A 52,982-nucleotide genomic window follows, 5' to 3' on the forward strand; every position below is an offset into this window, starting at 1 on the left:
AGGCGGTCCAGCTGCTCGCCGAACCGGACCCGAGGGCCGCCGCCGAGATCCTGGGCAACGGCAGCCGGACGTCCGCCGTCGACACCGTCCCGTACGCCCTGTGGTGCGCCGCCCGGCACCTGAGCGACTATCCGGCCGCCGTCCGGGAGGCGGTCGCGGCCGGCGGCGACATGGACACGGTGGCCGCGATCACCGGGGGAGTGGTCGCCGCGCACACCGGGACCGAGGGCATTCCGGCCGCCTGGCTGGCCGCCCGCGAACCGCTGCCCGGCTGGGCGTTCCCCGAGCCGGGCGGCGTCCGGCCCGCCCCGGAGAGGGAGGGCCGCCTGAAGCCCATGCTGCTGCCCCGCGCCTGCCCGGTGCCGGACGTGGTCTGGACGGACGAGGAGTGGCAGCGGATCCGGGCCGGGCTGCGCCCCCGGGAGATGGAGGACAAGTGGGTGTCCCACACCGCCGAGGGCGTGCTGCGCCTGCACCGCAGCTGGACCGGCTTCGAGATCTGGAGCGTCCGGGTCACCCCGGTGCGCGGCGGCTGGCGGCCCGGGTCGGCGCTGGCCGAGGCGCACCCCGACCGCTTCCGGGGAGCTGCCGATCCGGAGCTCCTCGCACGGGTCCTCGGCCTGGCCGCCAGGGGCTACGGGTGGCGGCCGTAGCCCCCTTCGGACCGTTTCAGGCCGTGATCAGGTGCCCGGGACCGCCGCCGTGTCTAAGGCACTCCTGGTTGATCGCCGGATCCGGGGCGCTGGGCGAGGTGGCGGCGGCGATCCGCAGCTCGATGATGTCCCGCACCGCGGGCCACTCGTCGTCGAGGATCGAGTAGAACGCGGTCGAGCGCACCACCCCGTCGAGCCCGCGCGAGTGGGCCCGGCGGACGCCTTCGGAGGTGGCGCCGAGCCGCTCGATGGCGGTGCGCGAGCGCTGGTTGCGGGCGTCGGCGCGCAGCGAGATCCGCTGCACCCCCCAGGTCTCGAAGGCGTGGCGCAGCATCAGCAGCTTGGCCTCGGTGTTGATGCCGGTGCCCTGGGCACGCGGCGAGAGCCAGGTGTTGCCGATCTCGGCGGCGTCCGGGACGGCCGTGGCCGGGTCGCCGAACGGCACCCCGGGCACCGGTGGCCAGACCATCGGCCCCCGCCAGTAGTCGAGTTCCAGGAATCGGGTGGAGCCGACGACCCGGCCGTCCGCCACGTTCACCGTCGCGAACGGCAGCGACCGGCCCGCGGCCTGGTCGGCGAGGGCGCGCGCGATGTAGTCGCGGGCCGCTTCGAGGCCGTGCGGGACGGGCGTGAAGGCGTAGGTCGTACGGTCCTCGGCGCCGGCCTCGGCGATGGCCGAGGCATGGTGCGCGGCGAGGGGCTCCAGCCGCACGGTGCGGCCGGTGAGGATGACAGGTACGGGCACGGAACCTTCGGTCCTTCATCGGTCGGAGGGTGCCTACCGTGCCGGGGTACGGCTCGGGAGGCAGGGACAGTCGCCCCGGCCCCGGAGCACGCCCGCCGGTACCCGCGCACGCCGGAGAGCCGGTCGGGCGGGGCGGGGGCGGCGGCCCGGAGGCGGGCAGCGCGGTGCCGGAACGGACTCGGGTCCACGGACCGGTCCGGCGGGGATGAGCGAGGGGACAGCGTGCGTCCGCGAGATGGCCGATGAGGAAACGGGAGCGCGAAGGAAACAGGCGGCCAGATGAAGGCAAGATGCGTCGTGTGGGCTGGCCGAGCACCGGTCCGGGACGTGGCCGACGGCGTTACGGGACGACGTGACGACGACGCGACGATGCGAGGCAGCGAGAGGACGATACCCGTCAGAAGGCGGTGCGTCACTTCCCGGCACGCGAATGGCGGTGCGGGCCGCTGCGACCCGCCCCCGGACGGGCCGTTGAACACCCGTGACCAGGGGCTTTCCACCCGGGTGCGATCATGGTCCGGAGCGGTCCGGAGAGGCCGCCGGACCCGCCGCCGGGCGGGTCGGGAATTCCGGCGGCGCCCGGCACGCTGGAGAGGACGAGAAGCCGGTACGTCGTGACGAGTAGAGAACGGGGTTGGGTGCGCGGTGCGTGACTTCCAGGCGCTGTACGAGCTGGATCAGCAGGGCGTGGCCGCGGTGGCCGCGGCCACCGCGGAGCTGCGCGACACCGGTGCGGGCCTCGTGCTGCTCCAGCACTTCGAGGGCTTCATGGACGCCGGCGAGGCCGGCGGCCAGGTGGTGGCCCACCTGCTGGAGACGGGCTCGCCGCAGGTGGTGGCCCGTTTCGACCACGACCGCCTGGTCGACTACCGGGCGCGCCGCCCCGCGATGGTCTTCGACCGGGACCAGTGGGCGTCCTACGAGCCGCCGGAGATCCTGCTCCAGCTCGTCCGCGACGGCGCCGGCGCGCCGTTCCTGCTGCTCACCGGCCCCGAGCCGGACGTCGAGTGGGAGCGCTTCGCCGGCGCCGTCCGCGAGCTGGTGGAGCGCTTCGAGGTCCGGCTGGCGGTGGACTTCCACGGCATCCCGATGGGCGTGCCGCACACCCGCCCGGTCGGCCTGACCCCGCACGGCAACCGGCTCGACCTGGCGGCCGGCTACCCGCAGTGGTTCGAGCAGGCGCAGGTCCCGGGCAGCGCCCAGGCGCTGCTGGAGTACCGCCTGGCCGAGGCCGGGCACGACGTGCTGGGCTTCGCCGTGCACGTCCCGCACTACGTGGCACGCTCGGAGTACCCGGCGGCCGCCGTGCTGATCCTGGAGGCGGTGCAGTCCGCCACCGGCCTGGTGTTGCCGGGCACCCGGCTGCGCGAGCGGGTCGGCGAGGTGTACGCCGACATCGAGGAGCAGCTGGCGCACGGGGACGGCGAGTTGCGCTCGGCGATCCGCGGCATGGAGGGCCAGTACGACGCGGTGGCGGGGGCGGAGGGTCGGGAGAGCCTGCTGGCCGAGCCGGTGGACCTGCCGTCGGCGGACGAGCTGGGGCGGCGCTTCGAGCAGTTCCTGGCCGAGCACGAGCGCGGCGCGGAGTAGGCCCGGCGCGGAACAGGTCCGGGCGGGGAGCGGGTCCGGCGCGGAATCGGCCCCGTAGCGGCGAGAACCGGCCGGGTCGGCGGTGGCCGGGAGCCACGGGAGTCATTCGCGGGCCCCGTTCGTTGGTGGTGGCGGCGTCGGGGGACGCGCCGCCGTACGGAGCTGCCCGTGACGCCTATCCCCCGGGGGGATGCCATGCCCACGACCATGTCCAGGACCATCCGCCCGGCCGTCGCCCTGACGGCCGGGCTCGCCGCGCTGCTGCTCGCCGGGTGCACCGCCCCGGACGGCGGGACGGAGGGCTTCGCGGGCGCGCTGCCCGCCAAGAACGCCAAGTCCACGCCGCCGCCGAACGGCCCGTACGTGGCCCTCGGCGACTCGTACACCGCCGGCCTGAAGATCGCCCCGCAGGTGGGCGAGCCGAAGGGCTGCTCCCGCTCGGGGGTCAACTACCCGTCCCTGGTGGCGAAGGGGCTCGGGCTGCCGGCCGGCCAGTTCCAGGACGTCAGTTGCAGCGGCGCCCGCACCGGGGATCTGACCGGCGCCCAGGAGACCGACCACGGCACCAACCCGCCCCAGCTGGACGCGCTGACCTCGGCCACCCGCCTGGTGACGGTCGGCATCGGCGGCAACGACGCGGGCTTCATGGAGGTCGTCAAGGAGTGCGCCAAGGAGAACCTGGTGGACGCGGTGAAGGGCATCGTCGGCGCCACCCGCGCCTCCTCGCCCTGCCGCGAGCACTACGCCTCCGGCGGGACGGACGAGGTGCAGCGCAAGGTCGACGCGGCCGGTGAGCAACTCGGCAGGATCCTGCAGGACATCAAGCACCGCTCCCCGCAGGCCCGGGTCTACGTGATCGGGTACCCGACGCTGCTCCCGGCCGACCCGGCGAGCTGCCGGCCGGTGCTGGGCAAGGCGGTCGCGGCCGGGGACCTGGGCTTCCTCTCGGAGAAGGAGCAGCAGCTCAACAGCATGCTCAAGCGGCGGGCGGCGGGCGCGGGCGCGGTGTTCGTGGACGCGGCCGCCCCCTCGGCCGGGCACGACATGTGCGCGGGCGAGGCCACCCGCTGGGTCGAACCGCCCTTCCCGGCCCCGGGCCTGGCGGCGATCCACCCCAACGCCAAGGGGCAGGAGGCGGTGGCCGCCGTCGTCCTCAAGGCCGTCCGCGGCTGAGGCCGGAGGCCGGGGCCGGACCGCAGGCGGCGCCCGGCGGGCCGGGGCGGCCATCAGCGCGTCACCGGGGCCGGGGCGGACATCAGCGCGTACCGCAGGATTCACGCTCCGGCCCACGCCCCTTCGTGCGCGGCACACCCCGGCTGTCGGGGGCGCGGCGTACCGTGAGGGGCATATGGATGACACCGCGCACCGCCTCGCCGCCGCCCCGCTCCCGTACGACCACGCCGCCGAGGCCCGCTGGGTCCCCGAACCGGACAAGCGCCCCGGCCGCACGGCGTTCCAGCGCGACCGCGCCCGGGTGCTGCACTCGGCGGCGCTGCGGCGGCTGGCCGGCACCACCCAGGTGGTCGCCCCGATGCGCAGCGACTTCCCCCGCACCCGGCTCACCCACTCCCTCGAATGCGCCCAGGTGGGGCGGGAGTTGGGCGCCGCCCTGGGCTGCGACCCGGACCTCGTGGAGGCCGGCTGCCTGGCCCATGACATCGGCCACCCGCCGTTCGGCCACACCGGCGAGGAAGCGCTCGACCAGGCCGCCGAGGCCTGCGGCGGCTTCGAGGGCAACGCGCAGTCGCTGCGCATCCTCACCCGGCTCGAACCCAAGCGCTTCGCCCCGGAGGGTGAGCACCCCGCCGCTCGGCTCGCCCCCTGGCCCGGCCGCAGCGTCGGCCTCAACCTGACCCGCGCCGCCCTCGACGCCGCCACCAAGTACCCGTGGACGCGCGGCGCCCACCCCACCGACCCGGCCTCGCCCAAGTACGGCGTCTACGCCGACGACCTGCCGGTGTTCCGCTGGCTGCGGGTCGGCTCCCCGGCCGGGCGCAAGTGCTTCGAGGCCACCGTCATGGACTGGTCCGACGACGTCGCGTACTCGACCCACGACGTCGAGGACGGCCTCCAGGCCGGCCACATCGACCCGGCCGCGCTGCGGGCGCCGAGCGAGCGGGCCGAACTCTTCAAGGTCGCCGAGCGCTACGCCCCGGACGCCGAGCCGGAGGAGCTGGCCGCCGCCCTCGACCGGCTGCTCGCCCAGGACCGGTGGCCCCAGGACTACGACGGCACGGCCCGCGCCCGGGCCGGGCTGAAGGACCTCACCAGCCAGCTGATCGGCCGCTTCTGCCTGGCCGCCGAGCAGGCCACCCGGGCCCGCTACGGCCCCGGCCGGCTCACCCGGTACACGGCCGAGCTGGTGGTGCCGCGGGGCGTCCGGCTGGAGGTCGCGGTGCTCAAGGCGGTCGCCGTCCGCTTCGTGATGCAGCGCGACGAGCAGGCCCAGCTGCGGGCCCGCCAGCGGATCGTGATCGCCGAGCTGGCGTACGTGCTCACCCAGCGCGCCCCCGAGGGCCTGGACCCGGTGTTCGGCGCGCTCTACCGCGAGGCCGAGGACGACCGGGCCGCCCTGCGCGCGGTCATCGACCAGATCGCCACCCTCACCGACGCCTCCGCCCTCGCCCTGCACGCCAGGCTCGTCGGCGCCGCCTGGGCCTGACCGCCCGCGGCCCCGGCGCCCGGCGTCCGACCGCCCAGGCGCAACCGCCCGGCGTCCGACCGCGCGCGGCGGGCCGGTCCCGGCGCGACCGGCCCGCCGGGAAACCCCGGCCACCCCAGTAGACTTCCGGGGTGGCCGGGCGGATCAGGGACGAAGACGTACAAGCGGTGCGCAGCGCACTGCCGATCGACGCCGTGGTCGGCGACTACGTTCAGCTCACCAACGGTGGCGGCGGCGAGTACAAGGGCGTCTGCCCCTTCCACGACGAGAAGTCCGCCTCGTTCTACGTGAACCCGGCCAAGGGCGTCTTCCACTGCTTCGGCTGCCAGGAGAACGGCGACACCATCGCCTTCCTGATGAAGATCGAGCACTTCACCTTCGCCGAGGCCGTCGAGCGGATGGCCGCCCAGGCCGGCATCACCCTGCGCTACGAGGAGGGCGGCTACAGCCCCCGCCACCAGCAGGGCGAGCGGACCCGCCTGGTCGAGGCGCACAAGGTGGCCGCCGCCTACTACCGGGAGCAGCTGGCCTCGGCGGAGGCGGAGATCGGCCGCCGCTTCCTGGCCGAGCGCGGCTTCGACGAGGAGGCCGCGAAGACCTTCGGCGTCGGCTACGCCCCGGTGGGCTGGGAGCACCTGGTCCGCTACCTGCGCGGCAAGGGCTTCACCGACAAGGAGATCCTGCTCGGCGGCCTGGCCTCGCAGGGCCAGCGTGGCGGCCTGATCGACCGCTTCCGGGGCCGGCTGGTCTGGCCGATCCGGGACATCGCGGGCGAGGTGGTCGGCTTCGGCGCCCGCCGCCTGCGCGAGGACGACAACGGCCCGAAGTACCTGAACACCCCCGAGACGCCGATCTACAAGAAGTCGCACGTGCTGTACGGCATCGACCTGGCGAAGAAGGAGATCGCCAAGTCGGGCCGCGCGGTCGTGGTCGAGGGCTACACCGACGTGATGGCCTGCCACCTGGCGGGGGTCACCTCGGCGGTGGCCACCTGCGGTACGGCCTTCGCCGAGGACCACATCAAGATCATCCGTCGGCTGCTGATGGACACCTCGCAGTACCGCGGCGAGACGGTCTTCACCTTCGACGGCGACGCGGCCGGTCAGAAGGCCGCCCTGCGGGCCTTCGAGGACGACCAGAAGTTCGCCGCCAAGACCTCCATCGCGGTCAGCCCGGGCGGCATGGACCCGTGCGAGCTGCGTCTGGCCCAGGGCGACGAGGCGGTCAAGCAGCTGATCGACAACCCCGTCCCGCTGTTCGAGTTCGCGCTGGTCTCGGCGGTGTCCAAGCACCGGGTGGAGACGCCGGAGGGGCGGTCGGCGGCCCTGGAGGAGGCGGCCCCGATCGTCGCCAAGATCAAGGACCGCTCGATCCAGCACGAGTACGCCGTCCGCCTGGCCGGCATGCTCGGCATCCTGGACGAGCCCTTCGTCGTCCGCCGGGTCTCCCAGCTGGCCCGCTGGGACCGCGAGCGCCAGCAGAACCCCCGGGGCGCCGACCGCGGGCGCCGCGTCGAGCCCGTGCCGGTGCGCCCGGCGCAGCCCGCCTTCCGGCTCAACCCGCGCGACCCGGCCCAGTTCGTCGAGCGGGAGCTGCTCAAGCTGGCGCTCCAGCACCCGGACCTGGTCAGCCCGGCCTTCGACCACTACGGCGAGGACGAGTTCCCCACCCTGCCGTACACCGCCGTCCGGCAGGCCATCGCCAAGGCCGGCGGCGCCGCGTACGGGGCGACGCTGCCCGACTTCACCAGCGCGGTGCGCGAGGCGGCCCCGGACGACCAGGTGCGCTCGCTGGTCACCGAGCTGACCGTCGAGCCGGTGCGCTCCCGCCGGAAGGTGGACGCGGTCTACGCCGGGGAGTTCCTGGTCAAGCTGCGCCTGCTGGCGGTGGACCGGCGGATCGCCGAGGTCCGCGGCTACCTCCAGCGGCTCGGCCACCGGGCCGACGCCGAGCAGCAGCACGCGGTGCAGACCGAGCTGTGGCAGCTCCAGCAGTACGGTCAGCAGCTCCGCAGCCAGGGCGCGGCGGGGCTGTAGGAGTGCGGCGGGGCCGTGGGAGCGGCCCAGAAAGTCGGCGCACGAGTCTCGGCCACGGAGTGTGGCGTACCGCACACTGGAGGGCGTCCCACCTCCGTTCAGCGCGGGTCCGCCAGAGTCGCGCCCGCCCCGAGGGATGCCCGTGGACCGAGGCTTCGCCGCGACCTCCAGCCCGACCGCCGCACCGACCGCCAGTCCGACCGCCGCACCGCCCGGCGCGCTGAGTGCCGCACCGCCCGGGGAACGGGAGACGGACCACGGCCGGGCCGGGGCCGCGCCCCCGGACGGCGCCCGAGGCGTGCCGGAGGGCCACCCCGAGGCCCCGGAGACGGACCCCGGCGTAGAGGGTCCGGAGCCCGACGCAGAGGGTCCGGAGCCCGACGACGGGGACGAGGAGGAGCCCCGCCCGCCGGCCGAGGGCGACGCCGGCCCGGCGCCGGACCTGCTCCGCCAGTACCTGCGCGAGATCGGCCGGGTCCGCCTGCTCACCGCCGCCGAGGAGGTGGAGCTGGCCCGCCGGGTCGAGGTCGGCCTGTTCGCCGAGGAGCGGCTGAACGGTGACCCCCCGCCGCCCGACCCGCTGGCCCGCGAACTGGACACCCTGGTGGTGCGCGGCCGGATCGCCAAACGCCGGCTGATCGAGGCGAACCTGCGGCTGGTGGTGTCCGTCGCCAAACGCTACGTCGGCCGCGGACTGACCCTGCTGGACCTGATCCAGGAGGGCAACCTGGGCCTGATCCGGGCGGTGGAGAAGTTCGACTACGCCCGCGGCTACAAGTTCTCCACGTACGCGACCTGGTGGATCCGGCAGGCGATGAGCCGGGCGCTGGCCGATCAGGCCCGGACGATCCGGGTGCCGGTGCACGTGGTCGAGCTGATCAACCGGGTGATCCGGGTGCAGCGCGCCCTGCTGCAGGAGCGCGGGCTGGAACCGACTCCGGCCGGGATCGCCGCCGCCCTGGAGCTGACCGAGGAACGGGTGCGCGAACTGCTCCGGCTGGCCCAGGAGCCGATCTCGCTGCACACCCCGGTCGGCGAGGAGGACGACGTCGCGCTCGGCGACCTGATCGAGGACGCCGACGCCGCCTCACCCGCGGAGTCCGCCACCTTCCTGCTGCTGCGCCAGCACCTGGACGCGGTCCTGGCCACCCTGGGCGAGCGGGAGCGCCAGGTCGTCCAGCTCCGCTACGGGCTGGACGACGGCCGCCCGCGCACGCTGGAGGAGATCGGCGCGGTGTTCGGCGTGACCCGGGAGCGGATCCGCCAGATCGAGTCGAAGACGCTGATCAAGCTCCGCGACCACGCCTTCGCGGCGCAGCTGCGCGGGTATCTCGACTGAGCGGCCCACCGGGATCGGCTAGGACCGGCCCGGGGAGGGCTGTGCGCCGGCGGGCTGCGCGGCGGTCGGCTCTGCGGCGGTCGGCTGTGCCGGGGACGGCGGGTCGGTGGCCGCCGCGTCCGGGCCGGTGCCCGGGGGCGGCGAGGCGGGGCCGATCGGGATCGGGGTGGAGGCCACCACGGCGGCCAGGCCGGAGACGGGCGAGGTGCAGACGTGCCCGGCCGGCTGGTACCCGCAGACCTGGAAGGTGACGGCCGGGTCGGCCGCGTCCAGCATCGACGAGTAGTTGTCGTAGCCCCAGTGGATGAGTGCCGTCTCGCTCTGGCCGGAGCCGTCGGTGATGGTCGCGTAGTCGTTCGGCTCACCCTCGGTGATCGCCGCCCAGGCCGCCTGGCAGGTCTGGCTGTACCGGAGGTAGACGACGACCTTGCCGATGACGTCGGTCTGCAGGGTCCGGGCGTCCTTGCCGCAGCCGGTGGCCTTGGGGTCCTTGTGCGCGCAGCCGACGGCCTGGCAGACGGGAGCGCCCGGGACGGGCTTGGCCGCGGTGGCGGTCGGGACGGGTTCGGCGACGGTCTGCGGCTGCTCCTGGTGCCGGGTGGCCCGCAGGCCGACCAGCACCAGCAGGGCCACCAGCAGGGCGGCGCCGGTCAGCAGCGTCGCCGGGCGCCGCCACCACGCCACGGGTGCCGGCACGGTGCCGCCGGGTTCGCCGGGTGCGGCGGTCAGGTCGAGCACGTCGGTCACGTCGGTCACGTCGGAGGCGGCAGGTGCGTCGGAGGTGGCGGGCACGCCGGTCCGGTCCGTCGGGGGCTGTGCCGCCGGGGCCTGCTCGGGGGCCGCCTGCGCGGCGGGTTCCTCCGGGGCGGCGGGCTCGCCGTCCTCCTCGGGCCCCGCCACGGCCCGCTCCCACAGCGCCCGCAGGGCCGGCCCGTCGCAGTCCACCGCCCCGGTCAGCGCCTCCAGCGCCTGCCCGGTGATGACCCGCTTGCCGTTCAGCCAGCGCTCCCAGGAGGCCCGGCTGTAGTGCGTCCGGGCGGCCAGCTCGGACAGCGAGAGTCCGGCGGCGTCCTTGATGGCCCGGAGCTCCTCGGCCAGGAGCCGGGCGGGTCCGGACAGCTCTTCGGGCAGGTTCTTCCAGGCGGAACCCATGGGGCCTTCCAACGGTGCGAGACGGGAACGGGGGACGGGGAGAGCGGAACGGGCTCCGGCCGGGGCCGTCCGGGTGTCTCCGCTTCTCCAAACCCATCGGTCCGGCGTCCCAAACCCCAGGTCATGGCGCTGAGACGGACGGAAGTGTCTCACAACCCCCGGGAACGCTCGCATGTGCACGTGTCCGTCGTGCACAGTTCTCTGGTCGGCGCGGTTCGCCGCCCGACGGCGTCGTTCGGACGCGGACCGGTCACCGGTCCCCGCTCCGGCAGCACGTCCCGATTCCCCCACCGGCCGGGGCAGCCTCGCGGGGGGAGGCTGCCCCGGTTCGTCCGGGACGCACGGTGGGGAGGGCGCTTCGCCGCGCCCTCCCCACCGTGATCACGCCCCACCGTGATCACGCCCCACCGTGATCACGCCCACTGCGTTCACGTCCCACCGCGTTCACGCCCCGGTGGACCACACGCCTAGTGGTGGAAGCCCGACCGGGCCGGCACCCCGAGCTCCTTGAGCGGGCCGGGCTGGCGCCGCAGCTCCGGCAGCAGCCGGGAGAGGTCGGCCAGCAGCAGGTCGGCGAGGTCCAGCGAGAAGCCGTTGCGGCAGACCACCCGGAGCACCGACAGGTCCGTCCGGTTCGCGGGAAAGGTGTACGCGGGCACCTGCCAGCCGCGCTCGCGCAGCCGCCGCGAGACGTCGAACACGTCGAACGGCTCGTCGTCGGCGGTGGTGAGGGCGAAGACCGGCAACTGGTCGCCGCGGGTCAGCAGCCGGAAGCCGCCCAACTGCCCGATCGCTTCGGACAGGTGGATGGCGACCTCGCGGCAGGCGCCCTGGACGGCCCGGAAGCCGTCCCGGCCGAGCCGCAGGAAGACGTAGTACTGCGCGACGACCTCGGCGCCGGGGCGGGAGAAGTTGAGCGCGAAGGTCGGCATCTCGCCGCCGAGGTAGTTGACCCGGAAGACCAGTTCCTCCGGCAGCGCCTCCTGGTCGCGCCACAGGGCCCAGCCGACGCCGGGGTAGACCAGGCCGTACTTGTGCCCGGAGCTGTTGATCGAGGCGACCCGGGGGAGCCGGAAGTCCCAGACCACCTGGGGGTCGAGGAAGGGCGCCACCATGCCGCCGGAGGCGCCGTCCACGTGCACCGGGACGTCGAGGCCGGTGCGTTGCTGGAGGTCGTCCAGGGCCGCGCAGATCTCCGCGATCGGCTCGTAGGAGCCGTCGAAGGTGGAACCGAGGATGCCGACCACGCCGATGGTGTCCTCGTCGCACAGCGCGACCGCGTGCTCGGCGTCGAGGTGGAAGCGCTCGCCCTCCATGGGCGCGGTGCGGGCCTCGACCTCCCAGAAGGTGCAGAACTTCTCCCAGCACACCTGCACGTTGACGCCCATCACCAGGTTGGGCCGGGCCCCGGCCGCGTAGCGCTCGGCGTTGCGGCGCATCCAGCGGCGCTTGAGCGCCATGCCGGCCAGCATGCAGGCCTCGCTGGAACCGGTGGTGGAGCAGCCGACCGCGGCGTCCGGGTCGGGGGCGTGCCAGAGGTCGGCGAGGATCGCCACGCAGCGCCGCTCCAGTTCGGCGGTCTGCGGGTACTCGTCCTTGTCGATCATGTTCTTGTCCAGGCACTCGGTCATCAGCCGGGTGGCCTGCGTCTCCATCGAGGTGGTGACGAAGGTCGCCAGGTTGAGCCGGGCGTTGCCGTCCAGCATCAGCTCGTCGTGGATCAGCTGGTACGCGGTGTCGGCTGCGACGGGCCCCTCGCCGAGCCGGTGCAGCGGCGGTGCCAGCTTCATCGAGCCCAGCGGGTCGGCGGCGCCCACGAGCGGACCGATGCTCAGCCGGCGGTCGTTGCCGGCCCCCTTGTGCAGCGCCATGGAGTCCTGCCGCCCTTCGAGCCGGTGGCCGTGTCCCGTCCCACGCTGCCACCGGCCGCCGGGTGACGCATCTTCACCGGCCGGGGCCGGGGGGCGCCGCCGTCCCCGGCCGGCGAGGCCGCCGCAGCCGGGGTCAGGCCGCCGTCTCCGGGTGGATCTGTTCGCGGGCGGCGCGGTACTGCTGGCGCACCGCCGACCCGATCGCCAGGTCCTGTTCCCCGTCCGGCTCGACGGTCTCGGCGTCCGGCAGCTCCCACTCCGGCGGCTCCGGGGTGCCGGCCAGTGCCCAGGCGGCCTGCCGGGCGGCCCCGCGGGCGGCGTGGGCGCCCGGCGGCGGCACCACGACCGGGACGCCGAACAGCGGCGGGGCGATGTGCCGGACGGCGGGCAGCCGCCCGGCCGCGCCGAGCAGGAACACCCGCCGCACCGCGACACCCTGGGCGCGCAGCACGTCGAGGGCGTCCGCGATGTTGCACAGCATGCCCTCGACGGCGGCCCGGGCCAGGTGCTGCGGTGTCATCGACTCGGCCCGCAGGCCGGTCAGGGTGCCGGCCGCGTGCGGGAGGGCAGGCGTCCGCTCGCCGTCCAGGTAGGGGAGGAGCACCAGCCCGTACGCGCCGGGGGAGGAGTGCAGGGCGAGGTCGCTCAGGCCGTCCAGGTCCCGGCCGAGCATGGCGGCGGTGGCGCGGAGCACCTGGGCGGCGTTGAGGGTGGCGACCATCGGGAGGTGGCGGCCGGCGGCGTCGGCGAAGGAGGAGATCAGCCCGGTGGCGTCCACCACGGCCTGGTCGTGCACGGCGAAGATCGTTCCGGCGCTGCCGAGCGAGACCACCGCGTCGCCGGGGCGCAGCCCGAGGCCGAGCGCGGCGGCCATGTTGTCGCCGGTGCCGGCCGAGATCAGCAGGCCCTCGGGGGTGTGCCCGGCGGGTTCGGCGGGGTCGAGCACCTCGGGCAGCCGCAGCTCGTGGCCGAGCGCCAGCTCGACCAGGTCCTGCCGGTACTCGCCGGTGATCGGGGACCAGTAGCCGGTGCCGGAGGCGTCGCCCCGGTCGGTGGTGCGGCGCCTGGGGTGGCCGAGGAGCTGCCAGACCAGCCAGTCGTGCGGGAGCAGCACCTCGGCCACCCGGCGGGCGTTGGCCGGCTCGAACTCGGCCAGCCAGCGCAGCTTGGCGATGGTGTAGGTCGGGCTGGGGACGGCGCCGATCGCGGCGGTCCAGGCGGCCGGGCCGCCGAGCGCGTCCAGCAGCTTGGCGGCGGCGCCGCCGGAGCGCGGGTCGTTCCAGAGGATCGCCGGCCGGACCAGCACGCCGCCCGCGTCCAGGCCGATCATGCCGTGCTGCTGCGCGCTGACGCCGATGGCCCGGACGCCCTCCAGCAGGCCGCCGGCGGCGGCGTCGCCGAGCGAGTGCAGCCACAGCTGTGGGTCGGCCTCGCCGGGGCGGGTGTCCGGGTCCTCGGGGACGGGGTGCGGCGCCTTGCCGGAGCGCAGGACGGCGCCGGTGTCGGCGTCGCACGCGACGATCCGGGTGCGGTTGGTCGAGCTGTCTATCCCCGCGACGATGGCCATGCCGAGATCATGCCTCAGCCCGGCCCTGGACGCGTCCGGGCCGGGCGAGGTGTTGCCCGTTCGGGACTCGACGCAGGGCCCTGGTACACCCTGGCGTCACCGTCCCGTCACGGGCGGAAGGTACCCCAGCCGTCGTCCTCGGCCCGGGAGCGGTTGAAGTACGGCACCCGGTCGGTGACGGCGTTCGGCAGCCGGTCGCCGACCTTGTCCGCGACGGCGCCGGCGGCCTTCCCGGCGACCGCGCCGGCCTGCTGCCTGGCTCGGTCGGCGGCGCCCTGCACCGTGGGGTTCTGGGCGATCTGCCGGGTGACCTTCGTGATCTGGTCGTAGCGCCGGCGCCCGGCCCGGGAGCCCAGGACGTAGCCGGCCGCGAACCCCGCGGCCAACGACAGCTTCCACATGATCGGATCCACCCTCTCCTGGCGGCCTTCTGCCGCATTGCCCTACCCGTCCGTCGGGACGGCGAACCGTCCGTGCCCCCCAGCATCCCCGGGGGCCGTGCCGGGCGCGCGCCGGGCACGCCGGGTGGGAGGCCGCGCGGGAGCCCCGGGAGCGGTCCGGCGAAAGCGATTGGCGGACCACCCCCCCGAGTGCGCTAATGTATGTCCCGCAGCGAGCGCCGAGGAGCCCGGGGAACCGGGGGCCGAGGCGGAAGCCGATCCCCCATAGCTCAATTGGCAGAGCAGCCGACTGTTAATCGGCAGGTTATTGGTTCGAGTCCAATTGGGGGAGCTCGGGAGAGGTCTTGCAAGAGCCCTCCTCCCGTCCGTGGTACGGCAGTTCGGTACCGCGATCCCGCATAGCTCAATTGGCAGAGCAGCCGGCTGTTAACCGGCAGGTTTTTGGTTCGAGTCCAAATGCGGGAGCTTCATCGGGTCCGCCCGGTGACTGCTCAGAGCGAAGGCCCCTCGGATGACCGGGGGGCCTTCGTGTTGCCTTCGTCACCTCGCGACGGCCGGGCGGCTCGGGCGGCCGCCTCCGGAGCCCGGACGGCCGCCTCCCGGGTCCGGGTGGCCGCCGCCCGGGTTCAGGCGGTCGCCTCCCGGTAGAGCGCGGAGACCCGCCGGTCGAAGGTGACGCTGTAGGAGGTGCCGGCCGTCTCGCCGCCCTCCTGGTAGCCACCGATCACGCCCACGACCGCGCCGCTGTCCGTCACCCACGGGCTGCCGCTGGTGCCGTCGGTGTAGCCGTCGCAGTCGAAGCGCTCCTGGGTCGGGCTCTGCGAGCGGGTCCTGGCCGCGCAGGTGATCGGCTCGTCGCGCTCGTTCGGGTAGCCGGTCACCGAGACGGCGAGCCCGAAGCCCTGGCCGGTGGCGATCGGGTTGCCGCCGACGGCGTCCTCGACCTGCTTGCCGCCGACCGTGCCCACGGTGACGAAGGCCACGTCGTACTCGGGGTCGTCGTCGTCCGCCCAGCGCGGGTCGACGGTGATCGACTTCACCGGCCAACTGCCGTACGGGATGAAGCCGTTGCGGTAGCCGGGGGTGAACACCAGGCCGTCCAGCAGGCCGATCCGGCGGTTCTGCACGCAGTGCGCGGCGGTGACCAGCAGGTTGTGCCTGGGGCTGCGGACGACGCTCGCCGTGCAGGCCCGGGGGCCCTGCGCGGTGCGGACCGAGAGGGTGCCGATCCGGTCGCGGGTGCTGCTCTGCTGCGCGACCTCGGCGGCGGGCGCCTGGTCCTGCTCGCCCCCGTCGCACGCGGTTCCGGCGGCGAGCAGCAGGGCCGCCAGCGCGACCGTCCGTGCGGCGCGCGGGGGCCGTGCCGGGCGGGGGGCCATCGGGGCTCCGTCTCGTTCCTCGGGGCGGGCACCGGGTCCGTGCGTTCCGCCGTTCGAGAGGAAGATCTATCAGGCCGTGCCCGGCGGCGCCACCGCCGCCCCTCCGGTCAGCCGGTGGCCCGGTCGTAGAGCGCCTGGACGCGGTCGCCGAAGTAGCTGCTGTACGAGGTGTCCGGGCTGTCGCCGCCCTGCTGGTAGCCGCCGATCACGCCGACCACGGTGCCGGTCCTGGTGCTCGGGTCGAAGTCGGTCACCCAGGGGCTGCCGCTCGTGCCGCCGGTGTAGTCGGGGCAGTCGATCCGCAGCTGGGTGGAGCTCTGCTCGGTGGTGTTGTTGGCGCAGGTGATCGGGACGTCGCTGGTGCCGGGGTAGCCGGTGATCCGCACGGGCAGCTGGTAGCCGAGGCCGACGCCCAGCTTGTTGGCGCCGAGCACCTGCTGCACCTGCTGCCCGTTCTGGGCCTGGACGACGGCGAAGGCGACGTCCACGTCCGGGTCGGCGTGGTCCTTCCAGTCGTCGTCGACGGTGACGGCGATCAGCGGCCAGACGCCGCTGGGGGTGTCGCCGTTACGGTAGCCGGGGACGAAGACGAGGTCGCTGCGCTGGCCGAGTTGGGGGTCCCAGACGCAGTGCGCGGCGGTGACGATGAGGTTGAGCCCGGCGCTGTCGACGACGCTGGCGGTGCAGAAGTGGTCGCCGTCCGCGTTGCGGGTGAAGACGGCGCCGACCAGGCCGTTGAGCACGGTGGGCCTGGCGGTGCGGGTGACTCCGGTGTGCCTGGAGACGGCGCCCCTGAGCCGTTGTCGGCTCCAGCCGTGGCCGCCGCCGGAGGCCGAGGCGGATCCGGAGGGACGGGCGGAGCGGGTGGCCGGAGCCGAGCTGACCGTCGGCGCGCCCCCGCCGGGCCCGGCGGAGGTGGTGCAGCCCGCCGCGGCCAGCAGCACCGCGAGCGCCCCGGCCGCGGCTCCCGTCCCACGTGTCGTCATCCGTCCAGGCTGCCCGTGCGGCCGTCCGGGCGCCACCCGAACTGCGCAATCAGGACAGGCGCACGCCTGTGCGCACCCGTGCGCGCCCCCGGCGCGCACCACGGGTGATCGACCGGCTATGCTGCGCGGGACGTCCTTTCGGGGCCGTCTGCTGCTGCCGTGGTCGACGACCGGCGCACGCGGCGAACCGGGGCGGTAGCTCAGCCGGTTAGAGCAGGGGACTCATAATCCCTTGGTCGTGGGTTCGAGTCCCACCCGCCCCACCTCGAACAGCCGTCAGGGCATGAGTAAAAATGACGCCCTGACCTGGCGAAACGTGCAGGACTTCGATCGGAACTGTAGAGCATGAGGCGCCCCGCCGGTCTGGCGCCGCGCCGAGATTCACCCGCCAGTGGACATGACGAGGGGTTCGCCCCCGGGCTGTCGGCAGCGTCCCGGCCGAGTGGTGCAGTCCGTCCACCGAGCGCGGCCAGGCCGCGCCGTTGCCCGCCTGCGGAGGGGCCGTGATGGGTGGGCGCGATCAGGACCGTCTTGAGTTTCCGTCAGGGAAGTCGACTGGCTCCAGGCCCGGGTGTGGACTCTCAAGTGAACCTCGAATCCGTGGAATTCCTTTATCAATGAGCGCCATCCTGAAATCTGGCAGTATGTCTGGTTCTTCGATCCGAGAGAGCTTCCGACCAGCGGATCTCAGTCGGGCGAGGGTGGTTCGGCTATTGCCCGAAAGTCGCCCGTCGGTCATAGATTCAAGCGGAATCTTTACGTCCGAACCGGCAGTCCGGAGTTCCTCCCGCAGGGGCGGGGGTTGCCCATCCGGCGCGTGATAGGGTCCTGAATTCATGACCCGGCGCATACCAGGCCGGGTCGGCTTGGGGGGAATCCAGGTGGCCCGGTTTCGTCGGGTCGCCATCGGCAATTCGGGCGCGCCGGCGAGGGACGCATGCGTGAAGGTGTGCAGTCGCCAACCTGTGCCAGGGGCTGTCGGCGCGACTTCTGCTTTCTTCACACACCATGCCCGGACTCACCGGACCATCGGTTCTGAGGATTCCGGGTCTTCTGACCGGGGGGATGAGAAGAATCGTGTACTTTCGCGTTCTCGGAGCACTTGCAGTGGAGACGGACGGCGGGACGCCGCGCACTCCGCAGGCGTTGAAGCTCCGGGCCCTGCTGGCGCTGTTGTGCCTGAACGACGGCCGCCCACTGTCCGCGCCGCAGCTCATCGACGCCCTCTGGTCGGGGACGCCGCCGCGCACCGCGTCCACCGCCCTGCAGGTGTACGTCTCCCGGCTCCGCAAGCATCTGGCGGGTGCGGGCTTCGACGTGTCCGGGCTGCTGACCAGGCCGCCCGGCTACATGATGGAACTCGCCCCGCTCACCCTGGACCTGCACAGCTTCGAATCGCTGTGCCTGCGTGCCGGGGAGCTGCGGGCGGTGGGCCGGCTGGAGGAGGCCTCGCTGCTGCTCTCCCAGGCACTCGGGTTGTGGACCGGCCCGGCGCTGGCGGACCTGTCCACGGTTCCGGCATTGCAGAGCCTGGGCCACCAGCTGGACGAGAAGCGGTCGGCCGCGCTGGAGGAGCGGGCCGAGACGGAACTGCTCCTGGGACGGCACAAGCCGCTGGTCGGCGAGCTCTACGGGTTGATCGACGAACAGCCGATGCGGGAGACCTTCCACGGTCTTCTCATGCTCGCGCTGTACCGCAGCGGCCGACCGGCCGAAGCCCTCATGATCTACAACCGCATCCGGCGCGTCCTCATCGACGAGATCGGCATCGAACCGGGGCCCAGGCTGAGGCAGTTGCAGCAGTCGGTCCTGGCACGGGACGCCGGCCTCGAAGAGCACACACTCGCCCATCTCGCCTGCTGAACGGGCTGACCGCATCCCTACGGCTCGTCCGGCCCCGCGACGCGCTCCGCCCGCGGGGCCGGACGAGCCGTACCGGCTCCCGCCCCGGCGAGCCCCTGCCGCAGCGGCTTGCGGCCCCACTGGGGCCGGCCGAGGGTGATGAAGGCCTCCGCCCGCATTGCCGCGAGCCCGATCCGCGGCAGATCGCGGGTGTGCGGGAAGACCAGGAAGCGCGGCACCCACTCCGGCTGGAACTTCGCGTTGAACTTGTACAGCGACTCGATCTGGAACCAGCGCGAGAGCAGCACGAGCAGCCCTCGCCAGGCCCGCAACACCGGTCCCGCGCCGAGCCGTTCTCCCCGGGCCAGGGCTGAGCGGAACATCGCGAAGTTGAGCGAGACCCGGCGTATCCCGAGTGCGGGCGCCGCCTGGAGAACGGCGACGATCAGCAGCTCGTTGAGGCCGGGGTCGGCGGCGCGGTCCCGGCGCATCAGTTCCAGCGAGATTCCCTCGGGGCCCCAGGGTACGAAGTGCAGCACGGCGGCGAGGTCGTCGGCCTCCGGCTTCCCGCCCGCCTCGCCCGATCCGACGTCCGGGGAGTGGTGTGCGGTGACCACCACGCAGCCGGTGTCCTCCACGTCGCCGAAGCGGCCGAGGGCGGTGGAGAAACCTCGCTCGATGTCGGTGCCGCGCCAGCGGGCCGCTGCGGCCGCGATCCGCGCCCGCTCCGCGTCGTCGAGATCGCGGACCCGGCGGACCTTGCAGGAGTAGCCGTTGCGCTCGACGCGTTTGACCATCTGGCGCACATTGCGCATGACCCGCCCGCTCAGTGAGAAGTCGGCCGTGTGCACGACCGCTTCATCACCCAACTCCAGGGCGTCCAGTCCCGCTTCGCGCGTCCACACCTCGCCGCCGGTTTCGCCGCACCCGATCACGGCGGGCACCCAGGCGTGCCGCCTGGCCTCGTCCATGAACGCTTTGATCGCTCCGGGCCAGGCCTCGACGTCGCCGATGGGGTCGCCGGAGGCGAGCATCACACCGGACTCGACGCGGTAGGCGATGGCGGCCTTGCCGGTCGGCGAGAACAGCACGCTCTTGTCACGCCGCAGCGCGAAGTACCCCAGCGAGTCGCGCGCCCCGTGCCGTTCGAGCAGCTCACGTACCCGGGCCTCGTCGTCCGCGGAGAGCTCCGCCAGCGGTTTCTCGGGCCGCAGGAACAGGTAGGAGGTGGTCAGCAGGGTGACCAGACCGAGCGCGCCGAGTGAGTAGCCGACCAGGTCCGCGACCCGATCAGAGGTGTAGCGCACCGGCCCCTCGACTCCGACGAGTCCGTACGCGGTGTGCCGCAGCCGCTCCTCCAGTGAGGGCGAGCCGGCCTCGTAGTCCGGGTGCACATTGGTGATCAGCAGCCCCAGCACGAGGGAGACGCCGCCCACCGCGATGAAGCTCAGCAGCGTTCGCCAACGGGTACGCGGGTCGGACAGCGCGTAGAACTCCCGCCGGTACAGCAGCATCACCAGGAGCAGCGCGAACGACACCGCACCGGTGGCGGTGGTGTGCCACCGCAGGAGGTGCAGCAGCCCGCCCACCGGGAGCAGCACGACCACCGCCCGCCAGGCCCGCCGCTTGCGGCGGCGCAGCGCGTGCGCCAGCAGCACGAGCAGCACGCCGACCATCAGCGAGCCGACCGCGGTCACCGTGGTGGTGCCACCGGGCAGTTGACCGGCCAGCAGGCGCACCCGACTGTGGCGGAAGCCGGGGAAGACGGCGGCCGCGAGGTCGATCAGCCCGATCAGCAGGCAGGCGTACGCGGCGAGGGTGGGGACACGCGGCCGGGACGCCGGGGTGGCCAGGTCGCGAAGGGTGTGCGCTGCCGGGCGACGACTCGTAGCCGGACCCGGGCGGGGAGGCGCTGGATTGTTCATAGAGCGCGAATCTAAAGCCGGATCAGAGGATTTCAGTCATCCTGAAGAATGAGATCCGGCGGGATTAAGGGGCGCTTTAGCGGAGTGAAATGCAAGTGGTGTGCATGTGGAGGTTTAGCGCCCGCGTCTAGCATTCTTCTCGCAGTGGAGTCAGGCGGAGCCGGGTTGTCCGGTCGGGATCGCGACGATGCGCTTTTCTTCCCGTTGCTTCCCGAATTTTTCGCGCGTCCTCCACATTCCGTCCTTGTATTCGGCGGGAATTCGCCGGCCGGTGCGCACCATGAGGAGTGTGAGAGAAGTGTCAGGGTCAGGATCCGGCGACATGCGTCTTCCCGTGTCAACGGCCCAGCGTGAGATGTGGCTGGCCGAACAGGTCGATCCGACCGCTCCACAGCAGCGCATCGGTGAATACCTGGAACTCCAGGGGGCCATCGACCGGCGGGTCTTCGAAAAGGCGGTGCGGCAGGCCGTCGCGGAGGCCGTCCCGATGCACGCCCTGTTCGTCGAGGAGGACGGTGAGCCCCGGCAGTGCGTGACCCCCTTCTCCGACTGGGAGTTCCCGGTCCTCGACGTCTGTGGCGAACCGGACCCCGCGGCCGCCGCGCGGGCCTGGATGCGGGCCGACCTGTCCCGCCGGATGGACCTTTCCCGAGGGCCGCTCTTCTCCTACGCGCTGTTCAGCCTGGGGCCGGATCGCAGCTTCTGGTACCTCAGCGCCCACCACGCGGTCGCGGACGGGCACACGGGCGCGCTGATCGCCCAACGGGTGTCCGAGCTCTACGCCGCCATGACCGCGGGACTCCCCCTGCCGGCCAGCCGGTACGGGGCCATCCGGGAGATGCTGGCGGACGACGCGGACTACCAGGCCTCCGGCCGGGGTGCGGCGGACCGGGCGTACTGGACGGCCCGGTTCGCGGACGGACCGGAAGTCGCCACCCTCGCCTCCCAACCGCCGGGCGGGCCCGCCGCGCAGGGACAGACCAGTCACACCGGCAGCCTCTCCGTAGCCGAGACCGAGCAGCTCAAGGCCGCCGCCCGCTCGGCCCGCACCCACTGGTCCGTGCTGGTGATCGCGGCCGCGGCCGCCCAGGTCCACCGGCTCTCCGGCGCACAGGACGTCATCCTGAGTCTGCCGATGGCCGCCCGCACCGACGCCGCGGCGCGCACCACGCCGGGGATGTACTCCAACGTCCTGCCCCTGCGCGTCACGGTCCGCCCGGATCTCACGCTGCACGAGCTCGTCCGTGAAGTCGCCGGTGGATTCCGGGAGATGATCCGGCATCAGCGTCACCGGGGTGAGCGCCTGGGGCGCGACCTCGGCCTGCCGGACACGGGGCGCTACCGGACCGGTCCCATGGTCAACATCATGGCCTTCGACTACGACCTGCACTTCGCCGGTCGGCCCGCCACTGCCCACCACCTGACCCAGGGGATCGTCGAGGACCTGTCGTTCACGGCCTTCGACCGCGCGGACGGCCTGGGGCTGCGCATCGATCTGGTCGCCAACTCGGCCCGCTACGAAGCCGACGAGCTGGCCGCGCACCACGCGCGCTTCCTGCGCTTCCTGCGCGCCTTCAGCACGGACCGGGACATGCGGGTCGGCTCCGTCGATCTGCTCACCGAGGGCGAGCGGATCCGGTTGCTCACCGAGCTCGGCGGCCCCGAGCGCAAGTACCCGGAAGCCGGCCTCCCGGAGCTGTTCGCCCGGCAGGCCGAGGACACCCCGCACCTGCCGGCCGTGGTCTCGGCGGAGACCACGCTGACCTACCGGGAGCTGGATACCGCCTCGAACCGCCTCGCCCGGCTCCTCATCTCGCGGGGTGTCGGGCCCGAGCGGATCGTCGCCATCGCGTTGCCCCGCTCGGCCCTTCTCGCCGTTGCCGTCCTCGCCGTCCTCAAAGCGGGCGGCTGCTATCTCCCCGTTGATCCCGAATATCCCGCCGAGAGGCTGTCGTTCATGCTGAGCGACACCGTGCCCGCCGTCGTGCTGACGACTGTGGACACGGCCCGGCGGCTGCCGCACACGGACGCCCCCCGGTTGATCCTCGACGAGTCCGGCACCCTGGGCGAGCTGGATCAGTTGGTCGGCACGGAGATCGACGACGAGCAGCGGCTGGGCCGGCTCGACCCGGCACATCCCGTGTACGTCATCTACACCTCGGGCACCACCGGCCGGCCCAAGGGCGTGGTGATGTCCGGGCGGGCGATGGTCAACCTCCTGTCGTGGCACGACGAGGCCTTCCCCTCGGCCGCCGGGGCCAGGGTCGCCCAGTTCACCGCGCTCAGTTTCGACGTGTCCGTGCAGGAGATCCTGTCCGCGGTGCTGTTCGGCAAGACCCTGGTAGTGCCGACCGACGAGGTCCGGCGCGACCCCAAGCTGCTCGCCGCCTGGCTTGACGCGGAGTGCGTGAACGAGCTCTTCGCCCCCAACCTCGTCCTGGAGGCCCTGTGCGAGGCGGCCCTCGACCAGGGGTGGACCATCCCGTCGCTGCGGGTCCTGGCGCAGGGCGGTGAGGCGCTCACCCCGAGCCGCCAGGTACGCGAATTCGTGCGGGGCCGCGCCGGGCGTCGGCTGCACAATCACTACGGCCCGAGCGAGACCCACCTGGTGACGGCCCACACCCTGGCGGCGGACGTCGACGCGTGGCCGCCCGCCGCCCCGATCGGCCGGCCGATCCCCAACATCAGGGCGTACGTCCTGGACGCCGGCCTGCGCCTGGCCCCGGAGGGGGTGCGCGGAGAGCTGTACCTCGCCGGGGCCGGGGTGGCCCGGGGCTACCTGAACCGTCCCGGACTCACCGCCGTACGGTTCGTCGCCGACCCGTACGGGCCGCGGGGAAGCCGGATGTACCGGACCGGGGACGTGGTCCGCTGGCTGCCCGACGGGCAGCTGGAGTACCACGGCCGGTCCGACGACCAGATCAAGATCCGTGGATTCCGGATCGAGCCCGGCGAGATCAGGTCGGCCCTCGCCGCCTGCCCCGGTATCGTCCACGCCGAGGTGGTGGCCCGCGAGGTCAGGCCCGGGGACCGGCGGCTCGTCGGATACGTCGTACCGCAGACGCGGGGGTGCGACACGGCCGCGGTACGCGAGTTCGTCCGGGCGAGGTTGCCGGCCCACCTGGTGCCCTCGGCCGTCGTCGAGCTGGCGGAGCTTCCGCTCACGCCGAACGGAAAGCTGGACCGCCGGGCGCTGCCCGAGCCCCGGCTCACCGGCGGCGCCCCGGCCCGCGAACCGGCCACCGAGCAGGAGCGGGTCCTGTGTGGCCTCTTCGCCCAGGTACTGGAGTTGCCCGCGGTCGGTGTCGACGAGAACTTCTTCGACCTCGGCGGGCACTCCCTCCTTGCCGCCCGCCTCGTCGCGCGGATCAGGGCCGTGCTCGGCACGCCGCTGGAAGTGCACGCGCTGTTCGAGTCCCCGAGCCCGGCCGGGCTCGCCCGGCGGATCGCAGACCCTTCGTCCGGCGCTGCGCCGCAGTCCCTGTTGCCGTTGCGCGCGGAGGGCTCCCGGCCTCCGCTGTTCTGCGTCCACCCGGCTGCCGGAATGGGCTGGCCGTACGCGGGGCTCCTGCCGCACCTCGGCTCCGACCAGCCCGTGTACGCGCTCCAGGCGCGGCGCGGGCCCGGGGAAACGCCGGGCTTCCCGGCCACCGTCGAGGACATGGCCGCCGACTACGTGGCACAGATCCGTGCGGTGCGCCCCGAGGGCCCCTACCGGATACTCGGCTGGTCCTTCGGCGGTCTGGTGGCCCACGCCATGGCCACCCTCCTGGAGCGCGAGGGCAAGGTGGTCGACCTGCTCGTGATGGTGGACTCCTATCCCGTGGACGACCGGCTCCGGGCCGACATGCCCAGGTTCAGCGAGGACGAGTTCGGCCGCTCCCTGCTCCAGTCGGTCGGCGACGACGATTTCCTCCTCGGGGACGACCGGGCCCGGGCCGCGCTCCGCGACGTCTACCGCAACGACCTCGACCTGATGGCCGGGTTCAGGCCCGGCCGGTTCCACGGCGGATTGCTGTTCTTCCGGGCCGCGGAGTCCGACCCCGGCGACCCGTACGAACCGGGCCGCAGCACCGCGGCGGTCTGGGCGGGCCACATCGGCGGCGCGGTCGAATCCCACGACGTGCCGGCCACCCACCACCGCATGATGCGGCCGTCGGCCCTGGCGGAGATCGGGCCGGTCCTCGCCGCGCGGCTGCGGTCCGCGGACGCGTAACGGCCCCGCCCCGAGGCGACGGCCCCACCAACCCCGGCGCACCCGCGCCCCGAGGACCAGGAGGTCCACCGCATGACAACCACTCCGACCCACCCCGAGCACACGGGCGTCGACGCCGCGCTGGCGGAGGTACGGTCACTGGCCCGCCGTGGCATCGAGGGCCGGACGGACCATCACGGCCCCCGGCTCCTGCGCAGGCTGTTGGAGGGCCGGCAGGGCGGCCCGTACGAGCACTTCGAGGTACGTCCGTCGGGACCGCTGATCGGCGCCGAGATCCACGGCATCGACCTGCGCACCCCGCTGAGCGACGAGGCGTTCGGCGAGCTGGACCGGGCCCTGCTCGAATGGAAGGTGCTGTTCTTCCGCGATCAGGACCTCACCGCCGAGCAGCAGCGGGCCTTCGCGTGCCGATGGGGCGCGATCGAGGGGCACCCGTTCCTGCCGGCGGGTACCGGAGAGGACGTCGTGCGACTGGAGAAGGGCAAGCAGAACCCCGGCTTCGAGAACGTCTGGCACTACGACTTCCCGTGGATCGAGCGCCCCCCGCTCGGCGCCGTCCTGCGCATGGTGGAACTGCCCGAAGGGGGCGGCGGAGACACCCTGTTCACGGATGCGGCCGCCGCGTACGACAACCTCCCGGACGAGGTGAAGGCGCGCATCGACGGGCTGAAGACGGTCAACGACTTCACCCCGTCGGCCAACTACCGTGAGCTGATGACCGACGAGCAGCGGGCGCACTTCCAGGGGGTCTACCCGCCGGTGGAACACCCGCTGGTGCGCACCCACCCGAAGACCGGGCGCAAGACACTGTTCCTGACGTCGATCTTCACCACCCACATCGCGGGCCTGCCGGCGGACGAGAGCGAGGAGCTGCTGGCCCACCTCTTCCGCCAGCTGGAGTACCCCGAATACCAGGTGCGCTTCCGCTGGGAGGCGAAGTCCATCGCCTTCTGGGACAACCGGGCCGTGCAGCACTACGCCACCTCGGACTACCACCCGAACCGCCGGGTCGTGGACCGGACCGCGATCGCCGGCGACCGGCCGTTCTGACCTGAGCACTCGGTCTGGCACGCCCCGCACCCGCCACTCACGTCATACGGAGGAACACCCATGCGTCTCAGCGAAGAACAGATCGCCCGATACCACGAGGACGGATTCCTCCTCGTGGAGTCCGTGCTGGACGACCGGGAGGTGGAACGGCTTCGAGCCGCGTTCCAGCGCGACTGCCGCGTTCACGGTCCGCAGGTGATCAGGGAGGAGTCCCGGGACGAGGTGCGCGCGGTGTACGCCTCGCACCACCGGCAGCCCGAGTACGCCGGGCTGATCCGGGACCCCCGGATGCTCGTGCCGGTGCGGCAGCTGCTCACGGACGACGTGTACGTGTACCAGCTCAAGATCAACGCCAAGCCGGCGTTCGGCGGCGAGAAGTGGTCCTGGCACCAGGACTACGTCGCCTGGCGCCTCGCCGACCGGCTGCCCGCCCCGCTCCAGGTCAACGTCGGTGTCTTCCTCGACGCCGTCGACGAGTTCAACGGCCCCGTGATCTTCGTGTCCGGATCGCACCGCTACGGCCCGGTGCGCGGCAGCCGCACGGCCGAGGCCAAGTCCGCCCAGCACCTGGACCCGGAGGACATCGCGCTGACTCCCGACCAGCTCTCCACCCTGGTCGCCGAGCGCGGCATGGTCAGCCCCAAGGGCCCGGCCGGCTCCCTCGTCTTCTTCTCGCCCGAGATCGTGCACGGCTCCGCACCCAACATGTCGCCCTTCCCACGCCGACTGCTCATCGCCACCTACAACGACACCGCCAACCTGCCGAGCTGGACCGGTGAGCCGCGCCCCGACTACGTCGTGTGCCGGGACACCGGGCCCCTGCGCATCCTCGACGCCCCCTTCCTCGACGCCCTCGAAGGGGTGTCGGCGTGATGCGCGGGAAGGCCGTCGTCCTGGAGGAGCTCGGCCGGCCGCTCGCGCTGCGGGAGTACGAGGTCCCGCCCGCCCCGGTCGGGGGGATGCTCGTCGCCTGCCGCCACGGCGGTATCTGCGGCACCGACCTCCATCTCCAGCAGGGCCATCTGCCGATCCCCACCCCGCTGGTCCTCGGCCACGAAGGCCTCGGCACCGTCCACGAGCTCGGTCCGGGCGCCCCCGGACACGATGCCACGGGAACCGCACTGCAAACCGGCGACACCGTGATGTGGGCGTCCTCGATCGCCTGCGGCTCCTGCGTCCCGTGCCGGCTGCACCGTGAGCCGACCCTGTGCGAGAACCGCCGCACCTACGGGGTCAACCGCTCCACCACCGACGGTCCCGAGCTCTCGGGCGCCTGGGCCGAGTTCATCGTGCTGCAGGCCGGCACCACCGTCGTGAAGCTGGACGACGGCATCGACCCGCTGGCCGCCATGTCCCTGGCCTGCGCGGGGCCGACCGTGGTGCACGCCCTCCTCGAGCGCAGGCCGGTGCGCCTCGGCGAGACGGTCGTGGTCCAGGGCAGTGGTCCGGTGGGCCTCGCGGCCGCCGCGTTCGCCCGGCTTGCCGGGGCTGCCAAGGTCATTCTGGTGGGCGGTCCCGACAGCCGACTGGCCCTCGCTGCCGCCGCCGGCATCGGCGACGTGCACCTCGACATCACCGCGCCCGGCGACGCCGAGGCCGTCCTGGACCGGGTCCGCGCGGAAACCGGAGGAACCGGGGCCGACCTCGTGATCGAGTGTGCGGGCGTGCCCGGGGCGGTCGCGCAGGGCCTCACCCTCGCCCGCCGGGGCGGCTCCTACCTGGTCATCGGCCAGTACACGGACGCAGGCGACACCCTGTTCAACCCGCACCAGATCGTGTACCGGCAGCTCGATGTCGTCGGATCCTGGGCGTTCACCGGCGCGCACCTCGTCGAGTACGTACGCCTGCTGCCCGCCCTCACGGCCCGCTTCGACCTGGGCAGCCTGGTGTCGTCCTACCCGCTGCACGACCACGGGACCGCGCTCGCGGCCGTGGCGGACGGTTCGGTGATGAAGGCGGTCCTCACGAACCCGTAGGTGTGTGCGAGGTGGTAAGCGTGCGGAGCCGCCGGACCCCGTCCGGCGGCTCCGCACGCATGTCGGCGGCCGGGCACGCCCTAGTGGGGGGTCGCCGTCGGGACGGCGTCGGCCTTCTCGGCCTCGGTGCCGTCGGACCCCGTACCGCCGTTCTGCTGCCTGGCGTTGATGAGGAGGAAGGCGACGGCCGAGGCCGCGGCGAGGATGCCGACAGCCCACCAGATCGCGGTGGCGTAGCCGTGTACGGCCGCCGCGTTGGCCAGCTTGGCCGGGTCGGCGCCGGAACGGGCCTTCTCGGCGAGCCAGTTGGTGGTGGCACCGGCCGCGATGGTGTTCAGCAGGGCGGTGCCGATGGAGCCGCCGACCTGCTGGGAGGTGCTGACCATGGCGGAGGCCACGCCGGCGTCCTGCGGCTGCACGCTGCGGGTGGCCAGGCTCATGGCGGGCATGAATGCCGTGCCCATGCCGAGGCCGAGGAGCACCTGTGCGGGCAGAATCAGGCCGACGTACGAACTGTCGACCTTGATCTGGGTGAGCAGCGCGATGCCGAGGGCCGAGGTCAGGAAGCCCGGACCCATCAGGAGCCGGGGCGGCAGGCGGGTCATCAGCCGGGTGCCGATCTGCGTCGACCCGGTCACCATGCCGACGATCATGGGCAGGAAGGCGAATCCGGTGCGGACCGGCGTGTAGCCCTTCACGACCTGCAGGTAGTAGGTCAGGAACAGGAAGAGCCCGAACATGCCGATGACGGCCAGCCCCAGGGAGAGGTAGATGCCGCCCCGGTTGCGTTCGGTCACCACCCGCAGCGGCAGCAGGGGGGCCGGGGCCTTGCTCTCGACCAGGACGAACACGCCGAGCAGGACCACCGAGGTGATGAAGAGCGCGACGGTGACGGGGGCGGTCCAGCCGTCGGACTCGGCACGGGTGAACCCGTACACCAGCGACAGCAGGCCGGTGGTGGCGAGAATGACACCGGGGAGGTCCAGCCGGGCGCTGTTGCGGGCGCCCGCCGGCTCGCGCACGACGGTGACGGCGCCGAACACGGCCGCGATGGCGAACGGGATGTTGACGAACAGCGCCCAGCGCCAGTTCAGGTACTCGGTCAGCGCACCGCCCATGATCAGGCCGACGGCCCCGCCGGCACCGGAGATCGCGCCGTAGATCCCGAATGCCTTTGCCCGCTCCTTGGGTTCGGTGAAGGTGACCGCGAGCAGCGAGAGCGCGGCCGGGGCGAGCAGTGCGCCGAACACGCCCTGCAGGGCGCGGGCGGCGAGCAGCATCCCGGGGCTGACCGCGAGGCCGCCCAGCGCGGATGCGCCCGCGAAGCCGAGCAGGCCGACGATGAACGCGCGTCTGCGGCCGGTGAGGTCGGCGATGCGGCCACCGAAGAGCAGTAGGCTGCCGAACGCCAGCGAGTAGGCGGTGATCACCCATTGCCGGTTGCCGTCGGAGATGCCGAGGTCGTGCTGGGCCGAGGGCAGGGCGATGTTCACGATGGTCGTGTCGAGCACGACCATCAACTGGGCGATGCCGATGAATAACAGCGCTTTCCAGCGCTGTGGGTCCGACTGGGCGGTTGCGGGCATGACGCCTCTCAGTTGACCGGGCGGCAGGGGTGGGCGGAGCTGCTCAGGGTGCCTGTTCCAGCGAGGGCAGCAGGGTGGGCAGCAGTTCGGCGACTACGTCGACTGCAGCGCGCCACGCTTCATCGCTGCCGGGTCCGCCCGTGGCGGTCCGGGCGAGGATGCCCTCGCGGGAGGCGAGCAGGAACATGGCGAGGCTCTGCGCGTCGACGCTCGTGCCGTTGCGCTCCAGCAGGCGGGCGAGGGCCCCGGTGACGGCCTTGTCGTGTTCGTGGAGCCGTGCGCTGAGCTCCGGGCTGCGGGCCGCATCGAGCCGGAACTCCAGGAAGAGCAGGATCCATCCCCGTTCGTCGGGGTCGACCGCCAGGAGCAGTTCCCCGATCCGTCGGGCCGCCCCCGGAGCCGGATGGTGCAGCAGGCCCTCCAACTGGTCGAGCCGGTGCGCGGAGTGGTGGTCGAACAGTGCGAGGACGAGGTCCTGCTTGCTCTCGAAACTGGAGTAGAAGGCCCCCCGGGTGTACCCGGCCGCCGCGCACACGTCCTCGATGGTGGTCTTCGCGTACCCCCGCGCGACCAGCACCTGCCCGGCGGCGTCGAGCAGCCGGGCGCGGGTGTGAGCACGCCGGCGGGGCGGCCGGCCGGAATCGGTGGAAGCAGTCTTCGATGGAGCCACGCGGGAACGATACATCATGTATTTAATACGCTGCGTATCAAACTGCCGTATCGCCGACCGGAGTTGGCGGCGGGGTCGCCACCCCGGCGGATGCGGCCAAACCCCTGGCGCGGTGCGCAGAAAAAGTGATATCACTTTGACAGCTGGATCGGAAACACTCGCTGGAGGAGCTGGTCTCATGGCCACACCGCGTTCTGCCGTCGACGTCGAAGGCGGCCCCGTCCTCGACCTTCCGGCCCCCAAGATCACCGAGCGGGTCATCACCGGTGCCGCGGGGCTGCCGGTGCTCGGAGGGACGCTGCTCGGTCTGCTCGCGGGGGTCGGGGCGACCATCGCCGGCGGTCTCCAAGTGGCCGGCGGGTCCAAGGCGCTGGGGATCACCCTGCTGACCGTCGGGCCGCTGGCCGTCCTGGGCGCGCTGCTGCTGCTGTGCGGGCTGACCGTGGTCTCGCCCGGCCAGGCGCGGGTGGTCCAGCTGCTCGGCCGCTACCGCGGCACCATCCGCGCCGAGGGCCTGACCTGGCTGAACCCGTTCACCAGCCGCCGCCGGATCTCCACCCGGATCCGCAACCACGAGACCGAGACCAACAAGGTCAACGACGCGGACGGCAACCCGATCGAGATGGCCGCCGTGGTGGTCTGGCAGGTCGAGGACACCGCCAAGGCCGTGTTCGAGGTGGACGACTACAGCGACTTCGTCGCCATCCAGACCGAGACCGCCGTCCGGCACATCGCCAGCAGCTACCCGTACGACGCCCACCGCGAGGGCCAGTTGTCGCTGCGCGACGGCGCGGAGGAGATCAGCCGGATGCTCTCCGCCGAGATCGCGGCCCGGGTCGTCTCGGCCGGGGTGCGGGTCGTCGAGTCCCGGATCACCCGGCTCGCCTACGCGCCCGAGGTCGCCCAGGTGATGCTCCAGCGCCAGCAGGCCGGGGCCGTGGTCGCGGCACGGCGGCTGATCGTCGAGGGCGCCGTCGGTATGGTCGAGGAGGCGTTGGACCGGCTCGCCGAGCGCGACGTCGTCGAACTGGACGAGGAGCGCAAGGCCGCCATGGTGAGCAACCTCCTGGTGGTGCTCTGCGGCGACCGGGGCACCCAGCCCGTCGTGAACACGGGCTCCCTCTACCAGTAAGGCGCGGCGTTGGCGACGGAGCGGAAGAAGATCCTGCTGCGACTGGACCCGGCGGTCCACGACGCACTGGCCCGGTGGGCCGCGGACGAGCTGCGCAGTGCCAACGCGCAGATCGAGTTCCTCCTTCGCCGTGCCCTCAGCGACGCGGGCCGGATGCCCGGCGACGCGGCCCGTCTTCCCCGGCGCGGCCGACCGCCCAAGGAGAACCCGGAGGCCGGCGGTTCCGACGCCGGATGAACGGGCCCATCCACCGTCCATCTGCTTGGAGTCCATCGTGGACCTGCCCATCACCCTGCCGGAGAAGCTCTACCTGCTCGCCTACAACCCCGAGCGCGAGCGGCTCACCGCCACCGCCAGGCTCGACCTGGTGCTGCGGGCCGCCGCGCTCGCCGAACTCCTGCGGCGCACGCTGATCCGCGACGACGGCCGGCACCCGGCCGCCGTCGACGGAGCGTCGGCCGACGGCCTCGACCCGCTCTCCGCCGCGATGCTGGAGCAGATCCGGCAGGGCCGGCGGCGCACCTGGCAGAGCTGGGTCGGCCGCCGCCAGGGCCCGGCGGCCCGCGCCGCGCGGGTGGTCCGGGACGGGCTGGCGGCGTCCGGGCGGATCCGGCTCGAACAGCGCCGCGCGCTCGGACTGTTCCCGTGCACCCGGGTCGTCCTGCCGGAGCAGCGGCTGCGCAAGTCCCTTGTCGCGTCGGTGAGTTCGGCGCTTAAGGCGCCGCTCAGCCGGGTCGACCCGGCGGACGCCGCGCTGGTCGCGCTGGTCGACGCCGCCCGGCTCGGAGCCGTCCTGACGTGGCGCCAGAGCCGCGAGTTCCGCACCCGGATCGACAAGCTGGCCCCCGCCGCGGGCCCCGTCCCGCGCGCCCTGCGCCGGGCCATCAGCACCCGCAACGCCGACGCCGCGGTGGTCTGACCCAGCCGGTGTGATCCGAACGAGAGGCCCGGTCGCCGACACGGCGGCCGGGCTTCCCGCGTTCCGGGCCCGCGCCCGTGCCCGTGCCCGTGCCCCATCCACCGATCGGTTGATCCGCCGTCCACCGCGCCCGCCCGCAGCTCTGACCGTCCGGTCGATCCGCGGCCGGGGCCCCGCGCGGGAAGCTCGTCGCAGGCCGGCAGAACCGGCCGGACCAGCGGGGACGAGCGGGAGGGAGCGGCGCGATGGCCGTGATCGAGGTGGCGGGGCTGCGCAAGGCCTACGGGCGGTGCCAGGTGCTGGAGGGGGTCTCCTTCGGCGTGGAGCGCGGCGAGGTGTTCGGCCTGCTGGGGCCGAACGGCGCGGGCAAGACGACCGCCGTGGAGTGCTGCGAGGGCCTGCGCCGGGCCGACGCGGGGACGGTCCGCGTCCTCGGCCTGGACCCGGTGAAGGACGCCCACCGGCTGCGGCCGAGGATCGGCATCCAGCTCCAGCAGGCCCAGCTGCAGGGCGCGCTGCGGGTCGGCGAGGCGCTGGAACTGTACGCCGCGCTCTACCCGAACCCCCGGGACTGGCGCGAGCTGCTCGACGAGTGGGGGCTCGCCGACCAGCGCCGGACCCCCTTCGACAAGCTCTCCGGCGGCCAGCGCCAGCGGCTGCTCATCGCCCTCGCGCTGATCGGCAACCCCGAGGTGGCCTTCCTGGACGAGCTGACCACCGCGCTCGACCCGCAGGGCCGCCGGGACACCTGGGAGCTGGTCCGGCGGATCCGCGACGAGGGCGTGACGGTGGTCCTGGTCTCGCACTTCATGGACGAGGTCGAGGCGCTCTGCGACCGGGCCGCCGTCCTCGACGGCGGACGGATCGTCGCCACCGGCACCCCCGCGGAGCTGATCGCCCGCTCCGGCACCGGCGGCACGCTCGGCTTCCGCCCCAGCGGGCCGCTGGACACCGCCCGGCTGGCGGCCCTGCCGGGGGTCACCGGGGTCGAGGAGCGGGACGGCCGGGTCGAGGTCTCCGGCGTCGGGGACTTCGCCGACGAGGTCACCGGCCTGCTCGCCCGCGAGGGGATCGTCGTCACCGGGCTGCGGATCCGCGAGCACAGCCTGGACGACGCCTACCTCGCCCTGACCCGCCACGACACCTGAGCCGTCACGCCCCCTGACCCGCCACGACTCCTGAGCCGCCATCACCACGCCCGAGGGGACCACCACCGTGAACCACACCGCCCACCACACCGCCCACGCCGTCCGCCGCCTGGCCGTCGCCGAGGCCCGCCTGTTCCTCCGCGACCCGCTGACCGCCTTGTTCAGCCTCGCCTTCCCCGTCGTGCTGTTCCTCGTCCTCGGTTCCGTCCCGGCCCTGCGCAAGACCTCGCCCGACATGCACGGCATGAGCACCATCCAGCTGTACGCGCCGATCCTGGCCGTCTTCACCCTGCTGCTGCTCGGCCTCAACGGCCTGCCCTCGCTGCTCGCCACCTACCGCGAACGCGGCGTGCTGCGCCGGATGTCCGCCAGCCCCGTCCGCCCGTCGCTGCTGTTCGGCGCGCTGCTGCCGCTGTACCTGGGCGTCGCCGTCGTCTCGGTGCTGCTGGTGGTGGCGGCCGGACCGCTGCTCGGGGTGTCGCTGCCGCGCCGGCCGCTGGGGTTCCTGCTGGCCTTCCTGCTGGCCGCCGCCGCGCTGCTGTCGGTCGGCCTGCTGCTCGCCGCGGTCGTCCCGTCCGCCAAGGCCGGCAACGCGGTCGGCGCGCTGGCCTTCTTCCCGATGATGTTCTTCTCCGGGATCTGGCTGCCGCGCGAGTTCTCGCCGGCCCTGCTCAACCGGATCGGCGACTTCACCCCCAGCGGCGCCGCCGTCCAGACCCTGCAGGACGCCTGGTCCGGGCGCTTCCCGCACGCCGTGGGCCTGCTCACACTCGCGGCGTACGCGGTGCTCGCGGGGGCCGCGGCTGCCAGGCTGTTCCGGTGGGAATGATCATGCGGCCACCGGCCGACGAGAGCGCGCTCGGCGACTGGTTGGACCGGTTGGACCGGCTGATCGGCCCGTTCTGCTTCGTCGCCCTGCTGCTCGCCACCGCTCTGGCCCTGCTGGTCCCCGTCCCGACCGCGCGCTCCGCGGCCGCCACCCTCCCGGTGGCGGCCGCCGCGTTCCTGTGGCTGGTCCTGCGCTCGGTGCTCGACCGCACGCCGGGGCCGGACGGCCGCGCCCGGTACGCCGGCGCCCACTTCGCCGTCCTGCTGGCGCTGACCACCGTGCTGGTGCTGGACAACCCGATCTTCGGCTTCTTCGCCTTCACCGGCTACCTGCACGCCGCCCAGTACCTGTGGGGCCGGGTCCGGATGGCGGGCGCGGCCGCGGCCACCGTCCCCACCTCGCTCTCCCAGGTCGGCGGGGCCCTGCCCGACAGCCCGGCGGAGTTCGGCGGACTGCTGACCGTCGTCGCCTTCAACCTGATGGTGGTCGGGTTGCTGTTCGCGCTCCGCGAGGTCGCCGACCGGCTGAGCGCCCGCCGCAAGGCCGCCAACGCCGAACTCGCCGAGGCCAACCGGCTGCTCACCGAGACCCTCGCCGAGAACGCCGGACTGCACGCCCAACTCCTCGTCCAGGCCCGGGAGGCCGGGGCCGCGGACGAGCGCCGCCGGCTCGCCCGGGAGATCCACGACACCGTCGCCCAGGGCCTGGCCGGGATCGTCACCCAGCTCCAGGCCGCCGACCAGACCCGTGCCCAGGACGCCGCGGCCGCCGAGCGGCACCAGGTGAACGCGGCGGCCCTCGCCCGGGAGAGCCTGACCCAGGCCCGCCGGGCCGTCCACGCGCTGCGCCCGATCGAGCTGGAGCGGGCCGCGCTGCCGGAGGCGCTGGCGGAGCTGGTCGAGCAGTGGCGGGAGCGCAACGGCGCCGCCGCCGGGCTGACCGTCACCGGCGAGGCCCGCCCGCTGCACCCCGAGGTCGAGGTGACCCTGCTGCGGATCGCCCAGGAGTCGCTGGCCAACGCCGCCAAGTACGCGCGGGCCTCCCGGGTCGGCGTCACCCTCTCGTACATGCCCGACCTGGTCACCCTGGACGTCCGGGACGACGGCGTCGGCTTCGACCCGGCCGCCGAGCCCGCCTCCCGGGCCACCGGCGGCGGCTACGGCCTGGACGTGATGCGCCGCCGCGTGCAGCGCCTGGCCGGGCGGCTCGACCTGGAGACCGAACCGGGCGCCGGCACGACCGTGTCCGCGACCCTGCCGGCGATCAGCATGGAGGAGTAGAACCGTGAGCGACGCGACGACGATCAGACTGCTGTTGGTGGACGACCACCCGGTGGTCCGGGACGGGCTGCGCGGGATGTTCACCGCCGCCCCCGGCTTCGAGGTGGTCGGCGAGGCCGGGGACGGCGCCGAGGCACTGGTCCTGGTCGCCGCGCTGCGCCCGGACGTGGTGCTGATGGACCTGCGGATGCCGCGGATGGACGGCGTCACCGCGATCCGCGAGATGGCCGAACGCGGCCTGCCCGGGCGGGTCCTGGTGCTCACCACCTACGACACCGACGCCGACGTGCTGCCCGCCGTCCGGGCCGGCGCCACCGGCTACCTACTCAAGGACGCGGCCCGGGAGGAGCTGTTCCACGCCGTCCGGGAGGCCGCCCGCGGCGCCTCGGTGATCGCGCCGACCGTCGCCGCCAAGCTGCTCGGCCAGGTCCGCGCGCCCGTGCGGGAGCCGCTCAGCCCGCGCGAGCTGGAGGTGCTGGAACTGGTCGCCTCCGGGGCCACCAACCGGGAGGCCGCGGCCCGGCTGTTCATCAGCGAGGCCACCGTGAAGACCCACCTGATCCACGTCTACGCCAAGCTCGACGTCAAGGACCGCGCCTCCGCCGTCGCCGCCGCCTACAACCTGGGGCTGCTCACCCCGACCGGCCGGTCGTAAGCTGGCCGGATGCTCGAACCCGCCCTGCTGCCGACCCCGCTGGTGGACTGCACCGACGAGGTGTTCGCGCGGGCCGGGGTTGAGCTGAGGCTCAAACGGGACGACCTGCTGCACCCGAGCGTCCCGGGCAACAAGTGGCGCAAGCTCGCGCCCAACCTGGCGGCCGCCGTCGCCCAGGGCCACACCCGGCTGCTGACCTTCGGCGGGGCGTACTCCACCCACCTGCGGGCGGTCGCGGCCGCCGCCGGGGCGCTCGGCCTGGAGAGCGTCGGGCTGGTCCGCGGCGAGGAACTGGCCGACCGGCCGCGCAACTGGTCGCTGCGGGCGGCCGAACGGGCCGGGATGCGGCTGGAGTTCCTGACCCGCGCCGAGTACCGGGAGGCCACCGGCCGCGCCGACGCCGGTCCCACGGCCGGTCCGCAGGGGCGCTGGGGCCCCTGCCTGGTGCTCCCGGAGGGCGGTTCCAACGCGCTGGCGGTGACCGGCGCGGCGGCGATCCCGGCCGAACTGCCCGACCTGGGCGGGCACGACGTGGTCTGCTGCCCGGTCGGCACCGGCGGCACCCTGGCGGGCATCGCGGCCGGCCTGCCGCCGGGCGCGCGGGCGCTCGGCGTGGCCGTGCTGCGCGGCGGCGAGGGCTACCTGGAGGGCGAGGTCACCCGGCTCCACCGGGCCGCCCTCGGCCGGGAGTTCGACAACTGGCGGATCGACCACGCGCACCACGGCGGCGGCTACGGCAAGGTCCCGGCCGAACTGGCCGCCTTCGCCGAGCGGTTCGAAGCCCGCCACGGCATCCCGCTGGAACGCCGCTACGTGGCCAAACTGCTGGCCGCGCTGACCGGCCTGGCCGCCGCCGGAGCCTTCCCCCGCGGCACCCGGCTCACCGCCGTCGTCACCGGCCTGCCCGACCCGGAGTAGACCCGGCGCCCGAGTGGGCCCGGAGCCGGAGCGGGCAGGCCCCGGACGGGCTCATCCGAAGGTCAGGTCGGCGCACGGGTCGGTGTCGGCGCCGCGGGTGTTCTCCGCTATGCCGGTGGGCACCCCGCTGGGCACGCCGCTCGGGTCGGCGGTGGCGGGGGTGGAGGGCTTCGCGCCGGGGCCGCTGCCGACCGCGTCCAGCTTGGTGGCGGGGCTTGGGCGGTAGTCGCGGCCCAGGGTGACGGTGATGCCCTCGGAGCCCGGCTCCTCGACCGCGCGCGACCCCGGGAAGAGCGCGGACACCTGGTCGGCGGCGGCCTTCAGGGCCGGGTCGTAGCTGATCTCGGTCTGCAGCCGTCCGCCGGCGGGCTTGCCGAGCGTGACGTTCTGGAAGCCCCGGGCCCGCAGCGCCTCCCCGCCGGAGGTGGACAGGCCGGGGGTGCCGACGCCGTTGACCACCAGCACGGGAGCCGCGGCCTGCTCGGGCGTGAGCGGCGCGGACGGGCCGGCGGCGGCTCCCGGGGTCGCGCCGTCGGGGCCGGGGGCGGTGGGGGAGGGCGCCGGGGTGTCGGTGCCGGAGGTGCTCTGGCCGTCCAGGGTGCGGTCCTCGCGCAGCAGCCGCCACAGCGTGTTGGCGTCCGGCTGGACGAGCTGGACGCGCTCGCCGGCGAAGCGCCAGGGCGCGGTCACGAAGGTGATGTCGGACAGCTTGATGTCCTGGAGCGAGCGGGCGAAGTCCACCAGCTTCATCGCGGTGCCCAGCCCCTCGTCCACGGTGAGCGAGCGGGTGGCCGCGTCGGCGAGCGGGAGCAGCGTGGGCAGGGAGAAGCCCTGGCCCTGCACCTTCTTGATCATCGAGGAGACGAAGGCCTGCTGGCGCTTCATCCGCCCGATGTCGGAGTTGTCGCCGAAGCCGTAGCGGGCCCGCAGGTAGTCCACGGCGGGCTGGCCGGAGAGCTTCTGCATGCCCTTCCGGAGGTGTATGCCGTGCGAGTCGACGTTGTTGGGGACGCAGACGTCCACGCCGTTGATGGCGTCGGCCATCGCGGCGGCGCCCTTGAAGTCGACCACGATGGTGTGGTCGATCCGCAGCCCGGTGAGCGTCTCGACGGTGTTCTGCGTGCAGGCGGGGTTGCCCTTGGGGAACTCGCCTATGGTGAAGGCCGAGTTGAACATCTGGTTGTTCCGGGGCGTGGTCCAGGTGCCGCTCGGCAGCTTGCAGGACGGGATGGTGACCAGGGTGTCCCGGGGTATGGAGACGCCGACGGCGTGCTTGTGGTCGGCGTAGACGTGCACCAGCATCGCGGTGTCGGAGTGGCCGACGCCCTCGTCGCCGCCGCCGATCGCGCTGTTGCCGTCGTCGCGGGTGTCCGAGCCGAGCACCAGGATGTTCACCGGCAGTTGGGCGCCGGGGGTGACCGGGGCGGGCGCGGGCGGGCGCTCGGTGGCGACGCCGCCCGGGTCGAAGGTGGTGATGTTGTTGTCCAGCCGGTGGTAGAACCAGGCCCCGGCGCCCACGACGGACAGCACCAGCACGGCGGCCAGGCCGATGGCTGTCCGCAGGTAGCGGCGCCTGCGCGTGCTGCTGCCCATCCTCCGTGTCCCCCCGTCTTTCTGTCTCTCGTGTTCGATGTTCGAACATTAGACGTTTCGACGGGCGGTTCGGTTACCTCCGGCGGTGGCCCGGATTTGGCTCCGGGGCTGTGATGCTGATCACGCCCCGGGGCCGGCGGCGCCGGTGACCATCCGGCGGAGCAGGTCGCGCAGGACGGCCCGCTCGTCCTGGCCGAGGGCGGCCAGCGGCTCGCGGGCGAAGTTCAGCGATTCGCGCAGTTCCTCGGAGGCGGTGGCGCCGGTGCCGGTGGCGGCGACCAGCTTGACCCGGCGGTCCTGCCGGTCGGCCTCCCGGGTGACGAAGCCGCGGGCTTCGAGCCGGTCGACGATGCCGGTGATGTTGGACGGCTCGCAGCTGAGCGTCTGGGCGATCTGGCGCATCGGCATGGGGCCGCGGCGCAGCAGGGCGAGCACCTTGGCCTGGGCGCCGGTGAGCGAGCGGGCGGCGGCCGCCTCCTCGTACTCGCGATGGAACAGCGCGACCAGGTTGGCCATCAGGTCGACGACCTCGCGGGTGATCTCGTCGGACTGCGGCGTGGCGGCCTGGGTCGACTGGGTGTCCATGTCCGAGAGTCTACCTGAAAAGTTGACAACATGAACCTTTCATGCCCATCGTTACTTCAGTAGCTCAACCTTTCATGCATCGGAACCACCTAAGGAGCTCCTCCCATGGCAGAGCAGGCCGCACCCGCGACCGCCCGTGAATGGCACCTCGCCGCCCGCCCCCAGGGCTGGCCGGTGCCGACCGACTTCGCCCTGGTCGAGGCCCCGGTCCGGACCCCGGGCCCGGGCGAGATCCTGGTCCGCAACGCCTTCCTCTCGGTGGACCCGTACATGCGGGGCCGGATGAACGACGTGAAGTCCTACGCCCCGCCGTTCCGGCTCGGCGAGGCCATGGAGGGCGGCGCGGTCGGCCACGTGGTCGCCTCCGGGGCCGAGGGCTTCGCCCCGGGCGACGCCGTCCTGCACGGCCTCGGCTGGCGCGAGTACGCCACCCTGGACGCCCGCCACGCGGTCAAGGTCGACCCGGCCGCCGCCCCGCTCTCCGCCTACCTCGGCGTGCTCGGCATGCCCGGCCTGACCGCCTACGCCGGGCTGCTCGCCGTCGGCGGCCTCAAGAAGGGCGACAAGGTCTTCGTCTCCGGCGCGGCCGGCGCGGTCGGCAGCATGGTCGGCCAGATCGCCAAGCTCAAGGGCGCCTCGCTGGTGGTCGGTTCGGCCGGCTCGGCGGAGAAGGTCGCCAAGCTGGTGGACGTCTACGGCTACGACGCCGCCTTCAACTACAAGGACGCCCCGGTCCACGAGCAGCTGGCGCAGGCTGCCCCCGACGGCATCGACCTCTACTTCGACAACGTCGGCGGGGACCACCTGGAGGCCGCGATCGGCGCGCTCACCGTGCACGGCCGCGCCGTGCTCTGTGGCGCGATCGCCCAGTACAACGACACCACCGCCCCCGCCGCCCCGCGCAACCTGGCGCTCGCGATCGGCAAGCGGCTGCGCCTGGAGGGCATGCTGGTCAGCGACCACGCGGCGCTGCAGTCGCAGTTCGTCGCCGACGTGGCCGGCTGGCTGACGTCCGGCGAACTGCGCCACGAGGAGACCGTGGTGGACGGTTTCGAGCGCACCGCGGACGCCTTCCTCGACCTGCTGCGCGGCGTCAACACCGGCAAGATGGTGGTCCGCCTGGACGGCTGACCCTTCGTCAGCTCGCCGACCGCCCCGCCGCCCCCCCATCGGGCGTGCGGGGCGGTTTGCGTACGGGCGCGGGGGAATCGGCCGCACTACCGCATTCCGGCCGGATCCGAAAGTGCGTCATCCACGGTGCGGGGCGGCGCGGTACGGTGGGTCCCGCCTGGCGATGGGGCCGTTCGGGGGAGAGATCCGGCCGAGGGGTAGACCTCGTTGAGGATTCGACTAGCATTGAGCGAAAGCCTGTCCGTTTTGCTCAATTTAGTAGCTTAATGTCGGCTAACGTGGGTAACTGTGGATCAACTGCAGGCACGAGGCAGCTGGGGAAGGCGACCCTCGTCCACAGCCTGGAGGTCCCGGTGACGACACGTGGAGTTCTCTACATCCACTCCGCGCCCCGCGCGCTGTGCCCGCACGTCGAGTGGGCCGTCGCGGGGGTGCTGGGTGTGCGGGTGAGCCTGGACTGGATCCGCCAGCCGGCCTCGCCCGGACACTGGCGTGCCGAGCTTTCCTGGCAAGGGGAGCCCGGTACGGCCTCGAAGGTCGCCTCCGCGCTGCGCGGCTGGCAGCTGATGCGGTACGAGGTCACCAGTGAGCCCTGCGCCACGGCGGAGGGGGAGCGGTACAGCAGCACGCCCTCGCTCGGCATCTTCCACGCCGTCACGGGCATCCACGGCGACATCCTGATCCCCGAGGACCGGCTGCGCGCCGTCCTGCTGCGGGCCCGCAGCGAGGGGGCCGACCTGGAGGCCGAGATCTCCCGGCTGCTGGGCAAGCCCTGGGACGACGAGCTGGAGCCGTTCCGCTACGCGGGCGAGGGCGCACCGGTGCGCTGGCTGCACCAGGTGGTCTGAGCCGGCGGGCCCACGACGCGGCGCATGAAGAGGGGCCGGCGAGCGCCGGCCCCTCTCGGTGCGTTTCGGACCCGGTGCGTACCGGGTCGGAGTGCGGACTACCGGGAGCGGAAGGCCAGCACCACGTTGTGGCCGCCGAAGCCGAACGAGTTGTTCAGCGCCGCGATCCGGCCCTCGGGCAGCGGGCGGGCCTCGCCGCGCACGATGTCCGCGTCCACGTCGTCGTCCAGCTCGTCGACGTTGATGGTCGGCGGGGCGATCCGGTGGTACAGGGCCAGCACGGTGGCGACGGTCTCGATGCCGCCGGCGCCGCCCAGCAGGTGGCCGGTCATCGACTTGGTGGCCGAGATGGCGATGTGGTCGAGGTCGTCGCCGAGCTCCTTGCGCAGCGCCTTCAGCTCGGCGGTGTCACCCTGCGGGGTCGAGGTGGCGTGCGCGTTGACGTGCACGATCTCGGCCTTGTCCAGGGTGTTGCGCTCGAACAGGTCGGCCAGTGCGCGGGCCACGCCGGCGCCGGTCGGCTCGGGCTGGGCGATGTGGTGGGCGTCCGAGGACAGGCCCTGGCCCACGGCCTCGCAGTAGATCCGGGCGCCGCGCGCCTCGGCGTGCTCGACCGACTCCAGCACGACCACGCCGGCGCCCTCGCCCAGCACGAAGCCGTCCCGGCCCTTGTCGTACGGGCGGGAGGCGCGCTCGGGGTCGTCGTTGTTCTTGGACATCGCCATCATGTTGGCGAACGCGGCGATCGGCAGCGGGTGGATCGCCGCCTCGGTGCCGCCGGCCACCACGACGTCGGCGCGGCCGGTGCGGATCATCTCGATCGCGTAGCCGATCGCCTCGGCGCCGGAGGCGCAGGCGGAGACGGGGGTGTGCACACCCGCGCGGGCGCCGACCTCCAGACCGACGTTGGCCGCCGGGGAGTTGGGCATCAGCATCGGGACGGTGTGCGGGGAGACCTTGCGGGCGCCCTTCTCCTTCAGCACGTCGTACTGGTCGAGCAGGGTGGTCACGCCGCCGATGCCGGAGGCGATGACGGTGCCGAGGCGCTCGGGGGCGAGCTTGGAGGAGTCGTCGGTGGCCGGCGTCTCGTAGCCGGCGTCGGCCCAGGCCTCACGGGCGGCGATCAGCGCGAACTGCGCCGAGCGGTCCAGCTTGCGGGCCAGCGGCCGGGGGAGGATCTCGCCCGGCTCGACGGCCGTGCGGGCGGCGATCTTGACGGGCAGCTCGGCGGCCCACTCCTCGGTCAGGGCCGCCACTCCGGAGCGCCCTGCGACCAGGTTCTCCCAGGTGGTGGCGGCGTCGCCGCCCAGCGGCGTGAAGGCGCCGATACCCGTGACGACCACGGTACGGTTTTCAGCGGTCACTGGTTCTTCTTCTCTCACGATCGTGGGGTCGGCGGCGAGCCGAGGAAGGGCCCGGCCGGGCGCCCGGTGGGGCGTCCCGGCCGGCGGGTCGGCCGGGCTCGGGGGAGCCGGGCCGACGAGTCAGCCGTCCGAGGCGTCGAGAACGCCGGACGTGCTGGACGGATCGAACGGGTCGATCGGTCAGGCGGCGGCGTTGGTGAGGATGTAGTTCACCGCGTCGCCGACGGTCTTCAGGTTCTTGACCTCGTCGTCCGGGATCTTGACGTCGAAGCGCTCCTCGGCGGCCACGACGACCTCGACCATGGACAGCGAGTCGACGTCCAGGTCGTCCGTGAAGGACTTGTCCTCCTGGACGTCCTCGGTCGGGATACCGGCGATCTCGTTGACGATCTCGGCGAGACCTTCCAGGACCTCGGCCTTGTCCTTAGCCATACTGGCTGCTCCTCTTCGGTGTTGAACGCGTCCGACCGGCGGCCGGACGCAGGCTTTGCGGAATGAGTGGGGCGAAACGCGCCTAGGGGAGCGTAACGACTGCCGCGGCGTACACGAGACCCGCCCCGAAGCCGATGATCAGCGCGAGGTCGCCGCTGCGGGCCTCGCCGCTCTCCAGCATGCGCTCCATCGCCAGCGGGATGGAGGCCGCGGAGGTGTTGCCGGTCTCGGCGATGTCGCGGGCGACCGGCACCGAGTCGGGCAGCTTGAGTGCCTTGATCATGGCGTCGGTGATGCGCATGTTGGCCTGGTGCGGGATGAACGCGCCGAGCTGGTCGGCGGTGACCCCGGCGGCGTCCAGCGCCTGCTGGGCCACCTTGGCCATCTCCCACACCGCCCAGCGGAAGACCGGCTGGCCGTCCATCCGCAGGGCCGGCCACTTGGCCTCCTCGCCCACGCCGTTGACGGCGTCGGGCTTGGCGAAGGCGGTGTCCCAGGCCTGGGTCTGCGAGATGACGTCGGACTGCGAGCCGTCCGAGCCCCAGATCAGCTTGCCGATACCGGGCGTGTCGGACGGGCCGACGACCGCGGCGCCGGCGCCGTCGCCGAAGATGAACGCGGTCGAGCGGTCCGACTGGTCGGTCAGGTCGCTCAGCCGCTCGACGCCGATCACCAGCACGTACTCGGCGTTGCCGCCGCGGATCATGCCGTCGGCCAGGCCCAGGCCGTAGCCGAAGCCCGCGCAGGCGGCCGAGATGTCGAAGGCCGGGGCGGTGCCGCAGCCGAGCCGCTCGGCGATCTCGGTGGCGATCGCCGGGGTCTGCTTGAGGTGCGAGACGGTCGCGACGATCACGCCGCCGATCTGGTCCGGGGTGATCCCGGCCTGGGCGATGGCCTTGCCGGAGGCCTGCACCGACATCTCGGCGACGCTCTCCTCCGGGCCGGCCCAGCGGCGCTCGGCGATCCCGCTGCGGGTGCGGATCCACTCGTCCGAGGAGTCGATCCACTCCAGCACCTCGGCGTTGGGGATCACCCGGACCGGGCGGTAGCCGCCCACGCCGAGGATGCGCGCGTACTGCGCGCCCTCGGACGGGCGGATCTGCGGCTTCGTCATGCCTGGGTCTCCTGATCCTGACCGCCGTGCTCCGCGACGAGCGCGCGGGCCTTGTCCAGGTCGGCGGGGGTCTTGAGGGCAAGCGTCGCCACACCCTTGAGGTTGCGCTTGACCAGTCCGGTGAGGGTGCCCGCGGGGGACAGCTCGATGACGGCGGTCGCGCCCAGCTGCCCGAGGGTCTCCATGCAGAGGTCCCAGCGGACCGGGTTGGAGACCTGCGACACCAGGCGGGTGAGCACCTCGGCGCCGGAGGCCACGACCTCGCCGTCCTTGTTGGAGACGTAGCGGACCTGAGGGTCGGCCACGGTCAGCGTCGGGGCCAGCGCGGCCAGCCGCTCGACACCCGGGGCCATGTGCTCGGTGTGGAAGGCGCCGGCCACCTTCAGGGCGACCAGCTTGGCACCGGCCGGCGGGTCCGCCTTCAGCGTCTCCAACTGGGCCAGCGTGCCGGCGGCGACGATCTGGCCGCCGCCGTTGTTGTTGGCCGCGGTCAGGCCGTGCTCGGCCAGCTTCGCCGCGACGACCTCCGGGTCGCCGCCGAGCACGGCGATCATGCCGGTCTCGGTGACGGCGGCGGCCGCGGCCATCGCCCGGCCGCGCTCGCGGACGAAGGTCAGCGCGTCGTGCGCGCTCAGCACTCCGGCGCCGGCGGCGGCGGTGATCTCGCCGACGCTGTGGCCGGCCACGGCGCCGACCAGCTTGCGGGCGACGTCCTCGTCCGGGAACAGCTCACGGGCGGTCATCAGACCGGCCGCGACCAGCAGCGGCTGGGCGACGGCGGTGTCCTTGATCTCCTCTGCGGAGGCCTCGGTCCCGGCGTGCACCAGGTCGAGCCCGGCGACCTCCGACCAGCCGCGGAGGCGGTCGGCGACACCGTCCAGCTCCAGCCAGGGGCTGAGGAAACCGGGGGACTGGGCACCCTGTCCAGGGGCGACGATTACGAGCACGGTTCAACCCTCTCTCGCCAGGCGCCCAGGGGCGGGTAGGCGACGGTAACGAAGAAAACCATCCGGGATTGTAAGGTCCCTACAGGCGGTTCAGCTCGGCTCCCCGGCCGCGGTGAGTCGGCCGAGGGCGAGTGCGATCCGCAGCGTGAACGCCGAACGCACGTCGGACGGGGCGTACCCCGTGACGTCGGTCACACGTCGTAGCCGGTAGCGCACCGTGTTGGGGTGGACGAAGAGCATCCGGGCGGCGCCCTCCAGCGAGGAGGCCTGCTCCAGGTAGACGCTCAGCGTTTCCAGCAGCGCCGAGCCGGCTTCGTCCAGCGGTGTGTAGATCTCCTCCACCAGCTGGCGGCGGGCGGCCTGGTCGCCGGCCAGCGCGCGCTCGGGCAACAGGTCGTCGGCCAGCACCGGGCGGGGCGCGTCCGGCCAGGCGGCGCAGGCACGCAGGCCGGCCGCGGCGGCGTGCGCCGAGCGGGTCGCCGAGAGCAGGTCCGGCACGGTCGGGCCGACCACCACCGGGCCCGGCGCGAACTGGCCGATCAGCGCCCGGGCCGCGTGCACCGGCTCCTTGTCGCCGCCGACCACGACCACCAGGCGCTTGCCCAGCACCCCGGTCAGCACGTGCAGCTTGGCGTACCGGGCGGCCCGGCGGATCGCCTCGACCACCAGCTCGCTGTCGCCGTCCGGCGCGCTGCCCATCACCACCCGGACCTGGCTGGGCTGGCCCCAGCCGAGCGCCGCGGCCCGCGACAGCACGCCCTCGTCCGCGTCGCCGGACAGCAGCGAGTTGACCACCAGCGCCTCCAGCCGGGCGTCCCAGGCGCCGCGCGCCTCGGCCGCCTGGGCGTACACCTGGGCCGTCGCGAAGGCGATCTCCCGGGCGTAGACCAGCACCGACTCGCGCATGTCCGCCTCGTCGCCGGGGGCGGCCACCTCCTCGATGGCCTCCTCCATCACCTCGATCGTGGTGCGGATCAGCTCGACGGTCTGGCGCAGGGTGATCGCCCTGGTCAGCTCGCGCGGGGCGGTGCCGAAGACGTCCGTGGAGATCGCCTGGGCGGCGTCCGGGTGGCGGTACCACTCGGTGAAGGCGGCGATGCCGGCCTGGGCGACCAGGCCGATCCAGGAGCGGTGCTCCGGCGGCATCCGCCGGTACCAGCCGAGCTGGTCGTCCATCCGGGAGATCGCGGCGGTGGCCAGCTTGCCCGAGGACTTCTCCAGCCGCTTGAGCGTCGCGGCCCGGCGCTCGGCCCGCTCGGCGGCGATTCTGCGCTCCTGCGCGGTGAGGCGGGGCGCCGCCCGGCCGGGGCGGTCGCGGCCGGCCCTGGGGGCCGGGCTCTTCCCGGTCGGCTCGGCCGTGGGACTGGGTTCGCTCTTGGAGTTCGCGGAAGCGGCTGGCACAAGGACAAGACTGCCTCACGTGAGTGACTGCTCGTGCACACCCCCCGGTGCAGCGGCACGGTGGTGCCGGTCACACCCACTACCGTGGGGCCCGTGACAGACGACGCCGCCCGCCCCCGCGCCGACCTGCGCCGCACCGCCGAGCGCTACCTCTCCACCCCGGCCGAGGGCGTCGAGACCCGACACGCGTTCTCCTTCTCCGGCCACTACGACCCGAAGAACACGCACTTCGGCGCGCTGCTCGCGTGCAACGAGGAACTCCTCGCCCCCGGCGCCGGGTACGAGGAGCACAAGCACCGGGACACCGAGATCGTCACCTGGGTGCTGGAGGGCGCGCTGGCGCACCGGGACTCCCGGGGGCACGGCGGGGTGGTCCGCCCGGGGATGGTCCAGCACCTCGGCGCGGGCTCCGGCGTCACCCACACCGAGCGCAACGTCGGCGGGGCCGCCGGCCCGGTCCGCTTCGTCCAGATGTGGCTCCAGCCGGACGTGTTCGACGCGCCCCCGGCGTACGGGCTGCGCAAGGTGGAACCGGTCGACGGCGGGTTGACGCTGCTCGCCTCCGGGCTGGAGCGCGACGCCGGGACGGACGCCCTGCGGCTGCGCCGCGGCGACGCCGCGCTCTGGCTGGCGACGGCGGGGCCGTGGCAGCCGCTGCCCGCACTGCCCGAGGCCGCCTGGCGGTACGCGCACCTGACCGCCGGCTCGCTGGGCTACCGGACGATCCCGGGGCCCAAGGGCGGCGGCCGCTCGATGGCCCCGGGCGACAGCGTGCGGATCACCGGCGACGCCTTCGCCGACCCGACGGCCGGCGAGACCGGCGCCGAACTCCTGCTCTGGGAGATGCACTCGCCGGTCTCGTACGGCTAGGGGCTGTCCTTTCAGCCTTCGAGTCGTTCAGCTGTCCAGTTCGGCCAGGACCGCGTCCGAGCAGGCCGGCCAGACCTCGGCGGCCCACGGGCCGAAGTCCCGGTCGGTGAGCGCGACGCAGGCCACGCCGGCCTCCGGGTCGACCCACAGGAAGGTGCCGGACTGGCCGAAGTGGCCGAAGGTGGCGGGCGAGTTGGCGGTGCCCGTCCAGTGCGGGGCCTTGCCGTCGCGGATCTCGAAGCCGAGACCCCAGTCGTTCGGCCGGCGGTGGCCGTAGCCGGGCAGCACGCCGCTGGTGCCGGGGAAGGCGACCTCGCGGGTGGCCTGCCGGACGGTGGACGGGTCCAGCAGCTTCGGGGACTGGAGCTCGGCGGCGAACCGGACCAGGTCCGCGACGGTGGACAGGCCGCCGGCGCCGGCCGGGGACCTGTGCGCGGTGTTCAGCAGGGTGTCGTGCATGCCCAGCGGCTCGAACACCGCCTCGGCGGCGTACCGGGAGAACTCGATCCCGGCGGCGTCGGACAGCGCCCGCGCCAGCGCGTCGAAGCCCGCGTTGGAGTACAGCCGGCGGTTGCCGGGCTCGGCGAACACCCGGTCCTCGTCGAAGCCCAGGCCGGAGGTGTGCGCGAGCAGGTGGCGTACGGTCGAGCCGGCCGGCCCGGCCGGGTCGTCCAGCTCGAAGACGCCCTCCTCGACCGCGACCAGCACCGCGTACGAGGTGAGCAGCTTGGTCACCGACGCCAGCGGGAACAGGTGCTGCTGCGGCCCGTACGTGCCCAGCACCGCGCCGTCCGCCCCCCGGACCACCGCCGCCGCGGCGTGGGGCACCGGCCAGTTCTCGATCATCCGCAAGCTCTCCATGCGCCCGACTCTAACGAAGGCCCGAAAACGGGTGGCGGGAGCACCCGGGTGCGAGGCTTGCTTGGAGTGCACTCCAACTCGATAGCGTCGTCGTCACCGCTCACCACAGGGGGTAACCGCTTATGGCCACGCTCGCACCCGTCCAGCTCGACCTGCGGACCTGCGCCGACGTGTACCAGCGCCCGGTCGGCGATCCGGACCGGACCCCGCGGCACATCATCAGCGAGGTCGCCGTGGCCAGCGGGCTCACCGCCCACACCCTGCGCTGGTACGAGCGGATCGGCCTGCTCGACCCGGTCGACCGCTCCACCAGCGGCCAGCGCCGCTACTGCGACGCCGACCTGCACCGGCTGGCCTTCCTGGGCCGGCTGCGGCTGACCGGCATGCCGATCGCCGACATGCTCCGCTACGTGGAGCTGGCCCGCGAGGGTGAGCGGACCTACGAGGCGCGGCGCCAACTGCTGGTCGACCAGCGCGAGGAGGTCCGCCAGCGGGTCGCCGACCTCCAGGCCACCCTCGCCGTCCTCGACTACAAGATCGACCTGTACTCCGGCCGGATCGCCGCGTCCGACGAACCGGCCGTCTGCCGCCACGAGTAGCCACCATCAGCACGCCGCACGCGGAGTACACCGCAGCGGAGTGCACCGCACGCAGAGGAAGAAGCAGAGCGATGACCGTCTCCGTCCTCCCCACCGTCCAGCTCGGCACCGACGGCCCGTTCGTGGGCGTCCAGGGCCTCGGCTGCATGGGCATGAGCGACTTCTACGGCCCGACCGACCGGCCCGAGGCGCTCGCCACCCTGGACGCCGCCCTGGAAGCCGGCGTCACCCTGTTCGACACCGCCGACGCCTACGGCTTCGGCCGCAACGAGGAGCTGATCGGCCCCTTCGTCCGCGCCAACCGCGACCGGGTGGTGCTCGCCACCAAGTTCGCCCTCGAGCGCACGGAGGACGACCCGGGCCGCCGCAGCATCCGCAACGACCCGGCGTACATCCGGGCCGCCGTGGACGCCTCGCTGCGCCGCCTCGGCGTGGACGAGATCGACCTCTACTACATGCACCGCCGCGACCCGGCCGTGCCGCTGGCCGACTCGGTCGGCACCATGGCCGAGCTGGTCCGGGCCGGCAAGGTGCGCCGGCTGGGACTGTCCGAGGTGACGGGCGCCGAACTGCGGGAGGCGTACGCGATCCACCCGATCGCCGCACTGCAGTCCGAGTGGTCGGTGTTCGCCCGGGACGTCGAGCGTACGGCGGTGCCGGCCGCGGCCGAACTGGGCGTCGCCTTCGTGCCGTACTCGCCGCTCGGCCGGGGCTTCCTGACCGGGGCGTTCCAGGCCGCCGAGCAGCTCGCGGCGGACGACGTCCGGCGCACCCAGCCGCGCTTCACCGGCGCCAACGCGGCGGCCAACGCCGAACTCCTGGCGCCGCTGCGGGAGATCGCGACGGCCCGCGGGGTGACCCTCGCGCAGGTCGCGCTGGCCTGGGTGCACCAGCGGGCCGAGGTGCACGGGCTCACGGTCGTGCCGATCCCCGGCACCCGCAAGCGCAGCCGGCTCGCCGAGAACACCGCGGCCGCCACGCTGCGGCTCACCGCCGAGGAACTGGCCCGGCTGGAGCCGGTGGCGGGCGAGGTCGCCGGGGACCGCTACCCGGACATGCGCCTCACCCAGGTCGGCCGGGAGTAGCGGCGGCCGGGGAGCGGCCGCCCGGGCCGCTCCCCCTCCCGTCCCGGGTGCCTTCTCAGACCTCCCGGCCGAGCCAGGCGGCCAGCCGGGTGTGCACGTCGGCGTCCGGGGCGACCGGCCGCACCTCGCCGAACGGGACCGGTCCGCCGCGGTGCTCGGCCGACAGGACGGCCTGGGCGACGGCCAACGCGGCGTGCGCCAGGGCGTCGTCCAGCGGCTGCCGGGAGCCGAGCGCCCGGGCGATGTCCCAGGTGTGCGCGACCGTCTCCATCAGGTAGCCGCCGACCGCGACCCGGCCGGGCACCACGCCCCAGGGTGCGTGGGTCGGGCGGTCCAGCGCGGCGTCGTCCGACCAGGCCGCGACGGCCCGGGCGCGGGCCCGGTCCAGCGCGCCCGGCCAGGCGTCGTCCGCCAGGTCCCCGGTGGCGGCGACGACGTCCTCGGCCCGGCCGCCCTCGCCCAGGTAGGCGAACCGGTGGATGCCGCCGACCACGTGGCTCAGCAGCTCCCGCAGGGTGAACGCGCTGCACGGGGTGGGCCGGTCGAGGGCGCCCGGGGTGATCTCGGCGAACAGCTTCTCCAACTGGCCGAGGGCGAGCAGGTACTGCGGGCGGGCGTCCTGGACGGAGTTCACGTGGAATCAGCTCCCTGGGGTGGTGCGGGCTTTCGGGCTCGAACGGCAATCTCCCAGTAAAACCTGACAACCGCCGTCAGGATTGCTGGGATTCTGCTGCCATGAAGGCCGACCGCCTGCTCTCCATCCTGCTCCTGCTCCAGACCCGCGGCAGGGTGCCCGCCACCGAACTGGCCGGGCGCCTGGAGGTGTCCGTCCGCACCATCTACCGCGACGTGGAGTCGCTCTCCGTCGCCGGCGTGCCGGTGTTCACCGAACGCGGCCGGCACGGGGGCATCAGCCTGCTGCCCGGCTACCGCACCGACGTCACCGGACTGACCGCGGACGAGGCCCGGGCGCTGTTCGTGCTCTCCGCCCAGGGCGCGCACAGCGACCTCGGGCTGGACGGCGCGCTCGGCTCGGCGCTGCGCAAGGTGATGGCCGCGCTGCCGGCCCCGCACCGCCCGGCCGCCGAGCGCATCACCGAGCGGATCCTGGTCGACCCGGCCCGCTGGCTGCAGAGCGGCCCGGCGGCCGGCGCCGCGACCGGCCCCGAACTGGGCGAGCTGCAGTACGCGGTGTTCGCCGACCGGCGGTTGCGGCTGCGCTACCGGCACAGCGGCACGCCCGCGCCGGTGGAGTACACCGTGGACCCGTACGGGCTGGTGAGCAAGGCCGCGGTCTGGTACCTGGTGGCCGATCTGCACGGCGAGCCCCGGCTGTTCCGGGCCGACCGGGTGCTGGCCGCCGAGACCACCGAGGAGGCGGTGCGCCGCCGCCCCGGAGTGGGGCTCGGGGATGCCTGGGCGGTGCTGCGCGAGCAGGTGGAGCGGCTGCCGAAGGAACTGCCGGTGCGGGTGCGGGTGCGGCGCGGGCGGCTGGACATGTTCGTCCGCATCCACGGCGGCCGGGTCACCGCGCCGCCGCCGGAGGCGGGCGCCGGGCCGGCCGAGGAGTGGGTCGAGGTGGCGATGGTCTTCCCGGCGCCGGCGGCCGTCCGCGCGCTGCTCGCCTTCGGCGCGGACGCCGAGGTGCTGGCCCCGCCCGCGGCCCGCCGCGAGCTGGCCCGGGCGGCGGCGGACGCGCTGCGCCTCTACCAGGACTAGGAGTAGGTCGGGCTCTAGGAGTTCGGGGCGGGCCGGACGACGTCCTGGTAGTGGCCGAGCGAGATCGCCGCGAAGTTGTGCAGGCTGTCGGTGCCCTCGGTGAAGTAGCCGTTGTGGCCGGCCGCGCGGGCCGAGGAGATCTGCTCGGCGCCGAAGCCGCCGGCGGTCGGGTCGGCGCCGTGGCCGAGGCCGCCGACCTCCAGGTACGGGACGTTGCCGATCCAGTCGGTGGGGTTGCGGGTGGCCCAGACGTGCACGCCGGCGCCCAGCTCGCTGGTGCTCTGCACGCCCATGCCGGGGCTGCCGAACACCATCAGGTCGGTGATCCCGGAGGTGTCGGAGGGGGAGGCGGCCGCGCGCGGGATCTCGGGGGCGGCGTTGCCGCAGACCACGGAGCCGTACGAGTGGCAGAGCAGGGCCGGGGGTGCGTCCGGCCGGGTGGTCTCCTTGAGCCCGGCGAGCAGCCGCTGCAGCCGGGGCGCGCCGACGTCGGCGAGCCGGGAGGTGACGGCGTCCGGGCCGAGGCCGGACGGGGTGACGTAGCCGGTCCAGGCGATCACCGCGGTGCGGGTGTTCGGCGCCTGCCGCTGCTCCTCGGTGTACAGGGCGCGGGCCATGCCGGCCGGGGAGCGCAGCGGTTCGGCGGCCTGGTCGAAGTGGCCGAGGTCGGCGTCCGAGCCGGGGACGACGACGGAGATCCGCTCGGCGTCGGCGAGGTCGCCCCACACCTCGGTGATCAGGCCGCGGCCGCGCGGGTCGAAGGCGAGGATCTGCCGGTCGGGGCCGAGCAGGTGCTCGACGTCGTTGGCGCGGGAGACGGCCAGCTCGCGGGTGTCGGCGTCGAGCTTGTGGTCGGCGCCGCGGGCCCGGGCGCTGTCGCGTTCGGCGGCCAGCGCGATCTTGTTGGCGCGGTAGCGCAGGTCCAGCGGGGCGCCGTCGAAGTTGCCGACGACCAGCGGGTAGTCCCGGATCAGCCGGTCCAGCTCGGTGGGGGCGAGCGAGGCGAAGAACGCGGCGGCGGCGGCCGGGGTGGTGGTGGCCGGGTCGGGCAGGGTGCGGTCGAAGCTGTGGTCCTGGACCCAGGCGGCGCTGCCGGCCGGGGGTGTGGAGATCGCCAGCTGCTCGGTGGAGGCGGCCGCCTGGGCCGCCGCGGCGCCGGCGTCGGCGAGCACGGCACAGCCCGCGAACGCCCCGATCAGTACCCGCTTCCAGCGCCGACGGTTGCGCACCGCACCAACTCCCTTAGGGCCCGTCACCGTTTCTCGGGCGGTGCCCGGAGGGTGCGACAAGACTGCCTGCTTCCCTGCGCAAGCGTAGGGCGCCCGGAGAGGCGACGCGCCCGCCCAAACTGTGGGATGGCTCACATGAACCGGCGGTGTCGTTTCAGCGTCACAGAGCGGCCCGCACGTCGAATTCGCGCACCATCCGCTTGGGCGCCGTGCGCCGCCAGGCCTCGACGACGAGGTCGCGCAGCTCCTCCGGATCGACCAGGTCCAGCCGGACGCTCACCCAGCCGTGCCGCCCGACGTACGGCGCGCTGGAGAACACCTCGGGCTCGGCGGCGAGCAGTTCGGACTGGTCCTCGGGGGAGGCCTTGACGGTGACGGACCGGCCCCCGGGCGCGCCCATCGCGAAGATCCGGCCGCGGATCCGCAGGGTCTCGATGTCCCAGGTCGGCTCCTGTGCGGCCTCCGGCAGGGCGAGCGCCATCGCGCGGAACTCCTCGAACGTCACCATGCCCGCAGCGTAGGGCAGGGGACCGACAGCGCGCGGGCCCGGGCAGGGGGCTCGGAGGGGGGGGGGGGGGGCGGGGGGGGGGCCCGGCCGCCCGGGCCCGGCGGCCCGGACGACCCAAACAACAAACCACAAAAAAAAAACAAAACAAAAAGTAAAAATATATTAAAAA

At 73.4% G+C, this 52,982-nt stretch carries 46 protein-coding genes and 3 tRNA genes (1 of these 49 running past the window's edge); 28 read left to right on the top strand and 21 right to left on the bottom strand.

Going from position 1 to position 52,982, the window contains the following annotated elements:
- Positions 1–653 carry the 3' portion of an ADP-ribosylglycohydrolase family protein gene (locus tag AB0P03_RS15310; protein ID WP_363629246.1) on the top strand. It extends 607 nt beyond the left edge of the window, so the window shows 653 of its 1,260 coding nt (coding positions 608–1,260); the start codon falls outside the window, past its left edge; it ends in the stop codon at positions 651–653.
- A gap of 16 nt (positions 654–669) precedes the next feature.
- Here the strand turns inward: AB0P03_RS15310 and AB0P03_RS15315 are convergent, their stop codons facing one another.
- The gene (locus tag AB0P03_RS15315) at positions 670–1,398 is read right to left on the bottom strand and encodes a GNAT family protein (protein WP_363586328.1); all 729 of its coding nucleotides are present in this window, start codon (positions 1,396–1,398) and stop codon (positions 670–672) included.
- A 645-nt stretch (positions 1,399–2,043) separates the two neighbouring features.
- On the opposite strand from AB0P03_RS15315, the gene AB0P03_RS15320 reads away from it, so the two are divergent.
- From AB0P03_RS15320 to AB0P03_RS15340, 5 genes are all read left to right on the top strand, one after another.
- Positions 2,044–2,988, top strand: coding sequence for a PAC2 family protein (locus tag AB0P03_RS15320; RefSeq protein ID WP_363586327.1), 945 nt, complete (start codon positions 2,044–2,046; stop codon positions 2,986–2,988).
- Between the two features lie 207 nt (positions 2,989–3,195).
- Positions 3,196–4,161 (top strand): SGNH/GDSL hydrolase family protein, encoded by a 966-nt coding sequence (locus AB0P03_RS15325; RefSeq protein WP_363586326.1) that lies wholly within the window; start codon positions 3,196–3,198, stop codon positions 4,159–4,161.
- Positions 4,162–4,336: 175 nt separating this feature from the next.
- On the top strand, positions 4,337–5,650 hold the full coding sequence (locus AB0P03_RS15330; protein ID WP_363629248.1) for a deoxyguanosinetriphosphate triphosphohydrolase: 1,314 nt from the start codon (positions 4,337–4,339) through the stop codon (positions 5,648–5,650).
- Between the two features lie 131 nt (positions 5,651–5,781).
- Positions 5,782–7,686, top strand: a complete 1,905-nt coding sequence (dnaG, locus tag AB0P03_RS15335; RefSeq protein WP_363629250.1) for a DNA primase — start codon at positions 5,782–5,784, stop codon at positions 7,684–7,686.
- Positions 7,687–7,822: 136 nt separating this feature from the next.
- Positions 7,823–9,025, top strand: a complete 1,203-nt coding sequence (locus tag AB0P03_RS15340; RefSeq protein WP_363629252.1) for a sigma-70 family RNA polymerase sigma factor — start codon at positions 7,823–7,825, stop codon at positions 9,023–9,025.
- An 18-nt stretch (positions 9,026–9,043) separates the two neighbouring features.
- Here the strand turns inward: AB0P03_RS15340 and AB0P03_RS15345 are convergent, their stop codons facing one another.
- The 4 genes from AB0P03_RS15345 to AB0P03_RS15360 form a co-directional block, all read right to left on the bottom strand.
- The gene (locus AB0P03_RS15345) at positions 9,044–10,177 is read right to left on the bottom strand and encodes a DUF2690 domain-containing protein (RefSeq protein ID WP_363629254.1); all 1,134 of its coding nucleotides are present in this window, start codon (positions 10,175–10,177) and stop codon (positions 9,044–9,046) included.
- Positions 10,178–10,644: 467 nt separating this feature from the next.
- Positions 10,645–12,048 carry a glutamate decarboxylase gene (locus AB0P03_RS15350; protein ID WP_363629255.1) on the bottom strand — a complete coding sequence of 468 codons (1,404 nt, stop codon included), beginning with the start codon at positions 12,046–12,048 and terminating at the stop codon, positions 10,645–10,647.
- A gap of 133 nt (positions 12,049–12,181) precedes the next feature.
- Positions 12,182–13,615, bottom strand: coding sequence for an FGGY family carbohydrate kinase (locus tag AB0P03_RS15355; RefSeq protein WP_363586322.1), 1,434 nt, complete (start codon positions 13,613–13,615; stop codon positions 12,182–12,184).
- A 107-nt stretch (positions 13,616–13,722) separates the two neighbouring features.
- Entirely contained in the window at positions 13,723–14,028 is a 306-nt protein-coding gene (locus AB0P03_RS15360) for a hypothetical protein (RefSeq protein ID WP_350878155.1), read from the bottom strand.
- A 246-nt stretch (positions 14,029–14,274) separates the two neighbouring features.
- On the opposite strand from AB0P03_RS15360, the gene AB0P03_RS15365 reads away from it, so the two are divergent.
- Together AB0P03_RS15365 and AB0P03_RS15370 are read left to right on the top strand one after the other, a co-directional pair.
- Positions 14,275–14,347: transfer RNA gene (locus AB0P03_RS15365), tRNA-Asn, on the top strand.
- Between the two features lie 61 nt (positions 14,348–14,408).
- A tRNA-Asn gene (locus AB0P03_RS15370) sits at positions 14,409–14,481 on the top strand.
- Between the two features lie 161 nt (positions 14,482–14,642).
- Here the strand turns inward: AB0P03_RS15370 and AB0P03_RS15375 are convergent.
- Positions 14,643–15,395, bottom strand: a complete 753-nt coding sequence (locus tag AB0P03_RS15375; RefSeq protein ID WP_363586321.1) for a trypsin-like peptidase domain-containing protein — start codon at positions 15,393–15,395, stop codon at positions 14,643–14,645.
- Between the two features lie 107 nt (positions 15,396–15,502).
- On the bottom strand, positions 15,503–16,381 hold the full coding sequence (locus AB0P03_RS15380) for a hypothetical protein (RefSeq protein WP_363586320.1): 879 nt from the start codon (positions 16,379–16,381) through the stop codon (positions 15,503–15,505).
- A 189-nt stretch (positions 16,382–16,570) separates the two neighbouring features.
- On the opposite strand from AB0P03_RS15380, the gene AB0P03_RS15385 reads away from it, so the two are divergent.
- Both AB0P03_RS15385 and AB0P03_RS15390 read left to right on the top strand, forming a co-directional pair.
- A tRNA-Ile gene (locus tag AB0P03_RS15385) sits at positions 16,571–16,644 on the top strand.
- 844 nt (positions 16,645–17,488) lie between these two features.
- Positions 17,489–18,244 (top strand): AfsR/SARP family transcriptional regulator, encoded by a 756-nt coding sequence (locus tag AB0P03_RS15390; RefSeq protein ID WP_363586319.1) that lies wholly within the window; start codon positions 17,489–17,491, stop codon positions 18,242–18,244.
- Positions 18,245–18,261: 17 nt separating this feature from the next.
- Here AB0P03_RS15390 and AB0P03_RS15395 read toward each other — a convergent pair whose 3' ends face one another.
- Entirely contained in the window at positions 18,262–20,148 is a 1,887-nt protein-coding gene (locus AB0P03_RS15395) for a phosphatidylglycerol lysyltransferase domain-containing protein (protein ID WP_363629257.1), read from the bottom strand.
- 322 nt (positions 20,149–20,470) lie between these two features.
- On the opposite strand from AB0P03_RS15395, the gene AB0P03_RS15400 reads away from it, so the two are divergent.
- The 4 genes from AB0P03_RS15400 to AB0P03_RS15415 all read left to right on the top strand — a co-directional run bounded on the left by AB0P03_RS15400 (position 20,471) and on the right by AB0P03_RS15415 (position 27,390).
- Positions 20,471–24,364: an amino acid adenylation domain-containing protein gene (locus tag AB0P03_RS15400; RefSeq protein WP_363629259.1), complete on the top strand. Its 3,894-nt coding sequence runs from the start codon at positions 20,471–20,473 to the stop codon at positions 24,362–24,364.
- Positions 24,365–24,436: 72 nt separating this feature from the next.
- Positions 24,437–25,414, top strand: coding sequence for a TauD/TfdA family dioxygenase (locus AB0P03_RS15405; protein WP_363586315.1), 978 nt, complete (start codon positions 24,437–24,439; stop codon positions 25,412–25,414).
- A gap of 60 nt (positions 25,415–25,474) precedes the next feature.
- Positions 25,475–26,287 (top strand): phytanoyl-CoA dioxygenase family protein, encoded by an 813-nt coding sequence (locus AB0P03_RS15410; RefSeq protein WP_363586314.1) that lies wholly within the window; start codon positions 25,475–25,477, stop codon positions 26,285–26,287.
- Positions 26,287–27,390: a zinc-binding dehydrogenase gene (locus tag AB0P03_RS15415; protein WP_363586313.1), complete on the top strand. Its 1,104-nt coding sequence runs from the start codon at positions 26,287–26,289 to the stop codon at positions 27,388–27,390. Before AB0P03_RS15410 ends, AB0P03_RS15415 begins: the two co-directional genes overlap by 1 nt.
- Positions 27,391–27,470: 80 nt before the next feature.
- On the opposite strand, the gene AB0P03_RS15420 is transcribed toward AB0P03_RS15415, so the two are convergent.
- Positions 27,471–28,976, bottom strand: a complete 1,506-nt coding sequence (locus AB0P03_RS15420) for an MFS transporter (RefSeq protein ID WP_363629261.1) — start codon at positions 28,974–28,976, stop codon at positions 27,471–27,473.
- Positions 28,977–29,019: 43 nt separating this feature from the next.
- Positions 29,020–29,646 (bottom strand): TetR/AcrR family transcriptional regulator, encoded by a 627-nt coding sequence (locus AB0P03_RS15425; RefSeq protein WP_363586311.1) that lies wholly within the window; start codon positions 29,644–29,646, stop codon positions 29,020–29,022.
- A gap of 178 nt (positions 29,647–29,824) precedes the next feature.
- Here AB0P03_RS15425 and AB0P03_RS15430 point away from each other — a divergent pair, with 178 nt between their 5' ends.
- The 8 genes from AB0P03_RS15430 (at position 29,825) to AB0P03_RS15465 (ending at position 36,527) form a co-directional block, all read left to right on the top strand.
- A complete protein-coding gene (locus tag AB0P03_RS15430; RefSeq protein WP_363586310.1) occupies positions 29,825–30,778 on the top strand; it encodes an SPFH domain-containing protein in 954 nt (317 codons plus the stop codon).
- A gap of 9 nt (positions 30,779–30,787) precedes the next feature.
- Positions 30,788–31,015 (top strand): hypothetical protein, encoded by a 228-nt coding sequence (locus AB0P03_RS15435; protein WP_363586309.1) that lies wholly within the window; start codon positions 30,788–30,790, stop codon positions 31,013–31,015.
- Positions 31,016–31,052: 37 nt separating this feature from the next.
- Positions 31,053–31,697: a GPP34 family phosphoprotein gene (locus AB0P03_RS15440; RefSeq protein WP_363629263.1), complete on the top strand. Its 645-nt coding sequence runs from the start codon at positions 31,053–31,055 to the stop codon at positions 31,695–31,697.
- A 245-nt stretch (positions 31,698–31,942) separates the two neighbouring features.
- Positions 31,943–32,845 (top strand): ABC transporter ATP-binding protein, encoded by a 903-nt coding sequence (locus AB0P03_RS15445; protein ID WP_363629265.1) that lies wholly within the window; start codon positions 31,943–31,945, stop codon positions 32,843–32,845.
- Between the two features lie 67 nt (positions 32,846–32,912).
- Positions 32,913–33,674 (top strand): ABC transporter permease, encoded by a 762-nt coding sequence (locus AB0P03_RS15450; protein ID WP_363629267.1) that lies wholly within the window; start codon positions 32,913–32,915, stop codon positions 33,672–33,674.
- Entirely contained in the window at positions 33,671–34,954 is a 1,284-nt protein-coding gene (locus AB0P03_RS15455; protein WP_363586347.1) for a sensor histidine kinase, read from the top strand. The genes AB0P03_RS15450 and AB0P03_RS15455 overlap by 4 nt, the downstream gene beginning before the upstream one ends.
- 4 nt (positions 34,955–34,958) lie before the next feature.
- Positions 34,959–35,609: a response regulator transcription factor gene (locus AB0P03_RS15460; RefSeq protein WP_363586305.1), complete on the top strand. Its 651-nt coding sequence runs from the start codon at positions 34,959–34,961 to the stop codon at positions 35,607–35,609.
- Positions 35,610–35,618: 9 nt separating this feature from the next.
- On the top strand, positions 35,619–36,527 hold the full coding sequence (locus AB0P03_RS15465) for a pyridoxal-phosphate dependent enzyme (protein WP_363586304.1): 909 nt from the start codon (positions 35,619–35,621) through the stop codon (positions 36,525–36,527).
- A 51-nt stretch (positions 36,528–36,578) separates the two neighbouring features.
- Here AB0P03_RS15465 and AB0P03_RS15470 read toward each other — a convergent pair whose 3' ends face one another.
- Positions 36,579–38,120, bottom strand: coding sequence for an LCP family protein (locus AB0P03_RS15470; RefSeq protein ID WP_363586303.1), 1,542 nt, complete (start codon positions 38,118–38,120; stop codon positions 36,579–36,581).
- Between the two features lie 120 nt (positions 38,121–38,240).
- Positions 38,241–38,705 (bottom strand): MarR family transcriptional regulator, encoded by a 465-nt coding sequence (locus tag AB0P03_RS15475; protein ID WP_363586302.1) that lies wholly within the window; start codon positions 38,703–38,705, stop codon positions 38,241–38,243.
- Between the two features lie 105 nt (positions 38,706–38,810).
- Here AB0P03_RS15475 and AB0P03_RS15480 point away from each other — a divergent pair, with 105 nt between their 5' ends.
- Positions 38,811–39,836, top strand: coding sequence for an NADP-dependent oxidoreductase (locus tag AB0P03_RS15480; protein ID WP_363586301.1), 1,026 nt, complete (start codon positions 38,811–38,813; stop codon positions 39,834–39,836).
- A 353-nt stretch (positions 39,837–40,189) separates the two neighbouring features.
- Entirely contained in the window at positions 40,190–40,684 is a 495-nt protein-coding gene (locus tag AB0P03_RS15485) for a DUF3145 domain-containing protein (RefSeq protein WP_063347462.1), read from the top strand.
- Between the two features lie 98 nt (positions 40,685–40,782).
- Here AB0P03_RS15485 and fabF read toward each other — a convergent pair whose 3' ends face one another.
- The 5 genes from fabF to AB0P03_RS15510 all read right to left on the bottom strand — a co-directional run bounded on the left by fabF (position 40,783) and on the right by AB0P03_RS15510 (position 45,807).
- Complete coding sequence (gene fabF / locus AB0P03_RS15490) at positions 40,783–42,048, bottom strand: beta-ketoacyl-ACP synthase II (protein ID WP_363586300.1); 1,266 nt, start codon at positions 42,046–42,048, stop codon at positions 40,783–40,785.
- Positions 42,049–42,228: 180 nt separating this feature from the next.
- On the bottom strand, positions 42,229–42,480 hold the full coding sequence (locus AB0P03_RS15495; RefSeq protein WP_363586299.1) for an acyl carrier protein: 252 nt from the start codon (positions 42,478–42,480) through the stop codon (positions 42,229–42,231).
- Positions 42,481–42,562: 82 nt separating this feature from the next.
- Entirely contained in the window at positions 42,563–43,594 is a 1,032-nt protein-coding gene (locus AB0P03_RS15500) for a beta-ketoacyl-ACP synthase III (protein WP_363629269.1), read from the bottom strand.
- The gene (locus tag AB0P03_RS15505) at positions 43,591–44,541 is read right to left on the bottom strand and encodes an ACP S-malonyltransferase (protein WP_063347458.1); all 951 of its coding nucleotides are present in this window, start codon (positions 44,539–44,541) and stop codon (positions 43,591–43,593) included. Before AB0P03_RS15505 ends, AB0P03_RS15500 begins: the two co-directional genes overlap by 4 nt.
- Before the next feature lie 90 nt (positions 44,542–44,631).
- Complete coding sequence (locus tag AB0P03_RS15510; RefSeq protein WP_063347457.1) at positions 44,632–45,807, bottom strand: PucR family transcriptional regulator; 1,176 nt, start codon at positions 45,805–45,807, stop codon at positions 44,632–44,634.
- Positions 45,808–46,035: 228 nt separating this feature from the next.
- On the opposite strand from AB0P03_RS15510, the gene AB0P03_RS15515 reads away from it, so the two are divergent.
- Entirely contained in the window at positions 46,036–46,812 is a 777-nt protein-coding gene (locus AB0P03_RS15515) for a pirin family protein (RefSeq protein ID WP_363586297.1), read from the top strand.
- Between the two features lie 27 nt (positions 46,813–46,839).
- Here AB0P03_RS15515 and AB0P03_RS15520 read toward each other — a convergent pair whose 3' ends face one another.
- Positions 46,840–47,673: a serine hydrolase domain-containing protein gene (locus AB0P03_RS15520; RefSeq protein WP_363586296.1), complete on the bottom strand. Its 834-nt coding sequence runs from the start codon at positions 47,671–47,673 to the stop codon at positions 46,840–46,842.
- A 122-nt stretch (positions 47,674–47,795) separates the two neighbouring features.
- Here AB0P03_RS15520 and AB0P03_RS15525 point away from each other — a divergent pair, with 122 nt between their 5' ends.
- Together AB0P03_RS15525 and AB0P03_RS15530 are read left to right on the top strand one after the other, a co-directional pair.
- Positions 47,796–48,272 carry a MerR family transcriptional regulator gene (locus tag AB0P03_RS15525; protein ID WP_363629271.1) on the top strand — a complete coding sequence of 159 codons (477 nt, stop codon included), beginning with the start codon at positions 47,796–47,798 and terminating at the stop codon, positions 48,270–48,272.
- A 71-nt stretch (positions 48,273–48,343) separates the two neighbouring features.
- Positions 48,344–49,357: an aldo/keto reductase gene (locus tag AB0P03_RS15530; protein WP_363586294.1), complete on the top strand. Its 1,014-nt coding sequence runs from the start codon at positions 48,344–48,346 to the stop codon at positions 49,355–49,357.
- A 55-nt stretch (positions 49,358–49,412) separates the two neighbouring features.
- On the opposite strand, the gene AB0P03_RS15535 is transcribed toward AB0P03_RS15530, so the two are convergent.
- Positions 49,413–49,991, bottom strand: coding sequence for a TIGR03086 family metal-binding protein (locus AB0P03_RS15535; protein WP_363629273.1), 579 nt, complete (start codon positions 49,989–49,991; stop codon positions 49,413–49,415).
- Positions 49,992–50,092: 101 nt separating this feature from the next.
- Here AB0P03_RS15535 and AB0P03_RS15540 point away from each other — a divergent pair, with 101 nt between their 5' ends.
- The gene (locus AB0P03_RS15540; RefSeq protein WP_363586292.1) at positions 50,093–51,076 is read left to right on the top strand and encodes a WYL domain-containing protein; all 984 of its coding nucleotides are present in this window, start codon (positions 50,093–50,095) and stop codon (positions 51,074–51,076) included.
- 14 nt (positions 51,077–51,090) lie between these two features.
- On the opposite strand, the gene AB0P03_RS15545 is transcribed toward AB0P03_RS15540, so the two are convergent.
- Together AB0P03_RS15545 and AB0P03_RS15550 are read right to left on the bottom strand one after the other, a co-directional pair.
- The gene (locus AB0P03_RS15545) at positions 51,091–52,305 is read right to left on the bottom strand and encodes an alpha/beta hydrolase (RefSeq protein ID WP_363586291.1); all 1,215 of its coding nucleotides are present in this window, start codon (positions 52,303–52,305) and stop codon (positions 51,091–51,093) included.
- Positions 52,306–52,465: 160 nt separating this feature from the next.
- On the bottom strand, positions 52,466–52,813 hold the full coding sequence (locus AB0P03_RS15550) for an MmcQ/YjbR family DNA-binding protein (RefSeq protein WP_363629274.1): 348 nt from the start codon (positions 52,811–52,813) through the stop codon (positions 52,466–52,468).
- Between the last annotated feature and the right edge of the window lie 169 nt (positions 52,814–52,982).

It is taken from the genome of Kitasatospora sp. NPDC088779 (genome assembly GCF_040685395.1).
Taxonomy (GTDB): Bacteria; Actinomycetota; Actinomycetes; order Streptomycetales; family Streptomycetaceae; genus Kitasatospora.

Bases quoted from the DNA above. Each gene is read 5' to 3' on its own strand.
- AB0P03_RS15325 (WP_363586326.1), top strand. From the start codon at position 3,196: ATGTCCAGGACCATCCGCCCGGCCGTCGCCCTGACGGCCGGGCTCGCC.
- AB0P03_RS15330 (WP_363629248.1), top strand. From the start codon at position 4,337: ATGGATGACACCGCGCACCGCCTCGCCGCCGCCCCGCTCCCGTACGAC.
- AB0P03_RS15340 (WP_363629252.1), top strand. From the start codon at position 7,823: ATGCCCGTGGACCGAGGCTTCGCCGCGACCTCCAGCCCGACCGCCGCA.
- AB0P03_RS15345 (WP_363629254.1), bottom strand. From the start codon at position 10,177: ATGGGTTCCGCCTGGAAGAACCTGCCCGAAGAGCTGTCCGGACCCGCC.
- AB0P03_RS15350 (WP_363629255.1), bottom strand. From the start codon at position 12,048: ATGGCGCTGCACAAGGGGGCCGGCAACGACCGCCGGCTGAGCATCGGT.
- AB0P03_RS15355 (WP_363586322.1), bottom strand. From the start codon at position 13,615: ATGGCCATCGTCGCGGGGATAGACAGCTCGACCAACCGCACCCGGATC.
- AB0P03_RS15375 (WP_363586321.1), bottom strand. From the start codon at position 15,395: ATGGCCCCCCGCCCGGCACGGCCCCCGCGCGCCGCACGGACGGTCGCG.
- AB0P03_RS15380 (WP_363586320.1), bottom strand. From the start codon at position 16,381: ATGACGACACGTGGGACGGGAGCCGCGGCCGGGGCGCTCGCGGTGCTG.
- AB0P03_RS15395 (WP_363629257.1), bottom strand. From the start codon at position 20,148: ATGAACAATCCAGCGCCTCCCCGCCCGGGTCCGGCTACGAGTCGTCGC.
- AB0P03_RS15400 (WP_363629259.1), top strand. From the start codon at position 20,471: ATGCGTCTTCCCGTGTCAACGGCCCAGCGTGAGATGTGGCTGGCCGAA.
- AB0P03_RS15405 (WP_363586315.1), top strand. From the start codon at position 24,437: ATGACAACCACTCCGACCCACCCCGAGCACACGGGCGTCGACGCCGCG.
- AB0P03_RS15410 (WP_363586314.1), top strand. From the start codon at position 25,475: ATGCGTCTCAGCGAAGAACAGATCGCCCGATACCACGAGGACGGATTC.
- AB0P03_RS15415 (WP_363586313.1), top strand. From the start codon at position 26,287: ATGCGCGGGAAGGCCGTCGTCCTGGAGGAGCTCGGCCGGCCGCTCGCG.
- AB0P03_RS15420 (WP_363629261.1), bottom strand. From the start codon at position 28,976: ATGCCCGCAACCGCCCAGTCGGACCCACAGCGCTGGAAAGCGCTGTTA.
- AB0P03_RS15430 (WP_363586310.1), top strand. From the start codon at position 29,825: ATGGCCACACCGCGTTCTGCCGTCGACGTCGAAGGCGGCCCCGTCCTC.
- AB0P03_RS15445 (WP_363629265.1), top strand. From the start codon at position 31,943: ATGGCCGTGATCGAGGTGGCGGGGCTGCGCAAGGCCTACGGGCGGTGC.
- AB0P03_RS15455 (WP_363586347.1), top strand. From the start codon at position 33,671: ATGATCATGCGGCCACCGGCCGACGAGAGCGCGCTCGGCGACTGGTTG.
- AB0P03_RS15465 (WP_363586304.1), top strand. From the start codon at position 35,619: ATGCTCGAACCCGCCCTGCTGCCGACCCCGCTGGTGGACTGCACCGAC.
- AB0P03_RS15470 (WP_363586303.1), bottom strand. From the start codon at position 38,120: ATGGGCAGCAGCACGCGCAGGCGCCGCTACCTGCGGACAGCCATCGGC.
- AB0P03_RS15475 (WP_363586302.1), bottom strand. From the start codon at position 38,705: ATGGACACCCAGTCGACCCAGGCCGCCACGCCGCAGTCCGACGAGATC.
- AB0P03_RS15480 (WP_363586301.1), top strand. From the start codon at position 38,811: ATGGCAGAGCAGGCCGCACCCGCGACCGCCCGTGAATGGCACCTCGCC.
- AB0P03_RS15495 (WP_363586299.1), bottom strand. From the start codon at position 42,480: ATGGCTAAGGACAAGGCCGAGGTCCTGGAAGGTCTCGCCGAGATCGTC.
- AB0P03_RS15500 (WP_363629269.1), bottom strand. From the start codon at position 43,594: ATGACGAAGCCGCAGATCCGCCCGTCCGAGGGCGCGCAGTACGCGCGC.
- AB0P03_RS15520 (WP_363586296.1), bottom strand. From the start codon at position 47,673: ATGGAGAGCTTGCGGATGATCGAGAACTGGCCGGTGCCCCACGCCGCG.
- AB0P03_RS15525 (WP_363629271.1), top strand. From the start codon at position 47,796: ATGGCCACGCTCGCACCCGTCCAGCTCGACCTGCGGACCTGCGCCGAC.
- AB0P03_RS15530 (WP_363586294.1), top strand. From the start codon at position 48,344: ATGACCGTCTCCGTCCTCCCCACCGTCCAGCTCGGCACCGACGGCCCG.
- AB0P03_RS15540 (WP_363586292.1), top strand. From the start codon at position 50,093: ATGAAGGCCGACCGCCTGCTCTCCATCCTGCTCCTGCTCCAGACCCGC.
- AB0P03_RS15550 (WP_363629274.1), bottom strand. From the start codon at position 52,813: ATGGTGACGTTCGAGGAGTTCCGCGCGATGGCGCTCGCCCTGCCGGAG.